Origin of the sequence: Burkholderia sp. RF2-non_BP3, assembly GCF_001522185.1 — a bacterium.
GTDB lineage: Bacteria > Pseudomonadota > Gammaproteobacteria > Burkholderiales > Burkholderiaceae > Burkholderia > Burkholderia diffusa.
In genome coordinates, this window is record NZ_LOSU01000034.1 from 1 (window position 1) to 57671 (window position 57671).

Annotated in this window: 56 protein-coding genes and 2 riboswitches (1 of these 58 running past the window's edge); of the genes, 43 read left to right on the forward strand and 13 right to left on the reverse strand. The window is 66.4% G+C overall.

Annotation, left to right across the window (positions count from 1 at the left end):
- Positions 1-109 precede the first annotated feature (109 nt).
- Positions 110-556 carry a DoxX family protein gene (locus WS45_RS18665; protein WP_059701045.1) on the forward strand — a complete coding sequence of 149 codons (447 nt, stop codon included), beginning with the start codon at positions 110-112 and terminating at the stop codon, positions 554-556.
- A gap of 132 nt (positions 557-688) precedes the next feature.
- On the opposite strand, the gene WS45_RS18670 is transcribed toward WS45_RS18665, so the two are convergent.
- The 4 genes from WS45_RS18670 to pdxR form a co-directional block, all read right to left on the reverse strand.
- A complete protein-coding gene (locus WS45_RS18670) occupies positions 689-1093 on the reverse strand; it encodes a cupin domain-containing protein (protein ID WP_059701046.1) in 405 nt (134 codons plus the stop codon).
- Between the two features lie 4 nt (positions 1094-1097).
- A complete protein-coding gene (locus tag WS45_RS18675) occupies positions 1098-1577 on the reverse strand; it encodes a carboxymuconolactone decarboxylase family protein (RefSeq protein WP_059692405.1) in 480 nt (159 codons plus the stop codon).
- A gap of 148 nt (positions 1578-1725) precedes the next feature.
- A complete protein-coding gene (locus WS45_RS18680; RefSeq protein WP_059692406.1) occupies positions 1726-2226 on the reverse strand; it encodes an Ohr family peroxiredoxin in 501 nt (166 codons plus the stop codon).
- Between the two features lie 198 nt (positions 2227-2424).
- Positions 2425-3945 carry a MocR-like pyridoxine biosynthesis transcription factor PdxR gene (pdxR, locus tag WS45_RS18685; RefSeq protein ID WP_059692407.1) on the reverse strand — a complete coding sequence of 507 codons (1521 nt, stop codon included), beginning with the start codon at positions 3943-3945 and terminating at the stop codon, positions 2425-2427.
- Positions 3946-4138: 193 nt separating this feature from the next.
- On the opposite strand from pdxR, the gene WS45_RS18690 reads away from it, so the two are divergent.
- Together WS45_RS18690 and WS45_RS18695 are read left to right on the forward strand one after the other, a co-directional pair.
- Entirely contained in the window at positions 4139-4882 is a 744-nt protein-coding gene (locus tag WS45_RS18690; protein WP_059692408.1) for an SDR family oxidoreductase, read from the forward strand.
- A gap of 83 nt (positions 4883-4965) precedes the next feature.
- Positions 4966-6003, forward strand: coding sequence for a LysR family transcriptional regulator (locus tag WS45_RS18695; RefSeq protein WP_059692409.1), 1038 nt, complete (start codon positions 4966-4968; stop codon positions 6001-6003).
- Positions 6004-6089: 86 nt separating this feature from the next.
- Here the strand turns inward: WS45_RS18695 and WS45_RS18700 are convergent, their stop codons facing one another.
- Positions 6090-7130: an ABC transporter substrate-binding protein gene (locus WS45_RS18700; RefSeq protein WP_059701047.1), complete on the reverse strand. Its 1041-nt coding sequence runs from the start codon at positions 7128-7130 to the stop codon at positions 6090-6092.
- 136 nt (positions 7131-7266) lie between these two features.
- Positions 7267-7388: riboswitch (guanidine-I (ykkC/yxkD leader) on the reverse strand.
- 441 nt (positions 7389-7829) lie between these two features.
- A riboswitch (guanidine-I (ykkC/yxkD leader) is annotated at positions 7830-7963 on the forward strand.
- 57 nt (positions 7964-8020) lie between these two features.
- Here WS45_RS18700 and WS45_RS18705 point away from each other — a divergent pair.
- The 8 genes from WS45_RS18705 to WS45_RS18740 all read left to right on the forward strand — a co-directional run bounded on the left by WS45_RS18705 (position 8021) and on the right by WS45_RS18740 (position 18630).
- On the forward strand, positions 8021-8782 hold the full coding sequence (locus WS45_RS18705) for an urea amidolyase associated protein UAAP1 (protein WP_059701048.1): 762 nt from the start codon (positions 8021-8023) through the stop codon (positions 8780-8782).
- A 10-nt stretch (positions 8783-8792) separates the two neighbouring features.
- A complete protein-coding gene (locus tag WS45_RS18710) occupies positions 8793-9449 on the forward strand; it encodes an urea amidolyase associated protein UAAP2 (protein ID WP_059701049.1) in 657 nt (218 codons plus the stop codon).
- A gap of 37 nt (positions 9450-9486) precedes the next feature.
- Positions 9487-13077, forward strand: coding sequence for an urea carboxylase (gene uca / locus WS45_RS18715; RefSeq protein WP_059701050.1), 3591 nt, complete (start codon positions 9487-9489; stop codon positions 13075-13077).
- A complete protein-coding gene (atzF, locus tag WS45_RS18720) occupies positions 13074-14945 on the forward strand; it encodes an allophanate hydrolase (protein ID WP_059701051.1) in 1872 nt (623 codons plus the stop codon). Before uca ends, atzF begins: the two co-directional genes overlap by 4 nt.
- Positions 14946-15009: 64 nt before the next feature.
- Positions 15010-15984 (forward strand): ABC transporter permease, encoded by a 975-nt coding sequence (locus WS45_RS18725; protein WP_059692415.1) that lies wholly within the window; start codon positions 15010-15012, stop codon positions 15982-15984.
- A 45-nt stretch (positions 15985-16029) separates the two neighbouring features.
- The gene (locus tag WS45_RS18730) at positions 16030-16938 is read left to right on the forward strand and encodes an ABC transporter ATP-binding protein (protein ID WP_059701052.1); all 909 of its coding nucleotides are present in this window, start codon (positions 16030-16032) and stop codon (positions 16936-16938) included.
- Positions 16939-17543: 605 nt separating this feature from the next.
- Entirely contained in the window at positions 17544-18047 is a 504-nt protein-coding gene (locus WS45_RS18735; RefSeq protein WP_059525772.1) for an inclusion body family protein, read from the forward strand.
- 64 nt (positions 18048-18111) lie between these two features.
- Complete coding sequence (locus WS45_RS18740; RefSeq protein ID WP_059701053.1) at positions 18112-18630, forward strand: AidA/PixA family protein; 519 nt, start codon at positions 18112-18114, stop codon at positions 18628-18630.
- Positions 18631-18788: 158 nt separating this feature from the next.
- On the opposite strand, the gene WS45_RS18745 is transcribed toward WS45_RS18740, so the two are convergent.
- The gene (locus tag WS45_RS18745) at positions 18789-19490 is read right to left on the reverse strand and encodes a FadR/GntR family transcriptional regulator (protein WP_059701054.1); all 702 of its coding nucleotides are present in this window, start codon (positions 19488-19490) and stop codon (positions 18789-18791) included.
- A 377-nt stretch (positions 19491-19867) separates the two neighbouring features.
- Here WS45_RS18745 and WS45_RS18750 point away from each other — a divergent pair, with 377 nt between their 5' ends.
- The 18 genes from WS45_RS18750 (at position 19868) to WS45_RS18830 (ending at position 40180) form a co-directional block, all read left to right on the forward strand.
- Positions 19868-20884, forward strand: coding sequence for a zinc-binding alcohol dehydrogenase family protein (locus tag WS45_RS18750; RefSeq protein WP_059701055.1), 1017 nt, complete (start codon positions 19868-19870; stop codon positions 20882-20884).
- A gap of 17 nt (positions 20885-20901) precedes the next feature.
- Positions 20902-22014 (forward strand): D-mannonate oxidoreductase, encoded by a 1113-nt coding sequence (locus WS45_RS18755; RefSeq protein ID WP_059701104.1) that lies wholly within the window; start codon positions 20902-20904, stop codon positions 22012-22014.
- Positions 22015-22078: 64 nt separating this feature from the next.
- A complete protein-coding gene (locus WS45_RS18760; RefSeq protein ID WP_059701056.1) occupies positions 22079-23386 on the forward strand; it encodes an enolase C-terminal domain-like protein in 1308 nt (435 codons plus the stop codon).
- A gap of 40 nt (positions 23387-23426) precedes the next feature.
- Entirely contained in the window at positions 23427-24764 is a 1338-nt protein-coding gene (locus WS45_RS18765) for an MFS transporter (RefSeq protein ID WP_059701057.1), read from the forward strand.
- 71 nt (positions 24765-24835) lie between these two features.
- Positions 24836-26377, forward strand: coding sequence for a UxaA family hydrolase (locus WS45_RS18770; RefSeq protein WP_059701058.1), 1542 nt, complete (start codon positions 24836-24838; stop codon positions 26375-26377).
- 295 nt (positions 26378-26672) lie between these two features.
- Positions 26673-27533 (forward strand): transporter substrate-binding domain-containing protein, encoded by an 861-nt coding sequence (locus WS45_RS18775; protein WP_059525785.1) that lies wholly within the window; start codon positions 26673-26675, stop codon positions 27531-27533.
- A 92-nt stretch (positions 27534-27625) separates the two neighbouring features.
- Positions 27626-28348 (forward strand): ABC transporter permease, encoded by a 723-nt coding sequence (locus WS45_RS18780; RefSeq protein WP_059525787.1) that lies wholly within the window; start codon positions 27626-27628, stop codon positions 28346-28348.
- Positions 28349-28360: 12 nt separating this feature from the next.
- A complete protein-coding gene (locus WS45_RS18785) occupies positions 28361-29107 on the forward strand; it encodes an ABC transporter permease (protein WP_059701059.1) in 747 nt (248 codons plus the stop codon).
- A 28-nt stretch (positions 29108-29135) separates the two neighbouring features.
- On the forward strand, positions 29136-29927 hold the full coding sequence (locus WS45_RS18790; protein WP_059525791.1) for an ABC transporter ATP-binding protein: 792 nt from the start codon (positions 29136-29138) through the stop codon (positions 29925-29927).
- Between the two features lie 7 nt (positions 29928-29934).
- Positions 29935-31428, forward strand: a complete 1494-nt coding sequence (locus tag WS45_RS18795; RefSeq protein ID WP_059701060.1) for an HAL/PAL/TAL family ammonia-lyase — start codon at positions 29935-29937, stop codon at positions 31426-31428.
- A 50-nt stretch (positions 31429-31478) separates the two neighbouring features.
- Positions 31479-32234: a histidine utilization repressor gene (gene hutC, locus WS45_RS18800; RefSeq protein ID WP_059525795.1), complete on the forward strand. Its 756-nt coding sequence runs from the start codon at positions 31479-31481 to the stop codon at positions 32232-32234.
- Positions 32235-32897: 663 nt separating this feature from the next.
- Positions 32898-34289, forward strand: a complete 1392-nt coding sequence (locus WS45_RS18805; RefSeq protein WP_257140533.1) for a glycosyltransferase family 2 protein — start codon at positions 32898-32900, stop codon at positions 34287-34289.
- A complete protein-coding gene (locus WS45_RS18810; protein ID WP_059701061.1) occupies positions 34286-35221 on the forward strand; it encodes a hypothetical protein in 936 nt (311 codons plus the stop codon). Before WS45_RS18805 ends, WS45_RS18810 begins: the two co-directional genes overlap by 4 nt.
- Before the next feature lie 139 nt (positions 35222-35360).
- Positions 35361-36281 carry a flagellin N-terminal helical domain-containing protein gene (locus WS45_RS18815; RefSeq protein WP_059701062.1) on the forward strand — a complete coding sequence of 307 codons (921 nt, stop codon included), beginning with the start codon at positions 35361-35363 and terminating at the stop codon, positions 36279-36281.
- Positions 36282-36398: 117 nt separating this feature from the next.
- Entirely contained in the window at positions 36399-37256 is an 858-nt protein-coding gene (gene motA, locus WS45_RS18820) for a flagellar motor stator protein MotA (protein ID WP_059525802.1), read from the forward strand.
- Between the two features lie 13 nt (positions 37257-37269).
- Positions 37270-38178, forward strand: coding sequence for a flagellar motor protein MotB (locus WS45_RS18825; RefSeq protein WP_059701063.1), 909 nt, complete (start codon positions 37270-37272; stop codon positions 38176-38178).
- 79 nt (positions 38179-38257) lie between these two features.
- The gene (locus WS45_RS35125) at positions 38258-38611 is read left to right on the forward strand and encodes a hypothetical protein (protein WP_156437224.1); all 354 of its coding nucleotides are present in this window, start codon (positions 38258-38260) and stop codon (positions 38609-38611) included.
- Positions 38612-38671: 60 nt separating this feature from the next.
- Entirely contained in the window at positions 38672-40180 is a 1509-nt protein-coding gene (locus WS45_RS18830) for an insecticidal delta-endotoxin Cry8Ea1 family protein (RefSeq protein WP_059701064.1), read from the forward strand.
- A gap of 51 nt (positions 40181-40231) precedes the next feature.
- On the opposite strand, the gene WS45_RS18835 is transcribed toward WS45_RS18830, so the two are convergent.
- From WS45_RS18835 to WS45_RS18865, 7 genes are read right to left on the reverse strand one after another with little or no spacing between them, the layout of a single operon-like run.
- Complete coding sequence (locus WS45_RS18835) at positions 40232-42322, reverse strand: flagellar biosynthesis protein FlhA (RefSeq protein WP_059701065.1); 2091 nt, start codon at positions 42320-42322, stop codon at positions 40232-40234.
- Entirely contained in the window at positions 42319-43458 is a 1140-nt protein-coding gene (flhB, locus tag WS45_RS18840) for a flagellar type III secretion system protein FlhB (RefSeq protein WP_059701066.1), read from the reverse strand. Before flhB ends, WS45_RS18835 begins: the two co-directional genes overlap by 4 nt.
- Positions 43451-44227: a flagellar biosynthetic protein FliR gene (locus WS45_RS18845; RefSeq protein WP_059701067.1), complete on the reverse strand. Its 777-nt coding sequence runs from the start codon at positions 44225-44227 to the stop codon at positions 43451-43453. Before WS45_RS18845 ends, flhB begins: the two co-directional genes overlap by 8 nt.
- Before the next feature lie 4 nt (positions 44228-44231).
- Positions 44232-44504 (reverse strand): flagellar biosynthesis protein FliQ, encoded by a 273-nt coding sequence (fliQ, locus tag WS45_RS18850; RefSeq protein ID WP_059525814.1) that lies wholly within the window; start codon positions 44502-44504, stop codon positions 44232-44234.
- On the reverse strand, positions 44504-45214 hold the full coding sequence (locus WS45_RS18855; protein ID WP_373557185.1) for a flagellar type III secretion system pore protein FliP: 711 nt from the start codon (positions 45212-45214) through the stop codon (positions 44504-44506). Before WS45_RS18855 ends, fliQ begins: the two co-directional genes overlap by 1 nt.
- Positions 45215-45267: 53 nt before the next feature.
- The gene (fliN, locus tag WS45_RS18860) at positions 45268-45615 is read right to left on the reverse strand and encodes a flagellar motor switch protein FliN (RefSeq protein ID WP_059701068.1); all 348 of its coding nucleotides are present in this window, start codon (positions 45613-45615) and stop codon (positions 45268-45270) included.
- A 3-nt stretch (positions 45616-45618) separates the two neighbouring features.
- Positions 45619-46425, reverse strand: coding sequence for a FliM/FliN family flagellar motor switch protein (locus WS45_RS18865; protein WP_257140536.1), 807 nt, complete (start codon positions 46423-46425; stop codon positions 45619-45621).
- Between the two features lie 800 nt (positions 46426-47225).
- Between WS45_RS18865 and WS45_RS18870 the strand changes: the two genes are divergently transcribed.
- The 14 genes from WS45_RS18870 to flgN form a co-directional block, all read left to right on the forward strand.
- On the forward strand, positions 47226-47552 hold the full coding sequence (locus WS45_RS18870) for a flagellar hook-basal body complex protein FliE (protein ID WP_059701070.1): 327 nt from the start codon (positions 47226-47228) through the stop codon (positions 47550-47552).
- Positions 47553-47693: 141 nt separating this feature from the next.
- Positions 47694-49232 carry a flagellar basal-body MS-ring/collar protein FliF gene (fliF, locus tag WS45_RS18875; protein ID WP_218921637.1) on the forward strand — a complete coding sequence of 513 codons (1539 nt, stop codon included), beginning with the start codon at positions 47694-47696 and terminating at the stop codon, positions 49230-49232.
- Positions 49213-50226 (forward strand): FliG C-terminal domain-containing protein, encoded by a 1014-nt coding sequence (locus WS45_RS18880; RefSeq protein ID WP_059525826.1) that lies wholly within the window; start codon positions 49213-49215, stop codon positions 50224-50226. The genes fliF and WS45_RS18880 overlap by 20 nt, the downstream gene beginning before the upstream one ends.
- Positions 50223-50948, forward strand: a complete 726-nt coding sequence (gene fliH / locus WS45_RS18885; RefSeq protein ID WP_059701072.1) for a flagellar assembly protein FliH — start codon at positions 50223-50225, stop codon at positions 50946-50948. The genes WS45_RS18880 and fliH overlap by 4 nt, the downstream gene beginning before the upstream one ends.
- Positions 50945-52249, forward strand: coding sequence for a flagellar protein export ATPase FliI (gene fliI, locus WS45_RS18890; RefSeq protein ID WP_059701073.1), 1305 nt, complete (start codon positions 50945-50947; stop codon positions 52247-52249). The genes fliH and fliI overlap by 4 nt, the downstream gene beginning before the upstream one ends.
- Positions 52246-52683 carry a FliJ family protein gene (locus WS45_RS18895; protein ID WP_059701074.1) on the forward strand — a complete coding sequence of 146 codons (438 nt, stop codon included), beginning with the start codon at positions 52246-52248 and terminating at the stop codon, positions 52681-52683. The genes fliI and WS45_RS18895 overlap by 4 nt, the downstream gene beginning before the upstream one ends.
- A 58-nt stretch (positions 52684-52741) precedes the next feature.
- A complete protein-coding gene (gene fliD, locus WS45_RS18900; RefSeq protein ID WP_059701075.1) occupies positions 52742-54079 on the forward strand; it encodes a flagellar filament capping protein FliD in 1338 nt (445 codons plus the stop codon).
- Between the two features lie 42 nt (positions 54080-54121).
- Entirely contained in the window at positions 54122-54508 is a 387-nt protein-coding gene (gene fliS / locus WS45_RS18905) for a flagellar export chaperone FliS (protein ID WP_059701076.1), read from the forward strand.
- Positions 54495-54830: a hypothetical protein gene (locus WS45_RS18910; RefSeq protein ID WP_059701077.1), complete on the forward strand. Its 336-nt coding sequence runs from the start codon at positions 54495-54497 to the stop codon at positions 54828-54830. The genes fliS and WS45_RS18910 overlap by 14 nt, the downstream gene beginning before the upstream one ends.
- Positions 54827-55921 (forward strand): flagellar hook-length control protein FliK, encoded by a 1095-nt coding sequence (locus tag WS45_RS35880; protein ID WP_082721977.1) that lies wholly within the window; start codon positions 54827-54829, stop codon positions 55919-55921. Before WS45_RS18910 ends, WS45_RS35880 begins: the two co-directional genes overlap by 4 nt.
- Before the next feature lie 36 nt (positions 55922-55957).
- On the forward strand, positions 55958-56419 hold the full coding sequence (locus tag WS45_RS18920) for a hypothetical protein (RefSeq protein WP_059525840.1): 462 nt from the start codon (positions 55958-55960) through the stop codon (positions 56417-56419).
- Between the two features lie 5 nt (positions 56420-56424).
- Entirely contained in the window at positions 56425-57135 is a 711-nt protein-coding gene (gene fliA, locus WS45_RS18925; RefSeq protein ID WP_059525917.1) for an RNA polymerase sigma factor FliA, read from the forward strand.
- 64 nt (positions 57136-57199) lie between these two features.
- The gene (flgM, locus tag WS45_RS18930) at positions 57200-57469 is read left to right on the forward strand and encodes a flagellar biosynthesis anti-sigma factor FlgM (protein WP_156437226.1); all 270 of its coding nucleotides are present in this window, start codon (positions 57200-57202) and stop codon (positions 57467-57469) included.
- Positions 57466-57671 carry the 5' end (the start) of a flagellar export chaperone FlgN gene (flgN, locus tag WS45_RS18935; protein ID WP_059692442.1) on the forward strand. It continues 220 nt past the right edge of the window, so the window shows 206 of its 426 coding nt (coding positions 1-206); it begins with the start codon at positions 57466-57468; the stop codon falls past the right edge of the window. Before flgM ends, flgN begins: the two co-directional genes overlap by 4 nt.

Here is a 57671-nt window from a genome sequence, read left to right on the forward strand (position 1 = left end):
TGCAACGTGCACCAGCATGCGCATGCGAGCGCGTGGGGCAGCGCATTGCCGACGTCGGACGCGAAGGGCTTCTGGGGCGCGTTCGGCTGTTCGTGCTGGGCGGTCTGACATGTCGACGACAACCGGTCGGTACAGCCCCGGGTGGATCCGGGTTCTGCTTGCGCAGCCGTGGGTCGGTCCACTGGTACGACTTGCACTCGTCTCCGCGTTTCTGATCGGCGGGATCAACAAGGCGATGCATTTCGACGAAGCGGTGGCCGAGCAGGCGCATTTCGGCCTGCAGCCGGCCGCGCTGTGGGCTGCGCTGGCGGTGGTGGTCGAGATCGGCGGCTCGCTCTGCGTGGTGTTTCGCCGCTTCACGTGGCTCGGCGCCGGCAGCCTCGGCATGCTGACGCTCGTCGCGATGGTCGTGGCGAACGATTTCTGGAACCACACGGGCGCGGCGCATTTCATGGCGCTCAACAGCTTCTTCGAGCACCTGGGCCTGATTGCCGCGCTGGTCCTCGTCACGATGCTCGGCGACGCACGGCGTGCGGAAGGGGACGGTCGCGCCTGAACGCCGGCGCGGCATGACGCATCAGGAAGGTCGTTCGATCATGGCGCCCGTTCGCGGCGCCATGACTTTCACTGAAGATCGCGCACGGTTTCGTCGTCGCTCGCCCCGGTGACCGGGGCGACGACGGCCCTGCTATTTCACCGGCGTGAGGACAGGAGCACCCGTGTTCTTGATCAGGAATACGACGAATTTTGCCGGCTTCGAGTTGCTGGCGTTTCGTCCGACCGTGTGCACGTCTTCCGGGCCTTCGTGGAACGTGTCGCCGGCGTGGAGCGTGACCGTCCTGCCGCCGTTCAGGCCCATCACGATGCTGCCGTCGAGCACATAGACGAATGCGTGTGCGTCGTGGCGATGGACGGGGTCGACGCTGCCGGGCGGATAATCCACGACGATCATCTCGACTTCCTTGCCCGGATACTCGGGCAACGGTTCCGTCGTCAGTTGCGTGACCTTGGCTTGCGGTGCGGCGACGACCGCCTGAACGGGCATCAGCAGCGACAACGCAAGCGGTGCAAGTGCGAGCACGATGCGTTTCATGTCGTCACTCCAGGTTGGCCTTGTCGAGCCCGAACATCTTGTCGAACGAGCCGGGCACGATGCGGAACGCGACGTTCAGCCGGTTCCAGCAGTTGATCGCACCCACGAGGACGGTGAGATCCGACAGTTCCTTCTCGGAATAATGGGCGCGCACGCGTTCGTAGAGATCGTCCGGCACGCCATGCGACGAGAGATGCGTCAGCGCCTCGGTCCATTCGAGCGCGGCGCGCTCGCGCGGCGAAAACAGCGGCGACTCGCGCCAGATCGCGACGTGATGCACGCGCAGTTCGCGCTCGCCGTGGATCTTCGCCATCTTGATGTGCATGTCGACGCAGAACGCGCAGCCGTTGAGCTGCGACGCGCGAATCTCGACGAGCTCGCGGACCGGAACCTCGATCGTCGTCTTCTGAAGCAGCCCGTCGAGTTCGACGAGTTTCCTGGTCAGTTCCGGCGATTGCTGAAAATAATTGATACGTTGGGTCATGATCCGTTCTCCTGATTGGTTGAGGCGGCACGAGTGGCCGTGCGCATGACGATGCATCGCACGACCTGCCTGACAACCATCGTAATTGCGGGTCCCACAGGCCGGTAGAACCGGGAACGTGCGCACTCTGTTGCCGCTTCGGCACCAATCACGCCGACAGGGTGACGACACTGCAGATTCCCTGCCGCACCATCTTCGAATAGGGGCACAGGCGCTCCGTGTCGCGAACGAGTTGCTCCGCGACCTGCCGGTCCACGCCCGGCATGCGGATGGTGATGTTGGCCGTCAGTGCATAGCCGCCGTCGACCGGATCGCGACCGAACGCCACTTCGACAGCGACGGTCGTTTCCCGGATGTCGATCCGATCGCGTTGCGCGAGCAGGCTCAGCGCGCCGTGAAAGCACGCGGCGTAGCTGGCCGCGAACAGTTGCTCGGGATTGGTCCCGTTGCCGGGGCCGCCGAACGCATCGGGCAGGCGCAGGTCGACGGTGAGACTTCCGTCGTCGGAACGCGCGACGCCGGATGCGCGGCCATGTCCCGTCTCGCCGCCGGACACGGTGACGATCGTCGTATAGAGAGGCTGAAAATCGCGGCCTCGATACCGATCGAGGAGGGAAAGCGGAGGGGCCTGCAGCTTCTTGTCGTCCATGATGCATGCTTGAATTCGGCGCGGCTTCGATTCCCGGCCGTTCATGTGTCGAAGTGTGTTGCCACGACGAAAGACGCTTTCATGCTAGAGGAGCGCTAATGACGGCGGTATGGCCGTCCCGGGCGATTCAATGTTGCCCTCCGGACACCAATCGGGACCGGGACACGACGCCGGACGGTTGCGATTCCGCACCGCGCGTCAGCGACCCAGGCACGCGCGCAGCGTTTGGGCGTGACGTTGCGCTTCGTCCGCGTCGGCGATGTTCGCGAACCCGATGATGAGGCCGCGCGGCGTTTGCTGCGTGTGGCTGTTCGTGTACCAGATCGACAGCGGCAGGACCGCGAGCCCGGCTTCGCGGGCGCGCGCGGCGACGGCGACGTCGTCGACCGGCCCGTCGGGCCCCGCCGCGAACTGCACCGCGAACTGGATGCCGCCAGGCGGCAGGTCGACGATCAGCCGCTCGCCGAACGTCTGCCGTAATGCGTGCACGATCAGCGTGCGGCGCTCGCCGTACAGCGTGCGCATGCGCTTCAGGTGCCGGGCGAAGTGGCCCTGTTCGATGAAATCGGCCAAGGCCGCCTGCAGGAGGGGCGGCGAGCCGGCGTTCATGCTGCAGGCCACGCGCTCGACGCGCTCCACCGCACGCTCCGGCACGACCGCGTATGCGAGCCGCAAGCCGGGATACATCGCCTTGCTGAAGGTACTGCAATAGATCACGTGATCGCGCCGGTCGAGACTCTTCAGCGCCTGCAGCGGCCGGCCGAGATAGCGGAACTCGCTGTCGTAGTCGTCCTCGATGATCCACCCGGACGTCTTTTCGGCCCAGTCCAGCAGAGCGATGCGGCGGGACAGCGTCAGCGTATGCCCGAGCGGGCTCTGATGCGACGGCGTCACGACCGCGAAGCGCGCGTGCGCGTCCAGCTGCAGGCCGCGTTCGACGTCGATTCCCTCGGCATCCACCGGCACCGGGACGAGTTGCACGCCCGTCTCGGACAGGAAACTGCGTGCGAGCAGATAGCCGGGGTCCTCGAACCAGACGCGGTCGTTCGGGCGCGCCAGGCTGCGCAGCACGAGTTCCAGCGTGGCGCGGTAGCCGCTGGTGATGAACACCTGTTCGGGCACGCAGGTGACGCCGCGTGACAGCCCCAGATAGGTGGCGATGTGTTCGCGCAGCGGCCGGTAACCGGCCGGATTCGGGTAGCCCAGCAGCGCGCGATCGCCGCTGCGCGCGCGCAGCGACACGAGGCGGTGCCAGACCTTGCGCGGAAAGGCGTCGAGGGCAGGGACCCCGGGCTGCAACGGGCGCGGCTCGCCGCTCAGCGCGACGGCGATCGGTTGCGCGCGCCGTGGAAGCGGGTTGTCGCGCGACGTGCCCGGCGCCTGAAGCACGCCGGCGTTGTTCACGTGCGCTGCCGAGTCGTCGTCACGCGCGGGCGTCGCCCGCGGCAGCGATTTCGGCAGAGACGGCGAGACGAACGTGCCTGCCGCGCCGCGCATTTGCAGATATCCCTCGTCGACCAGGATCGTGTAGGCCTGTTCGACGGTGCCGCGCGCCGTGTTCAATTGCGTCGCCAGACCGCGCAGCGCCGGCACGCGATCGCCCGGACGCAAGTGGCCCGCGGCGATCGCGGTTCTGAACCGCTCGCAGATCTGCAGATAGATCGGCAACTGATGCTGCCGGTCGATTTCGATGGTCAGCGTGGAGGGTTGCGTAGACATGACGGCCTCGTGGGTGACGGAACAGGCACGGCATGGACCAGTCCGATCGACGATTCTTGGCACTGCTGGATAGGACATGATTCTTCCACAATTGCTCCACGCGAGGCGACGGTCATCACCGCCTTTGCAGGATCCGGCACGCGTCATGTCCCTCTCGCATTCACATGAAATCCATTCGTCAGGAGATTTTGCGATGAAGATCGTTGTCATCGGCGGTTCGGGCCTGATCGGCTCGCGTGTCGTCACGCTGCTCGAGCAAGCAGGTCATCAGGCGCTCGCCGCGTCGCCGCGCACCGGCGTCAATACCGTCACGGGCGAGGGCCTGACCGACGCATTGACGGACGCGGACGTCGTCGTGGACGTGGCGAACGCACCATCATGGGAACCGCAGGCGGTCCTGGACTTCTTCCGCACGTCGGCACGCAATCTCGGCAAGGCCGAAGTGGCCGCGGGCGTGCGCCATCACGTCGCGCTGTCGATCGTCGGCTGCGACCGGATGCCGGATAACGGCTATTTCGCGGCCAAGGTGGCGCAGGAGCAGGCGATCGAGGCGGCGGGCGTGCCGTACACGATCGTGCGCGCGACGCAATTCATGGAATTCATCGGCGGCATCGCGGATTTCGCCACGGTAGACGGCACCGTGCGCATCGGCGACGGACTGTTTCAGCCGATCGCAGCGGAAGACGTGTCGGCACTCGTCGCGCAGGCCGCGCTCGCCGGGCCGCAGAACGGCACGATCGAGATCGCGGGCCCGGATCGCGCGCCGTTCGCGGAGATCGTCGCGCGCTACCTGAAGTCGGTCGGCGACACGCGCGCGGTGGTGACGGATCGCGACGCCCGCTACTACGGCGGCCGCGTCGAGGAAACCTCGCTGGTGCCGCTCGGGGCCGCGCGGCTCGGCCGCATCGGTCTCGACCAGTGGCTGGCGAGACGCTGATTCACGTTCGCACGCATGCGATACGCCGGCGCATGCCGGCGACGAGTCGATCCGTTTGAGCAGCACGTCTGGGGGCAGCGGAAATGAATCATTCGGAACCATCGGAACACGGCGCGCGGCGCGACCTGGCCAGTCGCGCCGATGCATTGTCGGCGAGCTTCGGTGCGAGCTACGCAGGCATCCTTGCATTCGTTGCCGTGGCGAACGAGGGGAGTTTCACCAAGGCCGCGGAACTGCTCGGCGTCGGGCGGCCGGCCGTGAGCCGGAACGTCCAGAAGCTGGAGGCGCAGCTGAGCACGCGGCTGTTCCAGCGGACCACGCGCACGACCGAGCTGACCTGCGAGGGCCGGCGCTTCTTCGAGAACTGCCATCAGGGCGTGGCGCAGATCGTCGAAGCCATGAACGACATGCTGGAATTGCGGCAGGGGCCGCCGCGCGGCCTCATCCGCATCAGCTCGGCAGTGGGATTCGGCAGGAAAATCGTGGCGCCGCTGCTGGAAAAGTTCGCGCACGCCTATCCGGACATCGTCATCGATCTGCTGCTCGACGATCGGCCCGTCGATCTGGTGTCCGAACGGATCGACGTGTCGTTCCGAAACGGACGCATCGAGGACTCCAGCATCATCGCCCGGCAATTGATTCCGATGCAGATGGCGCTGTGCGCGGCGCCGTCGTATGTGGCGAGGCACGGTCTTCCGCAGAGCGTCGAGGACCTCGGCCGGCACGAGTGCATCAATTTCCGGTTTGCGAGCGGACGCCTGTTCGAATGGGAGTTCAACGTGGACGGCCGCGTGCAGAAGTACCTGCCGACGTCGCGCCTCACGTTCAACGACGCGGATCTGGTGGTGCGTTCAGTGTTGAACGGATCGGGCATCGCACAGATGGCGGCCTATCAGATCCGCGACCATCTCGCGTCGAACCAACTCGTCGTCGCACTCGCGAAGCATGCGCCGGAGGATCGCGGCCACTACATCTGCTATCTGAGCCGGCAACACCTTCCGACGCGCATCCGGGTCTTCGTCGACTTCATGACCGAGCAGATTCGCGCGCTCGATCTGAACTGCATGACGCGGTTCAATCCGGAGGTGCCGGTGTTGGCGTCGGCGGATTTGGCTGCTTGACGAATCCGGGAACGAAGACACCGGAGGCCCGCGGCCGGGGCCGGGGATCCTCGCGGTGCGAGAGGTGCTGCCGGCTACTGCCCGTGTCAGTGCGATTCGGCCAGGCGCGGATCGATATACGCGTCGACGTCCTGCGACTGTTTGTACACGGCATTTCGCACGTTGAACGCATTCGCGTTGCGGGTCGATCCGTAGATCGAGTCGAGTCCGTCGCCCTTGCGGAACGCTTGCTTCGCGGCCGCCGCGTCGAGCAGGTGGGTGCCTTTCAGCAGCGGGAGATATTGCGCGGGCGTGAGGCCCACGCGCGCCGACATGATCTTCACCGCATCGGCCTGCGTCTTCGGATCGTTGATGTACGCGACGCAGCGATACCAGACCTTGACCACCTTCGCCCAGTCGGCCCGACGCGCGGCGAGGCTCGCCGGCGCGACCGTGATCGCGTCGTAGATCAGCCCCGGCGCATCCGCCGACGTGAAGATCGCCCGTGCGCCGGGCGCGCGTTTCAACGCCTCGCCCGCGTTCGGCTGCCATGCGGCCACCGCAGCGATGTCGTTCGACGAACCGAGCACCTGCGGCAGTTCGTTCGTCTTCGCATTCACGAGCGTGACGTCGCCGTCCTTGAGCCCGTGCTTCTGCAGCGCGGTTTCCAGCAGCAGGTGATCGACCAGGCCGAGCTCGACGCCGACCTTCTTGCCTTTCAGGCCTTCGACGGTGCGCAGCGGCGGCTTCGCGACGATCATGTCGTTGCCGGCTGAATAGTCGGTCAGCAGGATCATGACGTTCTTCGCGCCGGCCGCGCCGGTGACGAGCGCATCGCCGTTGGTCGCCGCGACCGCGTCGAGCTTGCCGGCGGAAAACGCGTCGAGCGATGCCGAATAATCGAACCATTCGAAGTCGACGTCGACGCCGGCTTCCTTGAACCAGCCCTTGTCGAGCGCGACCTGGAACGCGACCCAGCCCGGCCAGTCGCTGTAGCCGATTTTCAGCGGCGCCGCCGCGTGCACGGCGGGCGCCGCCAGCAGCGCGGCGGCCGTGACGGCGGCGCTCAACGCGTGACGGATGGAACGGAAGGAACGAAAGGAACGGCGGGACGGCAGGCGGCGGAACGCCAGGGCGGGACGGGTCATCGTAGTTCTCCAGGAGACCGGGATCGGGATCGTCGATTCGGACCGCGCCTGTGCGCGGTCCGGCCGCGTGGCCGGTTCCTGCGGATGCGGAACGAGAAGCGGCCACGGAGAGGCGCGACGGCCGTTGCCATCGCCAATCTCCCGGGCTTTTGTCCCGCCGTGTAGCACGCGTGTATCCGGTCTCGCGATCGGACGCACCCGCGCCGGGTTGCTCTCGGACCAGACGTTCGATGAACCGGAACCCTAGCACCCCTAAGATGCGACGCCGCCGCACCTCTCGGCGTCATGCCGAGCGAGAAGCGTGCCAATCACGCGCGGCAACGCGATTCAACGGCGGCGGACGGTGCGCTGAAGTTCGATGAAGCGGGCGGAGAACAGCGCGCTCAATGCGCGCCGGAGCAGGTCGAGCTTGTTCATGACGAGTGGGGTATCGAGTGACGATGCATCCATTCAGCAATGCCCATGCCATCGCGGATCGCGCGGCGCACGCGTGCGCGACGCGCACTGCGCCGGTGCGCGATCGCGTGCGCATGGTGCGTCGCACGCCCGCCGCGAGGGCAAGCGGTCGCCGCCGATTCGTGCATGCCGTGCGTCATCGAGCCGTCGCGCCATGTCGTGCGGTCTGTGCGGTCATTGCACGGCGGCTGGCACGCAACTCGCTTTATCGATGCCCGAGAGGTGCGAAGCAATTTGCATCATCTTCAGGATCGCTAGGGTTCCGGTCGTGCGGCGTTCGCGCCGCGCGATGACTGGTCCGAGAGCAATCCGGTCTTGCCTTCGCCTCGATTCGAGGAAACGGCGAGGCTCCACGGAGGGATAAAAGCCCGGGAGGTCGCGATGTCGTTCGGTCGCCCTCTCACGCCTTTTGTCCAACCGACCACGGAGCCGCCATGTCGCCGAGCCCCCAAGCCGTCCCCGTCCTTGTTCCACCGCCGCACGTCGCGTGGGAAACGCTGATCCCCGCAGGAACCCACTGGTCCGGCATCCTGCGCCGCGGCCTCGCGCTGCGCATCGTCGATGTCGACGGCGGCGCGAACCTGTCCGCCGTCTTTCATCGCCAGGAAGATCCGCTCGAACGCTACAACATGGCCGACACGCTGAAGGCGCAGCACACCGCGCACCTCACGCGCGGCCATGCGCTGTATACGGACATGGGGCGCGTGATCGCGTCGATCACGGCCGACACGCTTGGCTGGCACGACCCGCTCGGCGGCGTCGGCGATGCGCGGTTGTTCGCGCACAAGTACGGCACGACCTCGTACCAGGCCGATCGCAACGCGATGATCCGCAACGGCCGCGACAGCCTCGTGCTCGAGCTCGCGAAATACGGCCTGTCGGCGCGCGATCTCGCCGCGAACGTCAACTTCTTCAGCCGGCTCGACACGCGCGACGACGGCACGCTCGATTTCGTCGCCGGCCATTCGCCGGCCGGCAGCGCGCTCGACCTGCGCTTCGAGATGAACACGCTCGCGGCGTTCTCGACCGCGCCGCATCCGCTCGATCCGCGTGCGGACTATGCGCCGAAGCCCGTGAAGCTGATCGCGTACCGCGCGTATCCGGCGGACGGCGCCGCGCCCGAGGACGACCCGTGCCGCCGCGCCTGCGCGGAGAACCTGCGCGGCTTCGCCAACACCGACCGCCTGTTCGCGTAAGGAGCCCGTCATGCCGATCATCGAAAGCCGTCTCGACCCGCGCGACGCGATTCACGACACCACGCTGAAAGCGGGCGAACCGTGGCTGCACGACCTGAAACGCGGACAGGTCTTCCGCATCCTCGACCTGGAAGGCAACCAGGCGGTCGACACGTTGTTCTACCGGTCCGACGACATCGAGGAGCGCTACAGCGCGCAGGACACGATTCGCGCGCAGCGCAACCTGTACCTGAGCGCGGGCAGCGTGCTGCTGTCCAGCCGGGGCAACCCGATGGTGACGATCGTCGCCGACACCTGCGGCCGCCACGACACGCTCGGCGGCGCGTGCGCGGCCGAGAGCAACACCGTGCGCTATGCGCTCGACAAGCGTTACATGCACAACTGCCGCGACAGCTTCCTCAACGCGATCGCGCACTGCACGTGCGGCGCGGGCGCGCGGCTCGGCAAGCGCGACCTCGTCGGCAACGTCAACTTCTTCATGAACGTGCCCGTCACGCCGCTTGGCGGGCTCACGTTCGAGGACGGCATCTCCGCGCCCGGCAAGTACGTCGAGATGCGCGCGGAGATGGACGTCACCGTGCTGATCTCGAACTGCCCGCAACTCAACAACCCGTGCAACGGCTACAACCCGACGCCCGTGCGCCTCACGATCTGGGAGGCTGAATGAACTACGCCCACGCTCACGATCGTTCGCGGGAGGCAACATGAGATTCGCCAAGGTCCTCGTCGCGAACCGCGGCGAAATCGCGTGCCGCGTGATCCGCACGCTCAAGCGGCTCGGCATCGCGTCGGTCGCGATTTATTCGGACGCCGATCGAGACGCGCGTCACGTGGCGCTCGCCGATGAGGCGGTGCGTGTCGGGCCCGCGCCGGCGGCCGACAGCTACCTGAACGTCGCGGCGATCCTCGCCGCCGCGCGCGCGACCGGCGCGCAGGCCGTGCATCCCGGCTACGGCTTCCTGTCCGAGCATGCCGGCTTCGCCGATGCATGCGAGGCGGCGGGCCTGCGCTTCATCGGGCCGCGCGGCGATCACATGCGCGCGTTCGGCCTCAAACACACCGCGCGCGCGCTCGCCGCCGCGCACGGCGTTGCGCTGCTGCCGGGCACGGGGCTGCTCGACGACGTGGCGACGGCGCTCGCCGAAGCCGACGCGATCGGGTATCCCGTGATGCTGAAAAGCACCGCCGGCGGCGGCGGGATCGGCATGTCGCTCTGCCGCGATGCCGCGCAGCTCGAGGCGGCCTTCGAATCCGTCGTGCGGCTCGGCAACGCGAACTTCGCGCATGCGGGCGTCTATCTCGAGAAGTTCGTCGAACACGCGCGGCACATCGAAGTGCAGATCTTCGGCGACGGCCGGGGCGGCGCGATCGCGCTCGGCGAACGCGATTGCTCCGTGCAGCGCCGCAACCAGAAAGTGATCGAGGAAACGCCCGCGCCCGACCTGACCGGCGCCGAGCGCGACGCGCTGCACGCGAGCGCGGTGCGGCTCGCCCGCGCGGTCGGCTACGCGTCGGCCGGCACCGTCGAATTCGTGTTCGACGCGAACGCGCGGCAGTTCTATTTCCTCGAGGTGAATACGCGGCTGCAGGTCGAACATTGCGTGACCGAAGCGGTGACGGGCGTCGATCTCGTGGAGTGGATGATCCTGCAGGCCGAAGGCGATCTGCCGCCGCTCGACACGCTGGCCGTCGCGCCGCGCGGCGCGAGCATCCAGGTGCGGCTGTATGCGGAGGATCCGCACAAGCAGTTCCAGCCGAGCGCGGGGCTGCTCACGCACGTCGCGTTTCCGGACGACGTGCGCGTCGACGGCTGGATCGAAGCGGGCACCGAGATCAGCGCGCATTACGATCCGCTGCTCGCGAAGCTGATTGTGCGCGGCGATACGCGGCGCGACGCGCTGGCCGCATTGCAGGCCGCGCTCGCGCGTACCGAGCTGTACGGAATCGAGACCAACCTCGACTACCTGCGCGCCGTCGTCGGCTCGGACACGTTCGCGCGCGGCGCGCCGACGACGGCATTCCTGTCGCGCTTCGCGTTCGCGCCGCACACGATCGACGTGCTCGACGGCGGCGTGCAGACCACCGTGCAGCAGGCGCCCGGGCGCGTCGGCTACTGGAGCGTCGGCGTGCCGCCGTCCGGGCCGATGGACGATCGCGCGTTCGATCTCGCGAACGCGCTGCTCGGCAACGCGCGCGACGCGGCGGGGCTCGAATTCACGATGGTCGGCGCGACGCTGCGCTTCAACACGGCGACGCTGTTCGTGCTCGGCGGCGCGCCGCTCGCGGCCACGCTCGACGGCGAGCCCGCGCCGTTCTGGCAGGTGCTGCACGCGCGGCCCGGCGCGGTGCTGAAGCTCGGCGGCGTGACCGGCGCGGGCGTGCGCGCCTGCCTCGCGGTGAAGGGCGGGCTGCAGGTGCCCGACTATCTCGGCAGCAAGGCGACCTTCACGCTCGGCCAGTTCGGCGGCCACGCGGGGCGCGCGCTGCGCAAGGGCGACGTGCTGCATCTGCACGCGGATGCGGGGCGCGGCGACGCGGGCGCGACGCTGGCCACGGCCGACGTTCCCGCGCTGACGCATGCGTGGACGCTCGGCGTGCTCGACGGGCCGCACGGCGCGCCGGATTTCTTCACGCCCGACGACATCGCGATGCTCTACGGCACGCAGTGGACGGTCCATTACAACTCCAGCCGCACCGGCGTGCGGCTGATCGGCCCGAAGCCGCAATGGGCGCGCGTGGACGGCGGCGAGGCCGGCCTGCATCCGTCGAACATCCACGACAACGCGTATGCGATCGGTGCGGTCGATTTCACCGGCGACATGCCGGTGATTCTTGGCCCGGACGGGCCGAGCCTCGGCGGCTTCGTGTGCCCGGTGACGGTCGTGCGCGACGAGTTGTGGAAGCTTGGGCAGTTGCGCCCGGGCGACACCGTGCAGTTCGTTCGCGCCCGCGTGTCGCCCGCGCCCGCGGTCGCCGCGATCGCGCCTGTGGCACCCGCAGGCGCGCCGGACGATTGCGTGCTGCATCGCGACCCGTCGGCCGGCGGCGGCATCGGCGTGGTGTACCGGCGCTCGGGCGATCGCAACGTGCTGGTCGAATACGGGCCGCTCGTGCTCGACCTCAACCTGCGTTTTCGCGTGCACGCGCTGATGTGCTGGCTCGACGCGCACCGCCTGCCCGGCATGCTCGACCTGACGCCGGGAATTCGCTCGCTGCAGGTGCAGTTCGACGCGCGGACGCTGCCGCTCGCCACGCTGCTCGCGCATCTGCAGGCCGCCGAGCGCGAACTGCCGGACGTGGCCGACATGCGCGTACCGAACCGCATCGTGCATCTGCCGCTGTCGTGGGACGACCCGTCGACGCGCGTCGCGATCGAGCGCTACATGCAGTCGGTGCGGCCCGATGCGCCGTGGTGCCCGAGCAATATCGAGTTCATCCGGCGCATCAACGGCCTGGCGAGCATCGACGACGTCCGGCGCATCGTGTTCGACGCGCGCTATCTGGTGATGGGGCTCGGCGACGTCTACCTCGGTGCGCCGGTCGCGACGCCGATCGATCCTCGGCATCGGCTGGTGACCACGAAATACAACCCCGCGCGCACCTGGACGCCGGAGAACGCGGTCGGCATCGGCGGCGCGTATCTGTGCGTGTACGGGATGGAAGGGCCGGGCGGCTACCAGTTCGTCGGCCGGACCGTGCAGATGTGGAACCGCCACCGCACCACGCGCGAATTCGAGGCCGGCAAGCCCTGGCTGCTGCGCTTCTTCGACGAGATCCGCTTTTACGAAGTCAGCGAGGCGGAGTTGACCGCGTTACGTGCGGACTTCATCGCGGGCCGCGCGTCGCTGAGGATCGAGGAATCCGTGTTCGATCTGGGCGCATACAACCGCTTCCTGCGCGACGAGGCGGATTCGATCGCGACGTTCAAGGCCGCGCAGCAAACCGCGTTCGAAGCCGAGCGTGAGCGATGGCGGGCGGCCGGGCACGCGGAATACGTCGGCGACGCGGAGCAGGGTGACGCGCAGGCGGCGCGGGCGGCGGGCGTGCTCGACGACACGCAGCGGGCGATCGCCGCGGACGTGTCGGGCAGCGTGTGGAAGGTGCTGGTCGAGGCCGGCGAGCGCGTGACCGAAGGGCAGGTCGTTGCGATCGTCGAGTCGATGAAGATGGAGGTGGCGGTGACGGCAACGGAAGACGGCACGATCGAGACGATCGATTGCGCGCCGGGCGCGGCGGTGGTGGCCGGCCAGCGGCTGATGGTGATGAAGGCGGGCGCCGCCGAGGAGGTCGCATGAGCACGACGGAACGTTCCATCCTGCCCGGGCTGCGCTCGATTGCCGCGCTGCGCGCGCGCTACGCGGCGGGCGACCTGACGCCGCATGCGCTCGTCGACGCGATCGCCGCGCATTTCGACGCAGGCGATCCGCATCATGCGTGGATCCGTCCGCTGACGCACGCGGAGATGACGCGGTATGCCGACGCGCTCGCCGGGCGCGACATCGCGTCGTTGCCGCTTTACGGCGTGCCGTTCGCGATCAAGGACAACATCGACCTCGCCGGCATACCGACGACGGCGGCCTGCCCGGCTTATGCATACACGCCGGCGCGCAGCGCGCCCGTGGTCGAGCGGCTGATCGCGGCCGGTGCGATTCCGATCGGCAAGACCAATCTCGACCAGTTCGCGACCGGGCTGTCGGGGCAGCGCTCGCCTTACGGCGCGTGCCGCAACGCGCTCGATCCGCGCTATGCGTCGGGCGGATCGAGTTCCGGGTCGGCGGTGGCGGTCGCGCTCGGCGTCGCGACGTTCTCGCTCGGCACCGACACGGCCGGTTCCGGGCGCGTGCCGGCCGCGTTCCACGGCCTCGTCGGGCTCAAGCCGACGCGCGGCGTGGTGAGTACGCTCGGCGTCGTGCCGGCCTGCCGGTCGCTCGATTGCGTGTCGGTGTTCGCGCATTCGCCGGCCGATGCGCGGGCGGTGTTCGACGCCGCGCATGGCGTGATCGAAGGCGATCCTTACGGGCGCGCATGGCAGCCGCCGGCGGGCGCGGGCGGACCGCGCCCGCATCCGGCGCGGCCGCTCGCGCAGGTGCGCTTCGGCGCGCCGCGTGCCGATCAGCTCGAATTCTTCGGCGACGAATCGTACCGTGCCGCATGGGGCGCGGCGCTCGAACGCCTGCGCGCGACCGGCGCGGCAGTCGTCGAGATCGATTTCGGCCCGTTCCTGGCGGCCGCGCGGTTGCTGTACGAAGGCCCGTGGGTTGCCGAGCGGCTGGCCGCGATCGGCGCATTCGCCGCGCGGGAACCCGATGCGCTGCATCCGGTGATTCGCGAAATCGTCGGCGGCGCGTCGCGCTTCAGCGCGGCCGACGCGTTCGCGGCATTCGACCGGCTCGCGACGCTGCGCGTCGAGGCGGCGCGCGCGTGGAGCGGGCTCGACGCGGTCGTGATGCCGACCTCGGCGACGACCGCGACCGTCGACGCGCTCGAAGCCGATCCGATCGGCGTCAACTCGCGCTTCGGCTACTACACGAATTTCGTCAACCTGCTCGACCTGTCGGCGATCGCCGTGCCGGCCGGCACGTGCGACAGCGGACGTCACGCGGGGTTGCCGTTCGGGATCACGTTCGTCGGTCGTGCGCACGACGATGCGCGGCTGCTCGATCTCGCCCAGGCGTGGACCGACGGCGCGGTCGCTGCCGATGATGGCGGGTCGCCCGCACTGGCGGCCTCCGCGCCCGATGTGTCGTCCGCTGTCGTGCGCGTGGCCGTCGTCGGCGCGCATCTGCGCGGCGAGCCGTTGAACGGGCAGCTCACGCAGCGGGGCGCGCGGTTCGTCGCCGCGACGACGACGGCCGCCGCCTATCGCCTCTACGCGCTGTCCGCGGCGGCTTGCGGCGGCGTCGCCAAGCCGGGCCTCGTGCGCGTGCCGGACGGCGGCGCGCCGATCGCGGTCGAGATCTGGGAGATGCCCGTCGACGCATACGGCAGCTTCGTCGCCGGGATTGCGGCGCCGCTCGGCATCGGCACGCTGACGCTCGCGGACGGCTCGCAGGTGCAGGGCTTCCTGTGTGAAAGCGCGGCCCTCGACGATGCGCAGGACATCACGCGCTTCGGCGGCTGGCGCGCTTACCGCGCCCAGGCCGCCAGCGACGCATTGCAATGAACGTCCGGTCGCGCGTTGCTCCTGCATTCGCGCGGCCGGCACCTGAAACGATACGGAGATTCCCATGTCAACGACCCGCAACACGACCGGCTGGCTTGCCGTGCGCCGCGAGCTGACGGCGCGCGGCAAATGGACGCTCGGCCTCGCGTCCTTCCTGCTGCCGTTCGCCGTCTGGTGCCTGATCAGCTATGTGCCGTTCGTCTGGCATCCGCAAATGCGCATCACGAATCCGGGAAGCGTCGACTATTTCCAGACCGGCATGCAGATCGACCGCGACGTGTTCGACGACGAGCTCGCGCATGCGCGTGCGACGCACGCGGCCGTGCCCGAGGGCGTGCGCGCGAACCCGGTGTACCTGCCTGCGCCGCACCAGGTGCTGCGCGCGTTCTACACGGCGTTCACGACGCCGCCCGCCTCGCGCGACGGCGTGTGGCTGCACGAAAGCCTGTGGCACAGCATCCGGATCATCTTCTGGGGCTTCGTGATCTCGTCCGCGATCGGCGTGCCGCTCGGCATCGTCTGCGGCACCTTCAGCGCGCTCGCGCGGCTGCAGGAGCCATTCCTGGAGTTCTTCCGCTACCTGCCGGCGCCGGCGTTCGGCGCGCTGATGGTCGCGATCCTCGGCATCTACGACGCGCCGAAGGTCGCGATCATCGTGATCGGCACGCTGTTCCAGCAGGTGCTGATCATCGCGAACACGACGCGCAAGCTCGAATACGGGCTGTTCGAAGCGGCGATGACGCTCGGCACGAAGAAGCTTCAGCTGCTCACGCACGTCGTGATTCCGGGCGTGCTGCCGGACCTGTATCGCGACCAGCGGATCCTGCTCGGCTGGGCGTGGACCTACCTGATCGTCGCCGAACTCGTCGGCACGAGCTCGGGCATCACCTGGTACATCAGCCAGCAGGCGCGCTACCAGCACTTCGACAACGTCTATGCGGCAATCCTGATGATCGGGATCATCGGCCTCGGCACCGACATTGCGCTCGGACTGCTCGGCCGCAAGCTGTTTCCGTGGGATCGCACGCTGAAGGCGTGACGCCCGTTGACGCGCATCCATCGACCGATTTCCGTAGAGGGCATCATGCAGAATCCGCAAGCCGTTCCCGATTACCTGATTCAATCCGACGCGGTGCGTGAGCGCTTCGCGCGGCTCAAGGCCCGCGACGTGATTCTCGACGTGCGGCATGTCGGCAAGCGTTTCGCGACGCCGCAGGGCGAGTGCGTGGCGCTCGATGACATCAGTTTCCGTACCCACCGGCGCGAGTTCGTGTGCGTGATCGGCCCGTCCGGCTGCGGCAAGTCGACGCTGATTCGCATCCTGGCGGGGCTCGACACGCAGACGAGCGGCGAGGTGCTGCTGGACGGCAAGCCCGTGCAGGGGCCGGGCGCCGATCGCGGGATGGTGTTCCAGGGCTATACGCTGTTTCCGTGGCTCACCGTGAAGAAGAACGTGATGTTCGGCCTCCGAATGAACGGCAGCAGCGGCAGCGAAGCCGAGCGCGAGGCGCTGCAATGGCTCGATCTGGTCGGGCTGACGCGTTTCGCCGACGTGTATCCGCATCAGCTGTCGGGCGGCATGAAGCAGCGCGTGGCGATCGCCCGCGCGCTCGCGAACCGCCCGCGCATCCTGCTGATGGACGAGCCGTTCGGCGCGCTCGACGCGCAGACGCGTGCGCGGATGCAGACACACCTGCTCGACATCTGGCGCAATATCGACGTGACGATCCTGTTCATCACGCACGATCTCGAGGAAGCGATCTTCCTCGCGGACCGGATTCTCGTGCTGAAGGCGAACCCGGGCGGCGTGCAGGAACTGATCGAGGTGCCGGTGGCGCGGCCGCGGGATTATTCGCAGGTCAATACGCCCGAATTCGTCGCGACGAAGGCGCGGCTCGAAGCGCTGATCCATCCGAAGGAGGAGGCGGCTGACGACGAAGGTGTGAAGCCGCACATGATCCGGATGACGGACGTTTCGGACAATGTCGAGTAGCGGGAGAGCCGGGCATGCATATGTGCCCGTGATGACGTACGGATCGAGATCGAGTGCGAACTTGTCGGGTCAGCGGTCTCGGTTCGGATTTTCCATTAATCGAGCCGGGTGGCGTGTGGGGTGAAATAATGCCGTTAAAAGTGCGTTTAAATAATGTCGGGGTTCTGGGCTGGTTGCGTGAGTCTTTTTGTTTCGATTTGGTGTGAGGTATAAGGGTTAATTCACATAATCACGCATCGAGACCATGGATTCGTGTCGGAGGCGGTGGCGTTAATAAAAAATGCTAATAAAACGGTCGAACATTTCACGTTCCCGCGCATCCTTGAGGGGCGTGCTCCTGGTGCGTTGATTTATCCTTGATGAGAGTGATGCGAAATACAGGATCAATCATTTGTATTGTTTTGATGAGCCGGGAATTTTATAAAAAATAATCGAGAACTGTCAGCGTTTACAGGTTCATTGGATTAACTGCACGGTGTAAATTTAAATCGCGGGACAACTTGAGGTTTCAAGGTTTCATGACGAATCGTCACTCGATCGGTGATTGAAGGTCGTCTGAAACAGTCCGCGCACCGGCCGCCCCATTTACCTGAACGGGAGTTCCTATGTCACGCGTTACCGATGTGCTCGTCTCGATCGATACCGAAACGATTCTCCAAAAATATCCGAATCCCAGCCGGGATCCGAAAAACCCGACGCTGATCGACTGGAAGCACGTGTACATGGTCACGAACCAGGACAACGTCGTCTCCGGGCAGGCGGGCGGCGAACTCGACCTGAGAGCCCAGGTCGGCGACCTGATCCGTTGGCGCGAAACGAGCCTGTCCCTGGGCTTCGAGAAGCAGGTGGTGTTCTACGGCTTCATCGCGAACCAGGGCAAGGACCTGATTTCGACGCCGACGCCGCGCAAGGCCACCGCATCGGTCCCGATTCCGAATCCGAGCTCGCCGTCGACGCCGACCTGCCAGAAGGTGGACAACTACTACTGGTCGTCGGAAACGCTGTCGGAAGGCCGCGTCACCTATCACTTCTACTTCCAGATCATCGACCGCAACTGCCAGTCGCTGGGTTGCTATCAGTGGGATCCGTTCATCTCGATCCACAACTGATCTCGGCAGGCGGGCGGCCGCGTGGCGGTCGCCCGCGTCATAATCCCGTTCCGGAGGACGTGCCATGTCTGGTCTTCGTTGCGATGTGCTTGCGATCGTCGATGCCGTCACGCTGCTGTCGACCTATCCCGATGCGAGCCGGAACGCCGATACGCCGACGGTGATCGACGGCCGGCACATCTACGTGGTGAGCCCCGGCGACACCGGGACGCTCGGCCGCAACGACAGCCGGCTCTTTGCCGGCCTGTCGCCGGGCGACCAGCTCCGCCTGCGCGAAACGGCGCTGGCGCTGCGTGCCGAAGCGAGCGTGCTGTTCATCCGGTTCGCGTTGAAGGACGCGGGCATCGTCGCGCGGATCGAACCGGAGGTGCGCGACGCCGCGACGCCGGTGCCGTCCGACGACGACCTGCTCCATCCGCAGTGCCGGCCGATGCCGGATCACTACTGGCGCAGCGACGTGCTGGCCGCGGGCGCCACCACGTGCACGGCCGATTTCGCCGTGCTGGATCGCGATGGTGCCGTGTCCGGTTATTTCCGCTGGGAGACGTCGATCGAGATCGACGACGGCGGGGCGGATTCGTAGCAGTCCGATTTAAGGCCGTCGCGGGGCCACGACGGTAACGTCAACCTGGCGCCCGATACCGACGTCCCGGCGATTTTCCGCGTGAATGCCGCGTTCAAACAGGACACCGAACCGTTTGGCGCGCGGGCCGCATGCGTTTCATGGACGGCCCACCCGAATCAGTTTCGCTCCTGTTCCAGCCAGCGTCGTTGCGATGCGTAAAGATGCGTGCGCATGGCCGCCTGGGCCATCAGCACCTCGCCGTTTTCCAGCGCGTGAAGAATGGACTCGTGTTCGTCGAACGCCTTTGCCCACGTCTGCCTGCTTTCGGTGCGCGCGCTGACGCGCGAGGAGATCGGACTGTGGCGTCCGTCGAACAGCTCGCCCACCAGCCTGACCAGCACCGAATTGCCGGTCATCGCTGCAATCGCGACGTGGAATTCGCGATCGTGCGCGAGCGGGGAACGGCCTTCCGCGATGGCGGACCGCATCGCCTCGACCGCGCGGCGCACGGGCGCCAGCCGTTCGGGCGTCGCGTGTGCGCATGCGAGTTCGACGACGCTGCCTTCGAGCGCGGCGCGGGCGCTCATCAGTTCGATCGGATTTTCGCCCAGCGGTGTCGCCGCGGCATTCGACGCCTTCGCGGGAGGGCACACGAACACGCCGGAGCCCATCCGGACTTCGACGATGCCCTCGATCTCCAGCGCAATGAGCGCCTCGCGAACCGACGGGCGTGATACGCCCAACTGCTGAGCCAGATCCCGCTCGGGCGGCAGGCGTTCTCCGTCGGCGAACCGCCCGTCTTCGATGAGCGAACGAATCTGGTCGGCGATGCGCTGATACAGGCGGCGCGTATCCACCTGTTTGAACTGGTCCAGCAATGCTCCCCCTTGCCGCGTCGCGCGGTTGTCCGATCCGAAGCAATCAGTCTACTGCACTTTGAATGGCCTGACCAATTGACGGGGTGTCAAGGGCCTCGTTCGACGTCGCAACGAGCCGGATGGGCAAATTGGCCTTACCAAACCTCCGGCCGCTCGGCGTGCCAGTCGATTTCGCTTAACGTCCAACGGCAGTAGTGAAAGATGGAAATATCCGAACCATGCGACATGCACTTGCCACCGAGCCTTTTAGGGATTTTCCTGAATATCCTGTCAATTGGCTTGACCAATTGAGGTCAGACCAATAGCCTGTGTCTGGTCAGGCCAATTCGGTGGGGCACGCGCCGCACCGTCCTGTTTCATCCATTACCGAGATACCGATGAGAACCGTCATTTGTGAAGAACCCGGTCGTCTGGTCGTTGCCGAGCGCCCGGTGCCGGCCGCAGGCCCCGACGATGTCCTGATCCGCGTGAAGCGGGTCGGTGTATGCGGCACCGACATGCATATCTTCACCGGCAACCAGCCGTACCTCGCCTATCCGAGGGTGATGGGGCACGAGCTGGCCGGCGTCGTCGAGACCGCACCGGCGGGCGCGCGCGTCAAGGCCGGCGACCAGGTCTACGTGATGCCGTATCTGTCGTGCGGGACGTGCGTCGCGTGCCGCGCGGGCAAGACCAATTGCTGCACCCGGATCGAGGTGCTGGGCGTGCACGCCGACGGCGGCATGGTCGAATACCTCGCCGTGCCGCAGGCCTTCGTGTTCGCGGCCGACGGCGTCACGCTCGACCAGGCCGCGATGATCGAATTCCTCGCGATCGGCGCGCACGCGGTCGCGCGTGCCGAGGTCCGGTCCGGGCAACGCGTGCTGGTCGTCGGCGCGGGCCCGATCGGCATGGCCGCGCTGATCTTCGCCACGCTGCGCGGCGCGCGGGTCTGCGTGCTCGACGGCCGCGCGGACCGGCTGGCGGTTTGCGCGACGGCGCTGGGCGCGCACGCCACCGTGCCGCTCGACACGAGCGGGGCCGACGTCGAGCGCCTCGCGGCGCTGACCGACGGCGAATTCTTCGATGTCGTGTTCGACGCCACCGGCAATCTCGCGGCGATGGAGCGCGGCCTGGACTTCGTCGCGCACGGCGGCAAGTACGCGCTGATCTCGCTCGTGAAGGGCCGCATTTCGTTCTCCGATCCGGAATTCCACAAGCGCGAGACGACACTGCTCGCGAGCCGCAACGCGACGCCGGCCGATTTCGAAACGGTGCTCGACGCGATGCGTGCGGGGCAGGTGCCGACCGACGCGTTGAAGACGCACGCGCTGACGCTCGCGGACCTGCCCGACCGGTTCGCGGAACTCCTCGAACCGGACGCGGGCGTGATCAAGGCGCTCGTCGAATGCTGAACGCGGAGCGCGAACCGATGGGCAATCCGATCCTGCAGTTCGGCACCAGCCGCTTTCTCCAGGCGCACGTCGACCTGTTCGTGTCGGAAGCGCTGGCCGCCGGCCGCGCGCTCGGCGCGATCACCGTGGTGCAGACGACGTCGAGCGCGGAAAGCCGTGCGCGCATCGATGCGTTGCGCGCGAGCGGGCGCTACCCGGTGCGGATTCGCGGCCGGCGGCACGGCGAGACGATCGATCGCGAGGTCGAGTGCACGGCGATCACGGAAGCGCTGCATGCGGCGGACGACTGGGCGCGGTTGCGCGAGTGCGTCGCAGGCGAGGTCCGGGCCATCGTGTCCAACACGGGCGACAGCGGCTATGCGCTGTTCGACGACGACGGGGCCGAGCTTCTGGCCGGCCACCGCGCGCCGCGCGGTTTCGCGGCGAAGCTCGCGGTGCTGCTGCACGAGCGCTTCCGCGCGGGCGGGGCACCCGTCACGCTGCTGCCGTGCGAACTCGTCGCGCGCAATGGCGACACGCTGCGCGATCTCGTCATCGCCGTCGCGCGGGCCTGGCGCGCGGACGCGGCTTTCGTCGATTACCTGATCGACGGCTGCGTGTGGGTCAACTCGCTCGTCGACCGGATCGTGTCGGAGCCGATTCACCCGGTCGGCGCGATCGCCGAACCGTATGCGTTGTGGGCGGTGCGGCGCACGGCGGGGATGACGCTGCCGTGCGAGCACCCGGACATCGTCGTGACCGACGATCTCGAACGTTACGAGCGCCTGAAGCTGCTGCTGCTCAATCTCGGGCACACGGTGCTCGCGGAGCAATGGCGCACGCGCGGCGGTGCGCCTGACATGACGGTGGGCGCGGCGATGGACGATCCCGCGTACCGCGCGCCGCTCGAGGCGGTGTGGAGCGACGAGGTGATGCCGGTGTTCGATGCGCTCGGCGAGCGCGACGCGGCGCAGGCCTACCTGAATGAGGTGCGCGACCGCTTCCTGAACCCATTCCTCGCGCACCGGCTGGCCGATATCGCGGGCAATCACGACGTGAAGAAGGCACGGCGCCTGCGCCCCGTGGTCGACCTGGCGCGCGCGCTGAAGTTGCCGGTCGCGCAGCCGTACCTGATCGCGGCGCTCGGGTAAGCGGGCGTGCGGCCCGGCGTCCGGCGAAGTGAAATCGAATGAAATGGAATGGAGACACGCAACGATGACGACACGCATTATCGATGTGCAGGTACGTGACATTCGCTTTCCGACGTCCAGGAGCATGGACGGCTCGGATGCAATGAACGGCAACTCCGACTATTCGGCGACCTACGTGACGCTCGTCACCGATGCCGGCGACGGCCTTCGCGGGAACGGGCTGACGTTTACGATCGGCCGTGGCAACGAGCTGTGCGTCGAGGCGGCGCACGCGCTCGCGAAGCTGTTCGTGATCGGGCGGTCGCTCGACGAGATCACGGCGGATTTCGGCGCGTACTGGCACGAAATGGTCGCGGGCGACTGCCAGTTGCGCTGGGTCGGCCCGGAGAAGGGCGTGGTGCATCTCGCGACGGCGGCGCTGATCAACGCGATCTGGGATCTCTGGGCGAAGACGGCGCGCAAGCCGGTCTGGAAATTCCTGGTCGACATGCCGCCCGAGCAACTCGTGAACTGCATCGACTTCACGTACATCGACGACGTGCTGACGCGCGACGAAGCCGTCGCGATGCTGCGCCGGGCCGCACCGGGCAAGGCGCAGCGCGAGCGGGAGATGTGCGAGCACGGTTTTCCCGGATACACGACCGCGGCCGGCTGGCTCGGTTATTCCGAGGAGAAGATGCGCGCGCTCGCACGCGCCGCGGTGGCAGACGGATGGACTCACCTGAAGCAGAAGGTCGGCGCGGATCTCGAACAGGACGTGCGGCGTGCACGCATCCTGCGCGAAGAACTCGGCTGGGAGCGCAAGCTGATGATGGACGCGAACCAGAACTGGGGCGTCGACGAGGCGGTCGCGAACATGCGGGTGCTCGCGCGGTTCGATCCGTGGTGGATCGAGGAGCCCACCAGCCCGGACGACATTCTCGGTCATGCGGCGATCCGGCAGCGGATCGGGCCGATCGGTGTCGCGACCGGCGAGCATGCGCACAACCGCGTGATGTTCAAGCAGTTCTTCCAGGCCGGCGCGCTCGATTTCTGCCAGCTCGATCCCGCGCGGCTCGGCGGGCTCAACGAAGTGCTCGCCGTCGTGCTGATGGCGGCGAAGTTCGGCGTGCCTGTGTGCCCGCACGGCGGCGGTGTCGGCCTGTGCCAGTACTCGCAGAACATCGTGATGTTCGACTACATCGCGGTGTCGGGCTCGCTGGAGCGGCGCGTGCTCGAATACGTCGACCATCTTCACGAGCATTTCGAGGCGCCGATCGTGATTCGCTGCGGGCGCTACATGCCACAGGAAGCGCCGGGTTACGGCGTCACGATGAAGCCGGCGTCGCTCGATGCATTCGCGTACCCGGACGGGCCCGAATGGCGAGCGTAATCGAACAGGCATCACGACAAGAACCAAACCGGAGACAACGATGAATCACGATCCGCAGCAATCGCAGCACCTTGCCACGGCGGTCAGGAAGGCCGCCATCCGGCTCCTGCCGTTCCTCACGCTGATGTACGCGCTGGCCTTCATCGATCGCGCGAACGTCGGCTTCGCGAAGCTCGCCTATCAGGCCGACACGGGCCTGAGCGATGCGGCATTCGCATTCGGCGCCGGCATTTTCTTCGTCGGTTATGCATTGTTCGAAGTGCCGAGCAACCTGATCATGAATCGCATCGGTGCGCGCGTGTGGATGAGCCGGATCATGGTGACGTGGGGGCTCGTCTCGGCGTCGATGATGTTCGCGCATACGCCGACGCAGTTCTATGCGATCCGCTTCCTGCTCGGCGCGGCGGAGGCCGGGTTCTTTCCCGGCATCATCCTGTACCTGACCTACTGGTTTCCCGCGAAGGGGCGCGCCCGCGCGCTCGGATTGTTCTATTTCGGCGTGCCCATCGCGATGCTGATCGGAAATCCGCTGTCGGGCTTCCTGCTGCAGATGCACGACATGTTCGGCCTGCGGAACTGGCAATGGATGTATCTGGTCGAGGGGCTGATGGCGACCGTGGTCGGCGTGATCGCGTTCTTCTACCTGACGAGCCGGCCGAAAGACGCGCGCTGGCTGACCGACGACGAGAAGCGCGCATTGTGCAACACGCTCGATGCGGAAGAGCGCGCGAAATCGCGGCACCTGTCCGCGACGGTGTTCGGCGTGCTGAAGGACCGTCGCGTGCTGACCTTCATTGCCGCGTACTTCTGCATCCAGATCGGTAATGCGCCGCTCGCGTTCTACCTGCCGTCGAAATTCGCCGCGACGATGGGCACCCAGATCGATGGAAAGATCGGATTGCTGCTGATGATTCCGTGGCTGTGCACGATTGCGGCGATGATCATCGCGACGCGCTTCGCGGATCGCCATGACAACCATTTGCAGGTCGCGACCGGCATGCTGACGGTCGGGATTCTCGCGTTCGCATCGATATCCGTGATCAACACGCCGGTGCTGGCGCTGCTCGCGTTCTGCATCGCGATCCCGGGGCTGGTCGCGTGCCAGCCGGTGTTCTGGTGCCTGCCGACGCGTTATCTCGGCGGGACGGGTGCCGCGAGCGGCATTGCGTTCATCGTGTCGATCGGCAATCTCGGCGGCTTCGTGTCGCCGCAGATCAAGGCATTCGCCGATGCGGCGTCGCACGATTCGCGCACCGGCTTCGTGGTGGTGGCCGCGTTGTGTTTCGTCAGCGTGCTGCTGCTGCGCTCGCTGCGCGGCATGGGCCAGGCGGGCGCGGAGAGCGCGCCGGGCGGCGCGCGGGCCGGCTCGCATCGCTGAAGCGTTCGCCGGCGCGACGCAAGGCGGCTTGCCGGCGCCGAACCACCCATCTTGAATCCAGGATCACTGTCATGTCCTTTCCCGTCACCGGGCCGGTCGCGATTCGGCTGCATCCGAACGACGACGTCGTGATCGCGACGCGCCAGCTCGTGTCCGGCGACCTGATCGCGTCCGAGGCGCTCGCCGTGTCCGGGCTGATTCCGCCAGGCCACAAGATCGCCACGCGCGACATCGCGAAGGGCGAGCCGGTCAGGCGCTACAACCAGATCATCGGCGTCGCGCGCGAGACGATCGCGCGCGGTCAGCATGTGCACGTGCACAACCTCGGCATGGCCGAGTTCGCGCGCGAGCACGCGTTCGGTGCCGCCGCGAGTCCGACGCGTCTCGATGACACATCGGCGACCTTCATGGGCATTCGCCGCGACGACGGACGGATCGCGACGCGCAATTACATCGGCATACTGACGAGCGTCAATTGCTCCGCCACGGTGGCACGTGCGATCGCCGATCATTTTCGGCGAGAGGTAAACCCGCATGCGCTGGCCGACTATCCGAACATCGACGGCGTGATCGCGCTCACGCACGGGCTCGGCTGCGGGATCGATTCGCGGGGAGACGGAATCGCGATCCTTCGGCGCACGCTGGCGGGCTACGCCGCGCATCCGAATTTCCACTCGGTGCTGTTCATCGGCCTCGGTTGCGAGACCAACCAGATCGGCGACGTGCTGCGCGAAGGCGGGCATGCGGATGCCGCACGCCTGCGCCACTTCACGATCCAGGAGAGCGGCGGCACGCGCAGGACGATCGAGCGCGGCATCGCGATGGTTACGGACATGCTCGAGGACGCGAACCGCGCGGTGCGGGTCGTGATGCCCGCGGCGCATCTCGTGGTGGGGCTGCAGTGCGGCGGCTCGGACGGCTACTCGGGCATCTCGGCGAATCCCGCGCTGGGGGCGGCCGTCGACCGGCTGGTGCGGCAGGGCGGCACGGCGATCCTTTCCGAGACGCCCGAAATCTACGGCGCCGAGCATCTGCTCACCCGGCGTGCCGTCAGCCGCGACGTCGGCGAAAAGCTGCTCGCGCGCATCGCGTGGTGGGAAGCCTATTGCGCACGTCACGGCGCGGCGCTGGACAACAATCCGTCGGCCGGCAACAAGGCGGGCGGGCTCACGACGATCCTCGAGAAATCGCTCGGCGCGATCGCGAAAGCCGGGACCACGAATCTCGTCGACGTATACGAATACGCGCAGCGTATCGATGCGCGCGGCCTCGTATTCATGGATTCGCCCGGCTACGATCCGATGTCGGCGACGGGGCAGGTCGCGTCGGGCGCGAACCTGATCTGCTTCACGACGGGGCGGGGTTCGGCGTACGGCTGTGCGCCGGCACCGTCGTTGAAACTTGCGACGAATACCGCGCTGTGGATGCGTCAGGAAGACGACATCGACATCAATTGCGGCGGCGTGATCGACGGCACGTCGAGTGTCGACCAGCTTGGCGCCACGATCTTCCAGCACATGCTCGACTGCGCGTCCGGCAATCGCTCGAAAAGCGAATCGCACGGCTACGGCCAGAACGAATTCGTGCCCTGGCAGGTTGGCGTGATCACCTAGCCGCGTGTTTGCCCGCTGCAGCCGGGGTTCCCTCTGCCTGTGCCGTGCGATCGAATTCAGGATTTGTCTAGTCATCCTGCCGATTGGATCGTCCGGCATGCACCAACTGCGTGCCTGAATTCCCCGCAACGAGGCACGTCGGAGCCCCTAAATTAGGGGATTTCCCGCGTTTTCACGGTTTTTTTTGATCGATGCTTGTCTCGCTGTTTTTCTTCTTGCATGCTTGTATAGACAAATTCCTGAGGCGGCTTGCTGCACCGAAGGGATGACGCACTTCAACGCAAGGAGAACTCTCGTGAACGGCAAGCGCATCAAGTGGGCAATCAGGACGATCGGCGTCATCGCGGCAGCAGCGGCAACGCTCGCCGCACCGGTGCAGGCAAAGGAGTGGAAGACGGTGACGGTCGCACTCGAAGGCGGCTACGCACCGTGGAACCTCACGCTGCCGGGCGGCAAGCTGGGTGGTTTCGAACCGGAGCTGCTCGCCAACGTGTGCGAGCGGATCAAGGTGCAGTGCAACATGGTCGCGCAGGACTGGGACGGGATGATTCCCGGCTTGCAGGCCGGTAAGTTCGACATCCTGATGGATGCGATTTCGATCACGCCGGAGCGCGAAAAGATCCTGCTGTTCTCGCGTCCGTATGCGGCGACGCCCGCGACGTTCGCCGTCACCGATACCAAGATCCTGCCGAAGGCCGCGCCCGGCGCGCCGATGGTCAAGCTGACGGGTGACGCGAACGCCGACAAGCCCACCGTCGACGCGCTGCGCAAGCAGCTGAAGGGCAAGACGATCGGTATCCAGTCGGGCACCGTCTATACGAAGTTCATCAACGACAGCTTCAAGGACATCGCGTCGATTCGCGTGTACAAGACCTCGCCCGAGCGCGATCTCGACCTCGTCGCCGGGCGCATCGATGCGTCGTTCGACGACGTCACGTACTACGCGGCGAACAACACGAAGAAGGACAACGCGTCGATCGTGCTCGCGGGGCCGAAGCTCGGGGGGCCGATCTGGGGGCCGGGCGAAGGCCTCGCGTTCCGCAAGCAGGATGCCGATCTGAAGACGAAGTTCGACACGGCGATCGGCGCGGCGCTCGCGGACGGCACGGTGAAGAAGCTGGCCGACAAGTGGTTCAAGACCGACGTCACGCCGTAAGCGTGCATTCGGCGGCCGCCGCGTAAGCGATTCGAACGACGCGCGGCGGCACGCGTCCCGCAGATTCACTCAACGCTTGCCGGGAGGCACGCATGGCGATTCTTGAAATGCTCGGCTTCGGAACCGAAGGCTGGGGCGGTGTGCTGCTGCTCGCGGCGCTGATGACGGTCGCACTGACGCTCGCCGCGCTCGCGGTGGGCGCCGTGATCGGCGCGGCGATCGCGGCGGCGAAGCTGTCGCGCCACCGCAGCGCCCGCCTGCTCGGCGACCTGTACACGACGGTGTTTCGCGGCGTGCCGGAACTGCTCGTCATCTATCTGTTCTACTTCGGCGGCTCGACGCTCGTCACGGCCGTCGGCCAGTGGTTCGGCGCGGAAGGCTTCATCGGCGTGCCGCCGTTCGTGATCGGCGCGCTCGCGGTCGGGATGATCTCGGGCGCCTATCAGGCCGAGGTGTATCGCGCGGCGGTGCTGGCGGTGTCGAAGGGCGAGCTCGAGGCGGCGCGCGCGATCGGCATGCCGGGCAGCATGGTGCTGCGCCGCATCCTGATTCCGCAGGTGCTGCGCTTCGCGCTGCCCGGCATCGGCAACGTGTGGCAACTGAGCCTCAAGGATTCGGCGCTGATCTCCGTCACCGGCCTCGCCGAGCTGCTGCGCACGAGCCAGATCGCCGCCAATTCGACTCACCAGTACTTCGTGTTCTTCGTTGCGGGCGGGGCGCTGTATCTGCTGATGACGGGCTTGTCGAACCGCGTGTTCAACCGGGCGGAAGCAATCGTCGGCCGGTCGTTCCGCCGCAATTTCGCGCGCAACTGACGGAGAACGTGCATGTCCATCGATTTCGACTTTCTCTTCGATACGCTGCGCCAGCTGCTCGCGGCCGTGCCGACCACGCTCGGCCTGTTCTTCGCGTCGCTCGTGCTCGGCGGCCTGCTGTCGCTCGTGATCGTCACGATGCGCGTGTCGCCGCACTGGCTGCCGAACCGCTTCGCGCGCGGCTACATCCTCGTGTTTCGCGGCTCGCCGCTGCTGATCCAGATGTTCCTCGTGTATTACGGGCTCGGCCAGTTCGGCGTGATCCGCGAAAGCTTCATGTGGCCGCTGCTGCGCGAGCCGTACGTGTGCGCGGTGCTGTCGCTCGCGCTGTGTACGGCAGGCTACACGGCCGAAATCCTGCGTGGCGGATTGATGGCCGTGCCGGTCGGGCAGATCGAGGCCGGTCATTCGATCGGGCTGTCGGGCTTCGCGCTGCTGCGGCGCGTGATCGGACCGATCGCGCTGCGCCAGAGCCTGCCCGCGTACTCGACCGAAGCCGTGCTGCTTGTCAAGTCCACTGCGCTGGCCAGCCTCGTCACGGTGTGGGAAGTGACGGGTGTCGCGCAGCAGATCATTCAGCAGACCTATCGGACGACCGAGGTCTTCGTCTGCGCCGCCGTCATCTATCTGGCCCTGAACTTCATCGTCGTGCGCCTGCTCGGCGCGCTCGAATGGCGGCTCTCCGGGCACCTGCGCGCGCCCAAGTCGTCCGGCGCGTCCGTCGCGGCGACGCGCAATCCCCGGCGCGTCGCATCCTGAGCGTCCCCATCCTTTCCAGGAGAATCCGATGAACACCGCTGCTCCCGTTGCGCTGTCGGTCAAGAACATCCACAAGTCGTTCGGCGATCATCATGTGCTGAAAGGCATTTCGCTCGACGCGCACGAGGGTGACGTCATCTCGATCCTCGGCGCGAGCGGGTCGGGCAAGAGCACGTTCCTGCGCTGCCTGAACCTGCTCGAGACGCCTGACGACGGCTCCGTCGCGCTCGCCGGGGAAACGCTCGCGATGAAGCGCGCGCGCGACGGCAAGCTGCATCCGAGCGACCGGCGTCAGGTCGACCGGATCCGCTCCCAGCTTGGCATGGTCTTTCAGAACTTCAACCTATGGTCGCACATGACGGTGCTCGACAATCTCGTCGAGGGGCCGCTGCGCGTGCAGAAGCGCAGCCGCGCGGAAGCGGTCGAGGAGGCCGAGGCGCTGCTGGCGCGCGTCGGCCTCGCCGACAAGCGCGGCTACTATCCGGCGCACCTGTCGGGCGGTCAGCAGCAACGCGTCGCGATCGCCCGCGCGCTCGCGATGCATCCGAAGGTGATGCTGTTCGACGAACCGACGTCCGCGCTCGATCCGGAGCTGGTCGGCGAAGTGCTGCGCGTGATGCGTTCGCTCGCGGAGGAGGGGCGCACCATGCTGGTCGTCACCCATGAAATGGGCTTCGCACGGCACGTATCGAATCGCGTGATGTTCCTGCATCAGGGCGAAGTCGACTCGGACGGCGCGCCCGACGACCTGTTCGGCGGTCAGTGCTCCGAACGTTTCCGACAGTTCGTGTCGAGCCACCACGACCGCACATCGAACTGAGGCTGCCATGACCGTATTCCGTGCGGCACGGCCGCTCGACTGGCGACAGGTTGCGGCAGTGGCGGCAGGCGAGCCGCTTGCGCTGACCGATGACGCGCGCGCGCGTGTCGTCGCCGCGCGCGAACTCGTCGACGAGATCGTCGCGCGCGGGATTCGCGCATACGGCGTCAATACCGGCGTCGGCGCGCTGTGCGACGTGATCGTGTCGCCGGCGCAGCAGAGCACGCTGTCGCGCAACATCCTGATGAGCCATGCGGTCGGCGTCGGCATGCCGCTCGGCGCGGCCGAAACGCGCGCGATCATCGCGGCCGCGATCAACAACTTCGCGCACGGGCATTCGGGCGTGCATGCCGATGTCGTCGAACAGCTCGTCGCGCTGCTCGAGCACGATTGCCTGCCGGAGGTGCCGGCGCACGGTTCGGTCGGTTATCTGACCCACATGGCGCACGTCGCGCTCGTCTGCATCGGGCACGGCCATGCACGCCATCGCGGCGAGCGCATTCGCGGCGACGAGGCGCTGCGGCGCGTCGGCCGCAAACCGCTCGTGCTCGGCGCGAAGGAGGGGCTGAGCCTGGTCAACGGCACGCCGTGCGTGACGGGGCTCGCCGCGCTCGCGCTCGCCCGCGCGGAACGGCTGCTCGACTGGGCAGACTGGATCGCGGCGACGAGTTTCGAGAATCTCGGCGGACAGCTCGCGGCGTTCGATCCGGCCTCGCTCGCGCTGCGGATTTCGCCCGGCATCGGGCACGTCGGCGCGCGTTTGCGGACGATGCTGGCCGACAGCCCGATGCTTGCGGCGGCGAGCGGCCGGCATACGCAGGATCCGCTCAGCCTGCGCACGATTCCGCACGTGCATGGCGCGGCCCGCGACGTGTTCGCGGTGACGGCGGACGTCGTCGATCGCGAGCTTGCGTCCGTCACCGACAATCCGATCGTTGCCGGTACGCGCGACGCGCCGGCCGTTCATTCGCAGGCGCATGCCGTCGGCGCGGGCATCGCGCTGGCGATGGACAGCCTCGCGGCCGCGATGGCGCAAGTGGCGGCGATTGCCGAGCGGCGGCTGGACCGTCTCGTCAATCCGCTCGTGAGCGGGCTGCCGGCGTTTCTCGCGGCGCCGGGCGGCACGTGTTCGGGGTTCATGATCGCGCAATACACGGCGGTCGCACTGGTCGCGCAGAACCAGCGACTCGCGGCGCCGGCGAGCCTCGACGGCGGCATTACGTCCGGGCTGCAGGAAGACCACCTGTGCCATGCGACGCCGGCCGCGCTGAAGGCGCTCGACATCATCGAGAATGCGACGCGCGTGCTCGCGATCGAGCTGCTGGCGGCCGCGCAGGCATACGATCTGCAGGCGAGCGGAGCGGCGCCCGCCCCGTCGACCGATGCGCTGTGGCGATATGTGCGCGAACGCGTGCCGGCCTACCACGACGACCGGCCGCTGGCGGACGACATCGCGATCGCGGCCGGCATCGTCGCGGGCGAACCGCCGTCGCTGCGGTAGCGTCGGGCGGCGACTGGCGGATCATCCATCATTCATTCGGTCGAGGGCGCATGAACGAAACGGAACGACAACCTTCCGCACGACCGGCGAGGGCATTGGGCGATGCCGTGCCGGCGCGCGCATTGCCGGCCTATCAACAGATCAAGCGCTACGTCGTCGAGCGGATCGCGAAGGGCGACTGGAAACCCGGCGGCGCGATCCCGACCGAGGCCGAACTCGTCAAGGAATTCGGCGTGGCCCGGATGACCGTGTCGCGCGCGCTGCGGGAACTGACGGCCGAACGCGTGCTGACCCGCATCCAGGGCGCGGGCACCTTCGTCGAGCGCCGGCATTACGAATCGACGGTGCTGGAAATCCGCAACATCGCGGACGAGATTGCCGAACGCGGTCATCGGCACAGCGCGCGCGTGCTGCTGATCGAGCGCAGCGTCGACCCGGACGCGATCGAGGCCCTCGGGCTGCGGTCCGGGCCCGTGTTTCATTCACGCATCGTGCATTTCGAGGAAGACGAGCCGATCCAGTTCGAGGATCGCTACGTCAATCCGGCCTTGTTTCCCGCCTATCTGGAGCAGGATTTCACGCTCGAGACGCCGAACCACTACATGGTGCGACTGGCGCCGATCCAGCACGCGGAGTTCCGGATCTATGCGGAGAAACCCAATGCGCAGGTGCGTCGGCATCTCGTAATGGAAATCGGCGAGCCGTGTCTTGTGTTGAGGCGCCGCACGTGGGTCGGCGAGCACGTCGCCACGTCGGTCAGATTGTGGCATCCGGCATCGCGGTTTCATCTGGCGGGGAAGATGTAGGGGCTGTCCCGCACGTGTCCGCCAGGCGGGCATGAGACCGGCGTGACCGGCTCGGCCTGCTTCAACGCATAGGCAATCCGTTCCTCGGAGAACTTCCTCTTCTTCACGGCATGACCTCTTGGCCTCGACGACAACGTCATGCCGGATTTTTCCACCGTAGTTTATGCACAATCCGCGCATCCTCTTTGTCTGATGCGTCTGATCACATGATCGTCGGGATCGATCGGGTCGTGTGACGATATCGAGGTATGGCTTGGTCGGCCACGCGCCTCATCTCATCCCCCGCCGATTGCAACGCACCGGCCGTAAGTCGGCTTCCTCTTTTGGGCATACGCATGCCCACCGAACAATCATCGAGAGCGTTGGCGCGCCTCGCCGTATACGGATTTAAGAATTTCCGCGACCGCGTCGCTAGATGGCGGGAGGGCGTCGGAGCCGGCATGCCATCGCGCACGTGCTCCGCGACGCCGCGGCATCGATGCGAACGCAGTCGCCCCGTTGTCTGATCGCAGTCCGCGCGGCTGCCGCCAGGTGCCGACCTTATTGAATTGTTCGAGGGGGGAGATCGTGAGTCGCAAAACCGTTGCGGGACGCATGGCGCGCGTTCCGTCGCTGACATCGAAATTGCTGGCGGCGCCAGCCTTGCATGGTCCGCCGCCGTTCGTGAGTGTCGTCTGTCCGACTTGGCAGCGCCGCGCGTTTCTACCGTTTCTCGTCTATATGTTTCAGTACCAGGATTATCCGGCGGAACGCCGCGAACTGGTGATCCTCGACGATTCGCCATGCAGCAGCGCGGACCTGATCGAGCAGTTGGCCGCGGCTGATCCGGCAGGCGCGCGTGTCCGCTATTACCACAGCGCGGAGCGCATGACGATCGGTCGAAAACGGAACCGGCTGAATCAGCTCGCACAAGGCGACTATATCGTCTGCATGGATGACGACGACTACTATCCGCCAGACAAGATCTCGCACACCATTCGTGCGATGCGCGGCGCGCAGGCGACATTTTCCGGCTGCGACCGGATTTACATCTGGTATAGCCATATCGATCGCATCTACCAGACCTTCGCGTTCGGCCCGCAGCATGCGCTGAACGGTTCGTTCGCGTATCACCGAAACTATCTCAGGTATCACCGATACGATGACGCGGCGGCGCTTGCCGAAGAACGGAGCTTTCTTGGCGGCTTCACGGAGCCGGTTCTGCAAATCGATCCGAAACGCGCGCTCTTGTGCATTTCCCACAGTGAGAACACGTTCGACAAGGACTTCATCCTCGCAAGCTGCACGCGCTCCACGCTGACGATCGAGGATTTCGTCACGGACCCGCGCCTGCTCGCGCACTACCGCCGTCTCAGTCACGCACCGGTCAACGCGCGCGTTGAATGGCACCGCTTCGAGCGCGTCGTGATTCATGCCGGCGACGATGCCCGCCGGCGCGCGGCGTTCCGGTCGACGCTGCTCGAGCTGGGCGTCGATGCCGCGCAACTGGTCGAGCACCGCGCGGCGACGCCGGACGGCCGCGATACGGCAGGACACCTTGCGATCGCGAAGCGCGCGCGCGAACAAGGCTGGCGCAACTATCTGCTGCTCGACGACCGGATCGAATTCGTCCGTCAGGAGAAGGCGGTGGCCAACGCGAACCGCTTCCTGAGCGCACTGGCCAGTATCGACTGGGAGGTCGCGCTGCTCGGCGCGGACGTCGCGAGCGGCGTGCCGCTTCACGCGCTGCCGGGCGCGCAGAAGATCCATCTCGCGAAAGAAGCGGTCGCGTACGCGGTCAACCGGCCGTATTACGACGTGTTCGCGACGCATCTCGAACACATGCTCACCGAGCCGGGCGACGACGGCGCATCCGGCGCGCGCATCGACCACGCATGGCTGCCCCTGATGGCGAATGCGCGATGGCTCGGGCTGTATCCGAGTTTCGCGTATCTGTCGCAACGCGATGGCGGCCCCGATCTGACGGCCGGATTCTTCCGGAAAATGACGGACGCGTACCACGGCGGCGCGCCGGACCGACCCGTTCCGACGAGTCAACGAACCCACACACCATGAACGAGATCGCCAGCTACATTCCTCAATTCCTCGTGCGCGGGCACGCCCGCATCGATGCGTGCCAGTGCGCGTACTGTCGAGACGCGACGCCTTGCGTCGCGCGCGCGTGGACCAACCACGTCCGTCACAGCGCGGTGCTGCAATGCGACAGCGTCGCGCACGAAGCGCTGTTTGCGCGCGATGCGTTCGAGCTGCATGAACGCATGTCCGAGGCAGGGAAAGCCGATGCGCTCAGCGTCTGGCGGAGCAGCGTCAACCAGGCGTGCATTTACCTCCTCATCGCGCCCGGGCTGACGATCCGGGAGCGCATGCATGCGATCGGCGTGCTGCTGAGCCGCCTCGCCCGACCCGACGTGAACGACGACGACGTGGCGCTGCCGATCGACGTGGCTGCGGAACTGATCGACTTCGCTGCACAAGACGTGCTGCACGCGCAGTTCCGCCGGGTGCGGGTCTCGGACCTGTACCGGCGCGCGTATCTGCGCCGTCTCGTCAAGGCGTCGATACATCTCGATGTCGGCGCACATGCGGAGCGCACGCTCAATCTGAAGCGTGCCGAGCTGCAGGTACTGTCGGACGGATTTCTGTCCGACGCGTTGCGCGGCTTCGAGCAGTCAAGCACGGTCGATGCGTTTTTCGAGAAGCACGATCACGTGTGGCCGAACTATTTCCTCTACCGGTGCTACGACGAAGTCTTTCCGGCAGTCGAGCGCAGCGCGTATCCGCAGGCGTTCCTCGATGTGTGTCTCGACTACTTCTGCCTGCGGAACTACTGCGCATTGCTGGCTGCCAGCGACATCGCGCTCGACGAGCGCGTCGTGTCTCGCCTGTTCGCCGCCTGGCATCGCGGCGGCAAGGCGAGCCTCGCGCGGGACGATCACGCGGACCCGTTGGTGGTGGGCTTCTCGTTGATTGGCGGCGAAGACGATTAAGGCAACAGGCCGCATCCCGCTTCCGGATAAAAATATCGATTCGCACTGTTTAAGGTTTGACGTGGAACTGACGCCTATAGATGGCGAGGGCGTCGCAAGGCGCCCCGATCCCTGAAAGTCACTTGATAAAGGAATCCGAATGATCAGTCTGCACACCAACCTCGCATCGATGCGCATCCAGGGCGCGCTCGGCAACACGCAACAGAGCCTCACGACGTCGATGACGCGTCTTGGCACGGGTTACCGCATCAACTCCGCGGCGGACGACGCCGCCGGGCTGCAGATCGCGACTCGCCTGCTGTCGCAGAGCCGCGGCATGACGGTTGCGTCCCAGAACACCGAAAACGCAAAGTCGATGCTGCAAACCGCCGAAGGCGCTTTCAGCGAGATCGAGAGCATCCTGCACCGGATGAAGGACCTCACGACGCAGGCAGCGGATTCCGGTTACGCGCAAGCGGATCGGGACGCCCTGCAAAAGGAGTTCGACGCGCTGGGCACCGAGCTCGTGAACATCATGAGCAACACGTCGTACGGCGGCGAAAAGCTGATGGCGACGTCGGGCGCGTCCGGCGCCGCCGCCGGCAAGCTGACGGAAGTGAACAATTTCCAGATCGGCAACACGTCCGGCGAGGTGATGAAGTTCGACGTGTCGAATGCGCTCAAGGCAGTCGATACGGCGCTCAAGGCCGCGTCGCAGGTGTACAAGGGCACGGGCGGCGCCAGCGGTGCCAGCGGCGCAAGCGGTGCATCGAGCGCCGCCACCGACATCTCGACCGTCAAGGGCGCCAACGCGCTGCTCGATCAGTTGACGACCGCGCTCGATGCAGTCGGCAACATTCGCGGCGAGATCGGTGCGGGCCAGAACCGCTTGACCCACATCGGGGCCAACCTGTCGAACATGACCAACAACACGCAGGACGCGGAAGGCCGTATCCGTGACGTGGACTACGCGGCCGAGACCGCGAACATGACCAAGCTGAACATCCTGCAGCAAGCCGGCGGCTCGATGCTGAAGCAGTCGGCGCAGATGAGCCAGCTGGTTCTGTCGCTCCTGCAGTAACCCGAGGAGCGTCGCGTCGCCTTCCGGCGGCGCGGCGGCCGGCGTCGGGTCGTGTCATGACGCCGGCCGCCCCGCCTTGTATCGCGGCGCATTCTCCTGAAAGACGGGAAACACTCTATGCAATTGGCAATTGGGATACTCCTGGTCCTGGGCGGCGTGTTCGGCGGCTTCGTGCTGCATGGCGGCGCGCTGAGCAGCATCTGGCAGCCGACCGAAATCCTGATCATCGTCGGCGCGGCCGCCGGCGCGCTCGTCATGGGCAATCCACGCAGCGTGCTGTTCGAAATGATCGTCCAGATCAGGCACGTGATCGCCCGAAAGGGAAACGGCATCGAGTTCCAGCGCGAACTGCTGCTGATGCTTTACGAACTGCTCGAAACCGTTCGGGACGGTGGGCTCAAGGCGCTCGACCAGCACGTCGAGGAGCCCAGGGAAAGCGACATGTTTCGCAAATATCCGATGATTCTCGCGCAGCCGCACCTGATTGCATTCGTCGTCGACAACTTTCGTCTGATGGCGATGGGGCGCATCACGCAGCACGAGCTCGAAGGCATGCTGGATCAGGAGTTGCAGGCGATCGAGGACGAACTGATGCAGCCGTCGCGGTCGTTGTCGAAGGTCGCGGAGGCGATGCCCGGGTTCGGCATTCTCGCCGCCGTGCTCGGGATCGTGACGACGATGGCGAACATCAGCGGCGACGTGTCCGCGATCGGCATACAGGTTGCCGCGGCGATGGTCGGCACATTCTTCGGCATCCTGATGTGCTATGGCGTTCTTGAACCGCTTTCGAGCGCGATGGGACACCGCGTGAAAAGCGCCATGTCGGCATTCGAATGCGTGAAGGTCGTGCTCTGCGCGCAAGTGGCCGCCAAACCGACGCTGCTTGCGGTCGATGCGGGCCGCAAGGTGATTCAGCTCGACGTGAAGCCGAGCTTCGCGCGGCTCGAGACATGGATTGCCGAGACCGGGCGATAGCGGAGCGCACAGCATGAGCAATCACAAGGATGCCGGCCATGGCACGACGATCATCAAACGCGCGCACCGGCGCCACGAAGCGCATTCGGGGGGCGCATGGAAGGTGGCGTTCGCGGACTTCACCCTCGCACTGATGGCGCTCTTCATGGTGTTGTGGGTGATGAACGTGACGCCGGAGGAGGAGCGCAAGCGGGTGGCGGTCGCGATCGGCGGCAAGCCCATGTTCGAAGGCGGGGTCGGCATTTTCGAGCAGGATGCGCGCAGGCCCGTCGTCGCGCCGATGGTGGACATTCGATCGACGCGTCCGGCGCCGCGGTCGAAATCGTCCGCGCAGGGACGCACGATCGATTCGCTGGAAGCGCGCCGGGCGCTCGCGATGCGCATCCTGCATGAAGCGCGGAAGCAGGGGATGGAGACGGATGTCGGCGTGACGATCAACGACCAGGGCGTGCGCATCGCGATTCACGACTCGGACAACAACGGCATGTTCGAGCGTCGCAGCGACAAGCTGAGCGCGTCGTTCGTCAAGCTGTTGGCGGCGCTGGTGCCGGTGCTCGATTCGGTCACAAACAAGATGGTGATCGTCGGCCATACCGATGCGACGCGGTTCGCGGGCGCGTCCGCGTTCAGCAACAACTGGAGCCTGTCGAGCCGGCGCGCGTTGCGGGCGCGGCAACTGCTGCTCGATGGCGGCATCGACGACGCGCGGCTGTTCCAGGTGCTGGGGATGGGCGACAGCATTCCGGCCGTGCAGGACAACCCCGAGCACGGCAGGAACCGGCGCGTCGAGCTGTTTCTCTTGACGATGCGGGCGGAGGATGCGTGGCGGCGCCAGTTCCGGGGTGAAGGCGTCGGCGTGGAGCAGATCAAGGATGGCACGGCGGAGCCGGATGGCACGGCGCCGCGCGCCGCAACGGGTTGACGGGTCGGACGCGGCCTTCGGCCGGCCGCGTCGATGAACGACGTCCTGCGCCCTTCGGACATTCGGCGAACGATGCGTAATGGGAACGTATTTCCATACGTATTGCGAAATGAATAAAAATATTCCACGCTCGTTCGAATTTCCGGCGCATTTTGGAATCGATTTCCCTGGAAGCCGAATTACCATGAATGGCCATGGAATACGTTTCCATTCGCAAAGTGTCGGCATCCTCCGCACGCTTGACGGGCATCGATCGAGCGTGACGACCACCACGACGCTGCGAATCATGGGGGCAGCCGTCAACCCGGTTGCGCATGTCGTCGGTGCTGGCACGGTCTCGGTGATCGCCGCTCGAGATTGTCGGGGCCGCGCGATGCCACCGAGCATCGCACGGACGTCGAACGCCACGGAGCCCATGGCGACGCCGCAGTGATTCCCGCAATCGAGTTCGATCGGACCCAAATCCCGTCACTTCCCGGACGAAAATGGAATCATGATCACTCGACGTACGTTACTCAAGACGATCTCGCTCGCGGGATGGACGCTTGTGATGCCGCCGGTGCATGCCGCACCGATGCTGCCGGCCTCTCGCCCGAATCTGCACGATCCCGACTACGATCCCGTCACCATGTTCAAGACGGTATTGGCCACCGGGCTCGGACAAATTCCCGAAGTCGGCTGGCTCGTGTCGGGCCTCGTCAGCCTGCTGTGGCCTTCGGACAAGCCCGACATCTGGGCGCAGATACGCGAGCGCGTCGAGCGCATGATCGACGAGAAAATCGACGACACCGTGTACAGCCTGCTGAAAGCGAAACTCGACGGGCTCGGCGACGTGTTGAAGCAATACTTGTCAGCGGTCAAACTGGGAGACAACGAAGCGATACGCATGCAATTCATCGCGACGAATACCGAGTTTGTCGGCGCCGCCCCTCAGTTCCAGAACGAAAAATTCGCATGGGTGCTTGCGCCGCTGTGCGCGATGTTCACGAATCTGCACATGACGCTGCTGCGCGACGCGGTACTCAACGGTAAGGGATGGGGCTGGAGCAGCGATTACTACGCGGGCATCGTCAAACAGGCGGGCGATACGGCGAGCCGATATGGAAACTATCTCGACAAGGTGATGGCCGACGGGAAGGCGCGGCTCGACACGCATGCGCCAAGCTCCCCGGGGATGCACAACACGGACATCTACGCCTACTACCGGCCTTTCTATACGAAGCGGACACTGCTGATCGACGATTTCCGGACGCTGCTCACCTGTCTCGACCCGACGCAGCATGCCGGCAAGGTGACCGACATACCGTTCAAGGACGTCTACAGTGCGGCCTACGGCACGGCCGACGACTGGGACGTGTCTTGCGCGCAGATGTCGGGCATTGGCGTCGATGTTCCGTATAGCCGGCCTCTGTCGTCGATCGCGAGCATTCATGTCGAATATTTCAACGCAACGCCGCGCGTGGTCGACGTCAGCTATCCGACCGGAAAAGGCCCCGAGATGTGGCGTGGCGAAGGCCGGACCGACCGCTACGGGATCATTGCGGACGACCTGGACGGCGTGGAAAAGCAAACCTTCAGGTTGCCGACGCCTGCCGACGGCAAGCGATACAACATCGTGGCGGCTCATCTCAGGAGTGGCGATACGCCGCTGGAGCTGGGTCTGGAGTTCGACGACGGCAGCATGCAGACCTTGTGGAACCGGACGGATCTCGGTGGCACGCGATACATCGTGTCGGTGCCGGGCCGCATGCTGACAACCTTGAACATGTGGACCCGAAGCGGGTTCTACGACAGCGATCTGGGATGCATCATTTTCGGCTTCAGTGTCGATACCCGCTACACGCCTCCTGCCGTCAGGGAACTGATGTACGTCAGTGCGGTAACGCAGCCGAATACCGGCCCCGACTGCCTGCCCCGATCCATTTCGACGCAGTTGCAGTCGCGTCGGGACGCGTTCTGGCGAGACGTGACGGCGCACATACCCGGAAGGGGACGAACGTAGCCGCCCGGGCGCGATTCCGGCGGACCGACGCAGCGCGTGCGGCGCGGCCGGTCATTCGAGCGTGCCGATGACTTCGATCTGCCGTTGTTCCGGAATCTCGTTGTAGGACAACACGTGCAAACCGGGCGCGAACACGCGTGCGTAGCGCGCGAGCAGCGGGCGCAGCAGCGGCGGGCCGATCAGGATCGGCGCATGACCGAGCGACCGCATTCGCTCTCTTGCGCCCGGCATTGCGCGTTGCAGATTCGTCAGCAGTTCGGGTGCAATCGCGAAATGATCAAGCGCCACCTTGCCGCTTTGCTGTGCCTGAGCGAGCGCCGCGAGCAACGCGCTTTCGATGTCGACCGCGAGACCGAACGCCGGCACGTCGCGACGGTGTCCCACGATGCCCGCGACGATTTCGCGGCGCAGCGCGCACCGCACCTCGGCGGCAAGCAGGATCGAGTCGCCGGCGGTTTCCGCGTGTTCCAGCAAGGTCGTCGCGATCGTGACGACATCCCGAAGCGACACCCGCTCGGCGAGCAGCACGTGGATCACCTGGCGGATGCGATCGTGCGGCATCGCTTTCTCCAGCGCCTCGAGCAGGCGCGGCGCGATTCGACCGAGGCGCTGCAGCAGCGCGCCCACGTCATCGTGCGTGAACAGGGCACTCAGGTTGTCGCGCAACAGCTTGTCGACGTGTGTCGCGATGACCGACGTGCAGTCGACGACCTGATACCCGAGTCCGAGCGCGTGCGCCTTGTCGTCGGGCTTGATCCACGTGACCGGCATGCCGTATGCCGGGTCGCTCGACGGGACGCCGTCCAGCGACCCATAGGTCGTCTGAGATGGAATCGCCATCAGGCAATCCGGATGCAGTTCCGCGCGTTCGATTTCGACGCCGTGGAACAGCACCGCGTAGTGGCTGTGCGGCAGCGACAGGTCGTCGCGCACCGCCACGGGCGGAATCAGGAATCCCATCGATTCGGTCAGCGCGCGCCGCATCCCGTCGATGCGCCTGCGTAGCGGCGCGCCGTGCGATGGATCGATCATCTCGACGAGGCGATAGCCGACCCGTACGCCGAGCGGTTCGACGAAGCTGATGCCGTCCCAATCCGGCTCGCGCGCGGCGGATTCCCTGAGCGCGGTTTCGAGCGCATCCATCCGGGCGTCGTCGCGTTGCGCCCGCGGACGTCGTGCGGTGCGCCAGGCGACATACGCGAGCACCAGCGCGAACGTGCTGAACGGCAGCCATGGCATCCCCGGGATGAGGGCGAGAACCAGCATCACGGCCGCCGCGCTGTACAGCACGTTCGGCGACGCCAGCATCTGGCGGCCGACCTGCTCCTCGAAGTCGCCGGAATCGCTGACGCGCGTGACGATCACCGCGGCGGCCGCGGACAGCAGCAGGGAAGGGATCTGGGCGACGAGGCCGTCGCCGATCGTCAACAGCCCGTATTGCGTGAACGCCGCGCCGAAATCGAGGCCGTGCGCCAGCACGCCAATCGCGATTCCGCCGATCATGTTGATCAGCAGGATGAGGATGCCGGCGATGGCGTCGCCGCGCACGAACTTCGACGCGCCGTCCATGGCGCCGTAGAAATCGGCCGCGGCCGCGACGTCGCGCCGGCGCGCCTGGGCCTGATCCTGGTTGATCAGACCGGCATTCAGATCCGCGTCGATCGCCATCTGCTTGCCGGGCAATGCGTCGAGCGTGAATCGGGCCGACACTTCCGAAATGCGTTCCGCGCCCTTCGTCACGACGACAAAGTTGATGATCATCAGGATCACGAAGACAACCAGTCCGACCACGAAGTTGCCGCCGATCACGACCTTGCCGAACGCTTCGATCACCTGGCCGGCCGCATGGGTGCCGTCGTGCCCTTTGAGCAGCACGACGCGCGTCGACGCGACGTTGAGCGTGAGCCGCATGAGCGTCGTCGCGAGAATGATCGTCGGGAACACCGAGAATTCCAGCGGGCGCTGCACGGACACGCTCACGAGGATCACGACGATCGCGAGCACGATGTTGAACGTAAACAGCAGGTCGAGCACGACGGGCGGCAGCGGCAGGATGACCATCGAGAGCACCGCAAGCAGCACTAACGGCGTCGCGTATTGATACTGCCGCAAGTCGTGGAACAGGTTCTTCAGCGGGTTCATGATGAGTGCGCGTCGTCGAGAAAATCGGGAATCGGAACGTCCGACGGCCGGACCGGGCGAACGTGTCCATGCCCTTGCCGGAACGCCTTCAGGCGCAGCACGTAGGTCAGCACTTGCGCGACGGCTTGATAGAGCGCGGCGGGGATCTGCTGGTTGACCTGGCTGGTCTGGTAGATCGCGCGCGCGAGCGGCGGAAGATGCAGCACCTCGATGCCGTGATCGCCGGCGATGCGGCGGATCGCGAGCGCCATCTCGTCGACGCCTTTCGCGACGACGAACGGCGCGGCGGCGCGCTGCTCGTCGTATTTCAACGCGACGGCATAGTGCGTCGGATTGACGATCACCACATCGGCGTCCGGCACCGCACGGGCGAGCGCGCGCTGGGCGGCCTGGCGCTGCAGCCGACGGATGCGCGATCGCAGTTCGGGGCGTCCTTCGTTGTTGTTGTGCTCTTCCTTGATTTCCTGCCGGGTCATCCGCTGGCCCCGCAGGAACATGAAACGCTGGAATGGCGCGTCGATCAGCGCGAAAACCAGCATCACGAGCGCGAGCGCGAACGCGCCGTCGGTCGTGAGGGCAAGACCGCGCGCAAGCGCGTCGGGCAACGGCAGCCGCCGCAACCGCAGGAATTCGCCGATCGTCGAATGACTGATGAAGGTCAGCACGCCGATGATGGCGAGCGCCTTCAGGACCGACAGCGCGAACGCGCCATGATGCCGTGCCGTCACGAGCCGGCCGAGATTCGTCGCCGGATCGAGCCGGCTGAATTTCGGCTTCAGATTGGCGACGGCAAACAGCCAGCCGCCCGGATACAGCGCGCCGACCGCGACGCACAGCGGCACGATGAGGAACGGCGCGACCATCTTTGCGAACATCAGCAGCGACGCCGGCATCGCGATCGACCATCGGTTGGCGAGCGTGTCGTCGCCCGTCATGTCGGCGAACGCGAGCGAGAACAGGCCGCGAAAGGCGTCGAGCCACCATGGCGCGAGCATCGTCATCGCTTTCAGGGCGAGCAGCACGCCGATCGCGGTCGTCAGATCGCGGGAGCGCGCGACTTGCCCGTTCTTGCGCGCGCGGCGCAGCTTCTGAGGGGTCGCTCTCTCGGTCTTGTTTCCCGAATCCTGGCTAGCCACGGCCGGCTCCCAGATGCCGCACGAGCACGTCCAGCACGTGTGCGGTCATATTCAGGTAGTCGCCGGGCAGGCCCGTCACCACGCCGCCGAGCATCAGCATCCCGAACAGCGTCGTGAGCGCGAAACCGACGGAAAACAAGTTGATGCTCGGTGTCGCACGCGACAGGTAGCTCTTGCCGATCTGCAGCACGATCGTCGCGAATACCAGCGGCGCGGCGAGCAAGGTGGTTGTCGACAGCACCCAGCCGACCTGAAAGACGATCGGCCGAAGCGACACCATATCGATCGACTGCCCGACCGGCCAGACCCGGAAGCTCGCATACAGCACCTGCACGACGATCAGATGCGCGTCGATCGAAAAGAACAGCAGGATGCTGGCGACGAGCATCAGACCGGACACGACATCCGACGTCGCGCCGTTCAGCGGATCGTTCATTACCGCCATCGCGAGCCCCATTTGCGTCGAGACCAGATAGCCCAGCAGCAGAAAGACCGCATGAACGAAATGAAACGCCGCCCCGAACAAGAGACCGATCAGGATCTGCTCGGCACACAGGAGCGCGCCTTGCGCGGAGAACACGCGCACGCCCGCGTCGCCGGCCACGGGCAGCGCAATGGTCGCGAGCAACAGCGCGATCATCGTGCGCATCCGCATCGGCACGGCGTTGTCGCCGGCGAAGGGCGCCGTGCTCAATGCGGCGAGAATTCGGCAAAACGGCCACCAGATTCGCGCCAGCCCATCCGGTGCGGCGGCAAGGAGCGCATCCATACGCCTATCCAACCCATTGCGCCGCGCGCGCGAAGGTCGCGACGGCGTAGTCCATGAGCGTCTGCACCAGCCAGTGCCCGGCGACGATCAACATGCCGAGCGTGACGAGCAGACGGGGCAGGAAGCTGAGCGTCTGTTCGTTGATCTGCGTCGCGGCCTGGAAGAGCGCGATGACGAGCCCGACGAGCAAGCTCGGGACGATGATCACCGCGGCCATCACGGTGACGAGGCGAATCGCGTTGCCGACGAGTTCGACGGCGAGATCGGAAGTCAGCATCAATAGGCCCGGATACTGGTGGTCAGCGTGTTGACGGTCAGCGTCCAGCCGTCCACGAGCACGAACAGCAGCAGCTTCAACGGCAGCGAGATGACGAGCGGCGACAGCATCATCATCCCCATCGCCATCAGCGTCGAGGCGACGACGAGGTCGATGATCAGGAACGGCAGGAACAACATCGCGCCGATCTGGAAACCGGTCTTGAGTTCGCTCAACATGAACGCGGCGGCCTTGACGACGAACGCGTGATCGTCCGGCCGCGCAATGTCGCGCTCGCCGGACAGCCGTGAAATCTGCGCGAGACTCGCTTTGCTGGTCTGCGCGAGCATGAAGCGGGAAAGCGGCTGTTCGGCGCGCGCGATGGCTTCGCGAAACGTGATTTCGTTGCGGTCGAAGGGTTCGATCGCGACGCGCCACACGTCGATGCCGACCGGACGCATCACGAGCAGCGTCAGTAACAGCGCGACGCTCGTGATGACCCGCGCGGGCAATCCTTGCTGCAGGCCGAGCGCTTGCCGCATCAGCGCGAGCACGATCGCAAAGCGCAGGAAGCTCGTCATCACGATGGCGAGCGCGGGCAGCAAGCCCAGCAGCGTCATGAACAGCAGGATCTGCGTCTTGACGCTGTAGTCGCTGCTCAGGCCGAGTTCCGCAGCGGGCAGCGTCAACGTATCGGCGGCGGCCGGCGCGGCGCCGACGGCCGCGAGCATCGGCACGAGCGCGAACGTTGCAGCTGCGCGCAGGGTTGGAGGCAGCGTCGACGTCATGGCGTGAAATCGCCGAGCTGCTCGAGATCGACGATACGCAGACCGTAGTTCTCTCCGCTGACGACGACTTCCGCGTGGCCGACGGTCGTGCCGTTGACCTTCACGACGAGCGGATCGCCCGCCAGCCTGTCGAGTTCGAGCACCGAGCCGGCGTCGATGTTCATCAGCTCGGCGAGCGACACGGTCGCGGCGCCGACTTCGAGCGTGAGTTGTACCGGGATCTTCGTCAGCAGCCGACGCGAATCGCGCCGCGGCGTCGCGGCGGCCTCGTGCGCATCGTCGGGGAGGTCCGGCCGCAGATCGTCCAGAAGCGCATCCAGATCATCGTGTTTTTGCGAATCCATCGACTACTCCATAGCGTCAAAATCGTTGAGGCAGAGCTTTCCGTCGTGTTCGGAAATCGTTGCCGAGAAAAGCCGCGCGCCGGCCACCAGCACGCGCGCCGGCGAATGGAGGCGCACCGGCAACAGGCAGCCCGCGCGTAGCCGCAGCACGTCGCCGAACGGCACCTCGACGTCGATCAGTTGCGCGGTCAGCTTCAGTTGCAGGCGCGTCGCGAGCGGCGCGTCTTGGCATCCGGCGGGCGTGGTGCGGCGCATCGCCGTGGCGAGATGGTCGAACAGCCGGCGCTGCCACGCGTCGTCGAGCGCCAGGGCGATCTGGCCGAGCGCGCGTCGAGCCGCATCCGCGACGTCGCACATCACGAACAGACGGGGGCGGGAGGCGTCTGGCGGCGCGGATTCCTCCGGCGTTCGTGCGGAGGGAATCGAGCGGGCGCACGCAAGCGCGAGGTCGCGTGCGAATCGCTGCGCCAATCGCCGCTCGGTGGACGTCTCCGGGGCGGGAGGCGAATCCGGCGCGGGCAGGTCGTCGAGCGGCGTCGCCGGCAACGGTGCTGCGTTGTGCGCGTCGGCGGGGTTCGTCGGGTTTTCCGCCGCGGACGGCGCGACGGCGACGGGCATGACTGCCGGCCCGTACCGCTGCTCCAGCAACGCCAGCAGCACGGCGCGATCGACATGGATGCCGATCTCGCCTTCGTCGAGCCGTTCGTATCGCCACGGCAACGTCGAGAGGGCGCCCGCGTCGGAACGGAACGAGACGCGACGAATCGTCAGCGCGACGCCTTGCCGACGTTCCGCGTGCGCGTCGAACACGCCTTCGATGCGATGCGCGAGCGTGTCGCCGAACGCGTCGAGCCGGTGCGTGGGACGCCCGAGCATGCGCGGATCAAGGGTTCGGTGAGGGCCGAGCTGGGCCGTCGTTCTATTCGAACAATGTGTCATCGGTTCTCGATCGGATTCAAGTCGTTTTCGGATTGCCTTGTTTTCGCTTGATGAATCTCATGCGCTATCGCAGTGAATGGTCGAAATGTCGTCGCATGAATGCAAGCGGTCGGAATTCGGCGGCGCAATGAATCGGTGTCACGCCGCAGGCGGCTCATTGAAGCGCCATGGCGCAAATGCCGATCGCGCCGAATTCCGTTTCGTTGAATACAGTGTGCATCGACCTGCGCGATCGATCCGAATGAATAAAAACGTCCGCCGCCGAGAAATTGTGAGTGGTGCTGACCGGCCCTGAATAGCGTCGTCAAGCGCGGTCAGTGCTGCCTGCGGGCGGATGCGATGAATTCCGCGCGCAACATCGTCGGACTCTGGAAATTGACCCTGAATCAAGGCGCAATTCAAGCGCGGTTTCGCGGGTGTTCGAGTCGGATGAGGCCCCGTGGAAATCGCATGATCAGACGCATTGCGGTGCGCCTGATGATTATTCAGCCGGATTCTCGGTATATCAGTGGCGCCCCAATCTCGCATCGACAAGAATGAATTACCGATCTGCCAACCGACATGTGCGGCATCGGGTTTCGATATTTCGAATTGACGCGTGACGTGTTCGTGCCGAATCGGACGCCGTTCAAAACGAGTTTGATCCTCAATCAATGAATGAGCCAGGAACCATGGAAACGATTCAGCAGGTGCGGTCCGGGTTGCACCGCGAAATGACATTGCTCGGCAGTCCGACGGGTTTGCCGGCTGCCGCGCCGGGGCGCGAGCAACACGACGACATCAACTTCTCGCGGGTGATGCGCGGCGTGCTGAACGCCGTCGATCGGAAGCAGGTGGACGCGGCCGACCGGGCGGCGGCCGTCGACAGCGGTCAAAGCGACGATCTGATCGGCGCGATGCTGGCGAGCCAGGAGGCGTCGCTTTCATTCTCGATGCTCACGCAGGTGCGCAACAAGCTGACGACGGCGCTCGACGATCTGCTGAAGATGCAGATCTGAGCGAGACCACGATCACGATCATTCCCAAAGGGCCCGCTTGTGTTTGCAAGACTGAAAACCGCCGTTACCGGCTGGCTGCCGTCCGACCTGTCGTCGCGATTACCGTCGTCGACCACGTTGACGCGGCTGCTGCCGCTCGTCATGTTCGCGATTGCGTTGACGGCGCTCGCCACGCTCTACATGCGCTACGACCAGGCGAACTACAAACCGCTGTTCGGCGCGCGGGAGCCCGTGCAGTTCGACGACGTGGTGTCCGTGCTCGACGCCGATGGCATCGGTTATCGCATTCATCCCGACACGGGGCAGGTGCTGGTGTCGAACGGCGATCTGGCGCGTGCCCGGATGATTCTCGCGGCGCGCGGGGTGACGGCGAAACCGGCGCCGGGACTCGACCAGGTGGACCGTGACGATCCGCTCGGCACCAGTCAATTCGTGCAGGACGTACGGTTTCGCCGCGGCCTGGAAGCGGAGCTCGCGCAAAGCATCGCGACGCTCGACCCGGTGGAGCGTGCGCGCGTCCATCTGTCGATTGCGAAGTCGTCGTCGTTCGTGATGATGGATGGCGAGAAAAGTGCGGCGTCGGTCGTGCTGACACTCAAGCCGGGGCGTCGGTTGTCGAAGGAGCAGATTGCCGCCGTCATCAATCTGGTGGCCGGCAGCGTGCCCAATCTCGCGCCGGCGCAGGTGGCCATCGTCGATCAGCACGGGGCGTTCCTGTCGGCGCGCGTCGATCTGGACGGCGACCTGTTCGGCGACGACGCGGCGGCCCGCATCCGGGACGAGGTCGCACGGAACGTGCATAGCCTGCTCGCCCCTTCGCTCGGCAGCGGCAGCTTCCGCGTGAGCGTGACGGCCGTCGTGAACAACGACCGCGTCGAGGAGACGCGCGAGCAATACGGCGCCGAGCCAAAGGTGCTGAACGAGGCGACGCGTGACGAACAGAATCGCGATCGCGTCGCGCTCGGCGTGCCGGGCTCGCTGAGCAATCGCCCGGTGGACGTTCCCGCGGCGTCCGGCGCGGCGGCGGACGGCGGCACACGGCGCAACGCGACGACCCGCCAGTTCGCGTACGACCGCAGCATCCGGCAGATCAAGCGCGGGCGCGGTCAGCTCGAGAAACTGAGCGTGGCCGTCGTGCTGGACAACGCGGCGTCGCCCACGAAGGGGAAGCCGTGGTCGGCGGATCAGCTCGGGCGGATCGACGGAATTCTTCGCGGCGGCCTGGGCATCGATGCCGCGCGAGGCGACCAGTTGATCGTTTCGTCGCTCGACTTTGCAAAGGCGCCCCCGGAGCAGCCGTGGTGGCAGCGGGCCGACACGCTCGAACAGGGCGGATGGTATCTGACCTACGGATTGGCTGCGCTGTTCGGCTATCTGGTGATCGCGCGTCCGCTGCTGCGCATGATGCAGCAATGGGTTCAGCACACGTACGGCGGCCCCGCCGGCGCCACTGCAACGCCAGCGCCGCTGCATGACGAGCATGCGGCGGCCGGGCAAGGCAGTGAAGGAGCAGGGCCGGGCCGGGGCATGCCGCTCCTCGGCGATATCGAATTGCCGCCCGCCGGCTCGGGCCTCGAAGTGCTGATCGACTACCTGCACACGCTGTCCGAGAAGGAGCCGGAGCGGGTTGCCGAAGTCGTCAAACAATGGATCAGGAACGATGGACACGCCAGTCACTGATGCCCGCGTGCGGGGCTCGATCGAGCAGGCCTCGATCATATTGCTGAGCGTCGGCGAGGCGCGCGCGGCCGACGTGCTGCGCTGCCTGTCGCGCGACGAGCTGCTCAAGATCACGCAGACCATGTCCGGCATGGGCGGCCTCAAGGTCGACACCGTGAAGGCGGCGCTGCAGCTCTTTTTCGACGAATACCGCGAGCAGAGCGGCATTCACGGCGCGTCGCGCATGTACCTGCAGCGCGCGCTCGATCTCGCGCTTGGACACGACATCGCGAACACGGTGCTGGACAGCGTCTACGGCGACCGTATCCGCCCGAAGATGGCGCGGCTGCAGTGGGTGTCGCCGCGCTGGCTCGCCGACCGCATCATGAACGAGCACGTCCGGATGCAGGCGGTATTCGTCGCGTTCCTGCCGTCGGACCAGGCGACGAAAGTGATCGAGGCGCTGCCGCCCGAGACGCGTGACGTCGTGCTGTTCAACATCGCGAAGCTCGATGAGGTCGAGCACGCGTTGATCGCGGAGCTCGAGGAACTGATCGAGCACTGCCTGACCGATCTGGATCGGCGCGGCGCCGTCGTCGAGGGCATCCGTCAGGCCGCCGAGATCATCAATCGCCTGTCGGGCGACCGTCTGCGGATGATCGAGCTGATGCGCGCGCACGACCCGGGTGTCGCAACCGAGATCGAGACCAGCATGTACAGCTTCGACATGCTGGCGCGCCAGAACGATGCGGCGCTCGGTCGAATCATCGAGATCGCGCCGGTCGAGGAATGGGCGGTCGCGCTCAAGGGCGCCGAGCCGGGCGTGCTGGCCGCATTGCAACGCGTGATGCCGAGGCGTCAGGTGCAGGTCTTCGATGACGCGATTCGCCGCACCGGGCCGCTGCCCGGGACGCGCGTCGAGCAGGCACGCCGCGACATCATGGCGCGCGTGAGGGCGCTGGCCGACGACAAGGAAATCGAGTTGCGGCTCGTTGATGAGGACGTCGTCGAGTGAAGACCTATCAGCGTTACCGATTTCCGCCGCTACGATCGCCCGGGACAACGCCGCTGCCGGCCGGCGCGCTCGCGTCCGCGGCAGAGCCGTTGGATCCGGCATTCGACGCGCGCATCGAAGCGGGCTACCGGCAGGGCATGGCGGACGGCTATCGCGCGGGTTTCGAGCGCGGTGAGGCCGACGGCTTGCGGCAGGGACGCGCGACGGGCGCGCAGGATGCGAGTGACGCGCTGCGGAGCGAGCATGCGGGCACCGCCGAGGTGCTCGACGCGATGCGGGATGCGTTCGGCCGGATGCACGCGGAGTATCTCGCCGCGCGCCGCACCGAGCTGGTCGACCTCGTGGCGCGGGTCGCGCGGCAGGTGATCCGCTGCGAACTGACGCTGCAACCCGGCCAGATGGCGGCGCTGATCGACGAAACCCTGGCGTTGATGCCGGCCGCGTCCGGCATACCGGAAGTGCGCCTGCATCCGGACGAATGCGCGCGCCTGTTCGAACTGTTTCCCGAGCGCGCGCAGCAATGGCGGCTGGTCCCGGATGCGCGGCTCGAGGCCGGCGAATGCCGCGTCCTGCTGGGCGGCAATGAAGCCGATGCCGGATGCCGGCACCGGTTCGAGTCGTGCATGGAGCGCGTTGGCGAACAGTTGTTCGCGGCGCCGAACGGCGAAGTGCCGGTGGACACCGTCGCGCCGACGCCGGCATCCGGGGAGGGACGCTCGTGATCTTGTCTGCACTGCGTAATGTCGCGCTCGAACAGGTGCCCGTCGCCCGGCTGACCGGCCGGCTCACTGGTGTGACGGGGCTGCTGCTGAAGGCGTCGGGCTGTCCGCTCGAAACGGGGCGGCGTTGTGTGATCGAGGCGGGCGACGGCGGCTGGATCGACGCGCAGGTGGTCGGATTCAATCGCGACGAGTTGTTGCTGATGCCGTTCAAGAAACCCGTCGGGATCGTGGCCGGCGCACAGGTGTTCGCCTGTGATCGCCAGGCGGAACTGCGCATCGGTCGCGCGTGGCTCGGCCGCATCGTCAACGGGCTCGGCGAGCCGATCGACGGCCGCGGCCCGCTGACGGGCAGCGTATTGCTCAAGCCGGGGCAGGCGGTCAATCCGCTGCGCAAGCGTCCGGTGCGCGACGTGCTGGACGTCGGCGTGCGGGCGATCAACGGGATGCTGACGCTCGGGCGCGGCCAGCGCGTCGGGCTGATGGCGGGCAGCGGCGTCGGCAAGAGCATGTTGCTCGGCATGATCACGCGCGCGACCGACGCCGACGTCGTCGTGGTCGGGCTGATCGGCGAGCGGGGCCGCGAGGTGCGCGAATTCGTCGAGCACGCGCTCGGCGAAGCGGGGCTTGCGAAGGCGGTGCTGGTCGTCGCGCCGGCGGACGAATCGCCGCTGATGCGCGTCAAGGCCGCAGACCTGTGTCACGCGATCGCCGCGCATTACCGGGATACCGGCGCGGACGTGCTGTTGCTCGTCGATTCGTTGACGCGCTATGCGATGGCGCAGCGCGAGATCGCGTTGTCGGTCGGCGAGCCGCCGGCAACGCGCGGGTATCCGGCATCCGTATTCGGCATGTTGCCCCATCTCGTCGAGACCGCCGGCAACGGCGAGGGCGACGGCAGCATGAGCGCGATCTACACGGTGCTCGCGGAGGGCGACGACCAGAACGATCCGATCGTCGATACCGCGCGCGCGATTCTCGACGGGCACATCGTGCTGACTCGCGAGCTTGCCGAGCGGGGCCATTACCCGGCGATCGACGTCACCCGTTCGGTGAGCCGCTGCATGACGCAGGTGGCGGACGGCGCGCACGTCGCGCGTGCGCGCAAGGTCAAGGAAATGATCGGCCGGCATGAACAGGTGAGGGACCTGATTCCGCTGGGAGGCTACGTCAAGGGGGCGGACCCGGCGACGGACGAAGCGGTGGCGAAGGCTCCCCGAATCGACGCGTTCCTTCGGCAGGACCTCGACGAGATCGCGCGCTGCGACGCGACGCTCGCGCTGCTTCAGGCGCTGACCGAATGAACGACGGACGCACGATCGCGAGTCTCGCGGGCCTGGTGCGCGCGCGCGAAGCCGAAATCGACCGGATCGCCGCGGATCTCGCGCGGCAGGAGGCGATACGCCGGCGTCACCAGAGCAGCCTCGGCGCGCTGCGCGCGCTGCTCGACGGCGCGACCCGGCCATCGGGCACGGCATCGGCGGCGATGACCGGGAACGACTGGCGATATCGGCAGGCGTTGCGCGACACGATTGCCAGGCAGCGCGAGACGTTGCGCCTGCATGAGGAGGACATGCGGTTGAGCCGTCAGTTGCTGGCCGCGCAAATGGCCCGGTGCGAGATCTGGCGGCGCGAGCTTGCGCGGCGACGGTGCGCGCTGGCCACCGTCCGGCAGCGTGCGGAGCAACGGGCGCAGGATGCGCTGGCCGTGCAGGTGTGGTGGTGGGCGTCGGCATGACGGCAGGCGCGGCGAGCGCAGGGCTGTGGATGCCAATTGGATGAATGGAGAGAAACCTATGCTGAAAGTGACGAATCCGAAGGCGACGGCGGAACAGTTCGCGCAGATTTACATGGCGCGTTCGAAGGATCTGCTGACGATGCAGGCGGCGCGAACCGGCGACGACAAGAAGGCGCAGTTGTCGCTGAGAAACACGCTGACGATGTTCCAGAAAGCGCTGGGCGACGCGGTCGCGGGCGGCAGCCTGATGCGGCGCGCGGCGACGCTGTCGAATCCGCAACTCGCAACGGTGACGCTGGCGCCGGACGCGAAGCCGGGTGAGTACCAGTTTCATGTCGAACGGCTCGCCACCGCGAACCAGCAGGCGATCGACCTGCCGGCCGCGATCGACGCACGCGATGCCGGTCGACTGACGATCAAGGTCGGCGACGACGTCGAAGTCGTCGTCGATATCGCGAGCGCGGACAAGGATGCGGACGGCAAGGTGTCTGCGCAAGAACTTGCACGCGCCATCAATACGGACCGGAGCACGAATGGCGCGGTGCGCGCGGCAATCGTCGGCGACAAGCTCGTCTTGACCGCGGCCCGGACGGGCGCACAGAGCCGGATCACGTTCGCCACCGACACCCTGACCGATCCGGCGCTGGCCGTCGCTTTCGAGGGGGCGCGAGAAACCGTGAAGGCGCAGGACGCGCGAATCATCCTCGGCGACAGGCAGAGCGGCCTCGCGATCGAGCAGGCATCGAACACGCTCGATTCGATCGACGGCGTGAGCATCGCGTTCAACCAGGCCGGAGCGTCCGGCTCGGTGTCGGTCGCCGTTGACAACGCCGGCACCGTGGATGGCGTGAAAGCGTTCGCCGATGCGTACAACGCACTGATGCGCTCGATCGCCGATCTGACGCGTGCCGGCGACGCGGCGCGGGGCGACCCGGGCGGGCCGTTCTCGGCCGATGCGGGCGTGCGAGCGCTGGTCGGTCAGATCAAGGCGGCGCTGCGCCAGCGCGTCGAGGGTCTCAATCTTTACGACCTCGGAATCGATACGGATCGCTACGGCATGCTGAACGTCAACGCGTCGTCGCTCGACGCGACACTGAAGACGAACGCTGCCGCACTCGACGAATTCTTCGGCGACGCGACGCGCGGACTGGCCGGCAATCTGACCCGGGTGCTCGATCGATGGCTGGACGCCGCGAGCGGTCAGCTGAAGCGGCGCGAGGAATCGATCGACGCGAGCGAGAAAACGATCGTCGCAAGGCAGGCGGACTGGGATCGCCGCCATGCGAGCGTGCTCGAGCGCTACACGAAGGAGTTCACCCAGCTCCAGATCATGCAGCAAAAAATGGAAAGCACGCTCGAGCAGCTGAAGGCCCTGTTCTCGACGAACAAGGATTGACAGCGGGTCGTACCGTTGTAGTCGGCTGGAGGATCAAGCATCTTGGAATACATCGGATATCGCAGCTACCACGCTGCCAACCTGGAATCGCGGATCGCGAACGGATCGCCGATTCAGCTCGTGCTGCTGCTGACCGACGGGCTGCTCGACGAAATGGCGCGCGCGCGGGCGCACATTCTTGCGCGTCGCATCGAGGCGAAAGGCGCGAGCATCGGCAAGTGCATCGAGCTGGTGGACGGCCTGTCGAGCGCACTCGATGTGTCGTCCGGCAGCGAAGTCGCGACGAATCTCGTCGCGCTGTACGACTACTGCGTTCAACGTCTGAACGAGGCGAGCATCGCGCTCGACGTCGCCCCGCTCGACGAAGCCGCGCGACTGATCTCGGTGCTTCGGGAGGGATGGCAAGGTGCGGAAGATGCAGCCGGTTGACGATGCGTCGGCCGTGCGTGTGCGTCTGCGCGTCGCGCTGCGCACGCATGCCCGTCTGCTGAGGGCCATCGTGCACGAACACCGCTGGGCCGAGCTGCCGGCGCTCGACGCGGACGTCAGCGCACTGGCGAGGCACTGCGCGGGCGATGGCGCGCGAGATCCGGAGCTGGACACGACGTTGCGGGATCTCGCACGGGCATACGCGGTGGCGATTCGCGGTCTCGCCGACGCGCGCGCGGTGACAGGCCACGCGCTGGCCGGTATGAGCGAGTTCGAGGAACGGGGGATGGCCTACGCGGCGACGAACGGGAGCGACAGATGAACGGAACCATTTCAACGACACCTGACTTGCGCGATCGCGCGACGGGGAACGCGGTCGGCGACCGGGCCGTAGCGGAGCCAGTCATGCCGGATAGTCGGGGCGAAACGAACGAGACCGTCGCGCCTGCCGGCGACGCGGCGCTACTTCCGGTGACGTCGCCGATTAATTGCCACACCGAATCATTCCGGAATGTGATGGCGACACTCGACACGCTTGACCTGCCGGCGGCGCCCTTGTCGGCGGACTGTCGAACGGATGGCGCGTCAGCCGACGGCGACGTTCCGGTCGCGCCTGGGCCGGACGCGAAGGCCGGTCCGGGCTTCATCCCACGGGAAGTGAGCGGGCAGCACGCGTTCCGCGACAACCAGGTCATCGAATCCGTTCCGATCCGGCGGCTTGTTTCGCCGCGAAGCGGTGGCGATCGATTTGCCGCTGGCGCCGACCGCGAATCGAGTGCGGAGAATCGGCCCGTTCCATCCGCCTTGCAGCCGCGCAGCGAGCGTGCGCGGCCGCTGGCGGTACCAGCAGCCGTCACGATGGTCGTCGACAAACCGCCGATCGGCGCCAGCGGGGCCGTGCCGGATGGGCGCGTGCCGCACGCTGGCCTCGCATGGCCGGCGGCGGCCGACGGATCGGACGCCGGCGTGCGCGTTGCCGCAGGCCAGGCGGGCACCTTGCCTTGGGGGCCGCAGCTCCTGAAGGCGCTGGGCGAGCAGATCGATGTGAACGTGCAGCGCGGCGTCGGGCACGCGGTCATTCGTCTCGAGCCGCAATCGATGGGCACGTTGCAGATTGCGATTCGTCACGAGGACGGCGCGCTGCAGATCCGGATGGTCGCGTCGCACGAGGACGTCGTACGCCAATTGCAGGCGGTCGGCGATGCGCTTCGACAGGATCTCGCCGCGCGACAGCACGGCGATGTGACCGTCGTGGTGCGGCAAGGGCAAGGGTTCGGCCATCGCGAGCGCGGCGCGCGGGACGGTGACGCCGGGGCATCGCAGGGACGCAAGCGGCCCGGCGCAGCGCTCTCGGCGGTGGACGCCGCGCACGGCGACGCACGGTTTCATCTCGACGGACGAGCAACACGCTAACGACACGGAAGGGAGCGGATTTCGATGAACAGGAAATTGCTGATCTGGGGCGGCGGGGGCACGGTGCTGCTGACCGCGCTGGCCGCCGGTGGCATCTGGTCTTACCAGAACCAGGCGGCGAACACGCCTCACGCGGCGGCGCCCCCCGCAGCGGCCGACACGCACAAGTACATCAGCGTCGACCGGATCGTCGTGATGCTTCGCATGCCTCCGGACGCCGGCTTCGTGCCACCTTACGTCGAGGAAACCCATTATGCGGTGCTCGATCTCGTGCTGAAGACGACGCCCGCCCAGGAAGCGATGGCGCGTGCGCATATCCCGCTGCTGCGCAGTATCGCCGTGCGGGTGGCGGCGCGCTACACGCTGGAAGACGTCCGCCGGAAGAACCTGTCGGAGATCTCCGCGTCGCTCAATCGCGCGTTCATCAGTTCGTACAAGGGGCGGCACGTCGAGATGCCGTTTGAAAAGGCGATGATCAGCCGGCTTCTGGTGGAGTGATCGTCATGACGACCTGTATCGGCAACATCGACGCGCGAACGCGCCACGCGGACGCGAATCCGGCAGTCGAGCTGGCGTGGCTGCTCGAGTACGCGCCGATCGTCAAGCGTGCGGCACGTCAGTTGAGCTGGCAGGCCTGCGGTGCGATCGCGATCGAGGACATGGAGCAGATCGGACTGATGGGATTGCTCGAGGCGCTGCGCCGGTACGGGGCGCCCGACGCGGCGTTTGGCGGCTATGCGTTGAAGCGGGTGCGCGGCGCGATTCTCGACGAGCTGCGTCGCCACGACTGGCGGCCGCGCATGGTGCGGCAGGACGCGCACCGCGTGCGCGATTGCGAGCGCGACCTGCGTCGATCACTCGGACGCGAACCGACCGAGACCGAGGTGAGTGGCGCACTCGGCATCAGTGCGGCCGAGTATCGGCAGCGGGTGATGGCGGGCAACGCGGAGGCGATGGCGAGCCTCGACAGCCTGCTCGACGGAGAGGCGCTTGCCTTCGTAGAGAGTCCGGAGCGGCGAGTCGTGCAGCGCCGCAGCCTCGAACAGGCGCTCATGCGGTTGCGCGATCGCGAGCAGCGCGTGATTCAGCTCTACTACGAATTCGATCTGAGCTTGCGCGAGATCGCCGCGGTGCTCGGGCTGACGGAAGCCCGCGTCTGCCAGATCAACAAGGCGGCGCTCGGGAAGATGCGAGACGCGATCGGTGACGCATGAGCAGACCATCTTCGCTTGATTCGGGCATTTATCTATTCACAGGGCAAACATGAGACTGTCGACTATGAAACCGCGCGCGCCGCAGGAACCGGGCAGCACGGCGCCCCACGTTGCACCGGTCGGCCGGGCCGGCGCCGCCGCGAATGCGCCGGCGGCCCGCACGGACTTCTCGATCGAGGCGGTCCGGTCCGCACAGGCGGCGCTGCGCAGCCTGCCGGATTTCGACGAGGCGCGCGTCGACGCGCTGCGCATCGCGCTCGCGGAAGGTCGCATTCCATTCGACGCGGGCAGGCTGGCCGCGCTGATTCAGCGTTTTCACGGAGGGCGGGAATGACGCGCAACGAAGCGTTCGCGAAGATCCTCGACGGGATCCGCGTCGATGTGGCCCGCTACGCCGAAATGAAGGGGCTGCTCGACCTGCAGTTCGCCGCCGCATTGCGTCGCGACGGCGCATCGCTGATGGCGACGGGCAACGCGATTCTCGCGCTCGCCGATGCGCTTCGCGCAAGTCACGAGATGCGCAGGCGGTGCATGCA

Coding starts and splice junctions, on each gene's coding strand:
- WS45_RS18665 (WP_059701045.1), top strand. CDS start 110: ATGTCGACGACAACCGGTCGGTACAGCCCCGGGTGGATCCGGGTTCTG.
- WS45_RS18670 (WP_059701046.1), bottom strand. CDS start 1,093: ATGAAACGCATCGTGCTCGCACTTGCACCGCTTGCGTTGTCGCTGCTG.
- WS45_RS18675 (WP_059692405.1), bottom strand. CDS start 1,577: ATGACCCAACGTATCAATTATTTTCAGCAATCGCCGGAACTGACCAGG.
- WS45_RS18680 (WP_059692406.1), bottom strand. CDS start 2,226: ATGGACGACAAGAAGCTGCAGGCCCCTCCGCTTTCCCTCCTCGATCGG.
- pdxR (WP_059692407.1), bottom strand. CDS start 3,945: ATGTCTACGCAACCCTCCACGCTGACCATCGAAATCGACCGGCAGCAT.
- WS45_RS18690 (WP_059692408.1), top strand. CDS start 4,139: ATGAAGATCGTTGTCATCGGCGGTTCGGGCCTGATCGGCTCGCGTGTC.
- WS45_RS18695 (WP_059692409.1), top strand. CDS start 4,966: ATGAATCATTCGGAACCATCGGAACACGGCGCGCGGCGCGACCTGGCC.
- WS45_RS18700 (WP_059701047.1), bottom strand. CDS start 7,130: ATGACCCGTCCCGCCCTGGCGTTCCGCCGCCTGCCGTCCCGCCGTTCC.
- WS45_RS18705 (WP_059701048.1), top strand. CDS start 8,021: ATGTCGCCGAGCCCCCAAGCCGTCCCCGTCCTTGTTCCACCGCCGCAC.
- WS45_RS18710 (WP_059701049.1), top strand. CDS start 8,793: ATGCCGATCATCGAAAGCCGTCTCGACCCGCGCGACGCGATTCACGAC.
- uca (WP_059701050.1), top strand. CDS start 9,487: ATGAGATTCGCCAAGGTCCTCGTCGCGAACCGCGGCGAAATCGCGTGC.
- atzF (WP_059701051.1), top strand. CDS start 13,074: ATGAGCACGACGGAACGTTCCATCCTGCCCGGGCTGCGCTCGATTGCC.
- WS45_RS18725 (WP_059692415.1), top strand. CDS start 15,010: ATGTCAACGACCCGCAACACGACCGGCTGGCTTGCCGTGCGCCGCGAG.
- WS45_RS18730 (WP_059701052.1), top strand. CDS start 16,030: ATGCAGAATCCGCAAGCCGTTCCCGATTACCTGATTCAATCCGACGCG.
- WS45_RS18735 (WP_059525772.1), top strand. CDS start 17,544: ATGTCACGCGTTACCGATGTGCTCGTCTCGATCGATACCGAAACGATT.
- WS45_RS18740 (WP_059701053.1), top strand. CDS start 18,112: ATGTCTGGTCTTCGTTGCGATGTGCTTGCGATCGTCGATGCCGTCACG.
- WS45_RS18750 (WP_059701055.1), top strand. CDS start 19,868: ATGAGAACCGTCATTTGTGAAGAACCCGGTCGTCTGGTCGTTGCCGAG.
- WS45_RS18755 (WP_059701104.1), top strand. CDS start 20,902: ATGGGCAATCCGATCCTGCAGTTCGGCACCAGCCGCTTTCTCCAGGCG.
- WS45_RS18760 (WP_059701056.1), top strand. CDS start 22,079: ATGACGACACGCATTATCGATGTGCAGGTACGTGACATTCGCTTTCCG.
- WS45_RS18765 (WP_059701057.1), top strand. CDS start 23,427: ATGAATCACGATCCGCAGCAATCGCAGCACCTTGCCACGGCGGTCAGG.
- WS45_RS18770 (WP_059701058.1), top strand. CDS start 24,836: ATGTCCTTTCCCGTCACCGGGCCGGTCGCGATTCGGCTGCATCCGAAC.
- WS45_RS18780 (WP_059525787.1), top strand. CDS start 27,626: ATGGCGATTCTTGAAATGCTCGGCTTCGGAACCGAAGGCTGGGGCGGT.
- WS45_RS18785 (WP_059701059.1), top strand. CDS start 28,361: ATGTCCATCGATTTCGACTTTCTCTTCGATACGCTGCGCCAGCTGCTC.
- WS45_RS18790 (WP_059525791.1), top strand. CDS start 29,136: ATGAACACCGCTGCTCCCGTTGCGCTGTCGGTCAAGAACATCCACAAG.
- WS45_RS18795 (WP_059701060.1), top strand. CDS start 29,935: ATGACCGTATTCCGTGCGGCACGGCCGCTCGACTGGCGACAGGTTGCG.
- hutC (WP_059525795.1), top strand. CDS start 31,479: ATGAACGAAACGGAACGACAACCTTCCGCACGACCGGCGAGGGCATTG.
- WS45_RS18810 (WP_059701061.1), top strand. CDS start 34,286: ATGAACGAGATCGCCAGCTACATTCCTCAATTCCTCGTGCGCGGGCAC.
- WS45_RS18815 (WP_059701062.1), top strand. CDS start 35,361: ATGATCAGTCTGCACACCAACCTCGCATCGATGCGCATCCAGGGCGCG.
- motA (WP_059525802.1), top strand. CDS start 36,399: ATGCAATTGGCAATTGGGATACTCCTGGTCCTGGGCGGCGTGTTCGGC.
- WS45_RS18825 (WP_059701063.1), top strand. CDS start 37,270: ATGAGCAATCACAAGGATGCCGGCCATGGCACGACGATCATCAAACGC.
- WS45_RS35125 (WP_156437224.1), top strand. CDS start 38,258: ATGGGAACGTATTTCCATACGTATTGCGAAATGAATAAAAATATTCCA.
- WS45_RS18830 (WP_059701064.1), top strand. CDS start 38,672: ATGATCACTCGACGTACGTTACTCAAGACGATCTCGCTCGCGGGATGG.
- WS45_RS18835 (WP_059701065.1), bottom strand. CDS start 42,322: ATGAACCCGCTGAAGAACCTGTTCCACGACTTGCGGCAGTATCAATAC.
- WS45_RS18845 (WP_059701067.1), bottom strand. CDS start 44,227: ATGGATGCGCTCCTTGCCGCCGCACCGGATGGGCTGGCGCGAATCTGG.
- fliQ (WP_059525814.1), bottom strand. CDS start 44,504: ATGCTGACTTCCGATCTCGCCGTCGAACTCGTCGGCAACGCGATTCGC.
- WS45_RS18855 (WP_373557185.1), bottom strand. CDS start 45,214: ATGCTCGCGGCCGTCGGCGCCGCGCCGGCCGCCGCCGATACGTTGACG.
- fliN (WP_059701068.1), bottom strand. CDS start 45,615: ATGGATTCGCAAAAACACGATGATCTGGATGCGCTTCTGGACGATCTG.
- WS45_RS18870 (WP_059701070.1), top strand. CDS start 47,226: ATGGAAACGATTCAGCAGGTGCGGTCCGGGTTGCACCGCGAAATGACA.
- fliF (WP_218921637.1), top strand. CDS start 47,694: ATGTTCGCGATTGCGTTGACGGCGCTCGCCACGCTCTACATGCGCTAC.
- WS45_RS18880 (WP_059525826.1), top strand. CDS start 49,213: ATGGACACGCCAGTCACTGATGCCCGCGTGCGGGGCTCGATCGAGCAG.
- WS45_RS18895 (WP_059701074.1), top strand. CDS start 52,246: ATGAACGACGGACGCACGATCGCGAGTCTCGCGGGCCTGGTGCGCGCG.
- fliD (WP_059701075.1), top strand. CDS start 52,742: ATGCTGAAAGTGACGAATCCGAAGGCGACGGCGGAACAGTTCGCGCAG.
- WS45_RS18910 (WP_059701077.1), top strand. CDS start 54,495: ATGCAGCCGGTTGACGATGCGTCGGCCGTGCGTGTGCGTCTGCGCGTC.
- WS45_RS35880 (WP_082721977.1), top strand. CDS start 54,827: ATGAACGGAACCATTTCAACGACACCTGACTTGCGCGATCGCGCGACG.
- fliA (WP_059525917.1), top strand. CDS start 56,425: ATGACGACCTGTATCGGCAACATCGACGCGCGAACGCGCCACGCGGAC.
- flgM (WP_156437226.1), top strand. CDS start 57,200: ATGAAACCGCGCGCGCCGCAGGAACCGGGCAGCACGGCGCCCCACGTT.